Raw genomic sequence first — 57362 nt, forward strand, 5'->3', positions numbered from 1 at the left:
GACGCACATGATCATGCGGCGCACCATCGGCTCCCATTCCACCTCGGCCAAGGGCTCCGGCAAGATCTCGCGGGCCACCGTGCGCCGGATCTTCGGCTTCGCCTCCCGGCACCGCGCCAAGCTCATCGGCTTCCTCGTCGTGTCCGTCCTCGTCTCCGTCATCGGCGTCATCACCCCGATCCTCGCCGGCGACGTCGTCAACGCGATCACCGGCGGCGGCCCGATCTCGGTGATCATGTGGATCGCGATCGCGATGGCCGGCCTGGCGATCCTCGACGCCGGCCTCGGCCTCATCAACCGCTACCTGTCCTCCCGGGTGGGCGAGGGCCTGATCTTCGACCTCCGCACCGCGGTGTTCGACCACGTGCAGACCCTGCCGATCGCGTTCTTCAACCGGACCCGCACCGGCGCGCTCGTGTCCCGCCTCAACACCGACGTCATCGGCGCCCAGCGCGCCTTCTCCAACACGCTCTCCGGGGTCGTGTCGAACATCGTCTCCCTCGTCCTCACCGTCGGCGTCATGGTGACGATCTCCTGGCAGGTCACCCTGCTCTCCCTCCTCCTCCTGCCGATCTTCCTCGTCCCCGCCCGGATGCTCGGCGGGAAGCTCGCGCTCCTCCAGCACGAGGCCGCGAACCACAACGCCGCGATGTCGACGCGCATGACGGAGCGGTTCTCCGCCGGCGGGGCCACCCTCGTCAAGCTGTTCGGCCGCCCGGACACCGAGTCCCGCGAGTTCGCCGACCGCGCCGGCCGGGTGCGCGACATCGGGGTGCGCACCGCGATGCTCCAGACGACTTTCGTCACCGCACTCACCCTCGTCTCCGCGCTCGCGCTCGCCCTCGTCTACGGCCTCGGCGGCATCCAGGCGGTGCTCGGCAACCTCAACGCCGGCCAGGTCGTCACGCTCGCGATGCTCCTGACCCGCCTCTACACCCCGCTCACCATGCTCGCCAACGCGCGGATGGACATCATGAGCGCGATCGTGAGCTTCGAGCGGGTGTTCGAGGTGCTCGACCTCCGGCCACTGCTCACCGAGGCCGCGGAGCCCACCCCGCTCGCGCCGGGCCCGGTGAGCGTCGCCTACCGCGACGTCCGCTTCGCCTACCCGTCCGCCGCCGAGGTGTCGCTGGCCAGCCTCGAGGACGTGTCCGTGCTCGACCACCGGGCCGGCACCGAGGTGCTCCACGGGATCGACTTCACCGTGTCACCGGGGTCCACGGTGGCGCTGGTCGGCAGCTCCGGGGCCGGCAAGTCGACGATCGCCTCGTTGCTGCCCCGCCTCTACGACGTCACCGGCGGTGCGGTGCTCATCGGCGGGACCGATGTGCGGGACCTGAGCTTCGACACCCTCAAGCGGACCGTGGGCATGGTGACCCAGGACGGGCACCTCTTCCACGAGTCGATCCGCGACAACCTGCTCCTCGCCCGGGCCGACGCCACCGAGTCCGAGCTCGCCGACGCGATCCGGCGTGCCCGACTCGAGGAGGTCATCGCCGAGCTCCCCGACGGCATCGACACGGTGATCGGCGAGCGCGGCTACCGGCTGTCCGGCGGCGAGCGCCAGCGCCTCACCATCGCCCGGCTGCTCCTCGCCGCTCCCCCGGTGGTCGTCCTCGACGAGGCGACCTCAGCGCTCGACTCGACGAACGAGGCGGCGATCCAGCAGGCGCTCGCCGAGGCGATGGAGGGCCGCACCGCGCTCGTCATCGCCCACCGGCTGTCGACCGTCCGCAGCGCGGACGAGATCCTCGTCATCGAGGGCGGGCGGATCGCCGAGCGCGGCACCCACGAGCAGCTGCTCGCCGCCGGCGGACGCTACGCCGAGCTCTACGAGACCCAGTTCGCCTCCCAGGAGTGAGCCCCGGGTGGGTGCCGGCGCGGCCCCGGCATCCCGTGTCCGGGCGGTGAGGGCGCGGGGATAGAGTGGACGCCGGGTCCCGCCCGCGCACAGCGCGCTCGCGGGCACCTGCCCGCCGCGGCCCACCGCTCACCCCTTTCCGTGCCCGAGGAGCCTCATGCCCGCCACCCCGACCCGCCCCGCGTCCACGCCGGAGGAGCGGCAGAGCGTGCGCGCGACCCTGCGCCGGCCGGCCTGGCTCCGGACCGAGGTGCTCGGAGGGCTCGTCGTCGCCCTCGCACTCATCCCGGAGGCGATCGCCTTCTCGATCATCGCCGGGGTCGACCCGCGGGTGGGCCTGTTCGCCTCCTTCACCATGGCGGTGACGACCGCGATCCTCGGCGGCCGGCCGGCGATGATCTCCGCGGCCACCGGCGCCGTCGCACTCGTCATCGCGCCCCTCGTCGCCTCGCACGGGATGGACTACTTCATCGCCTGCGTGCTGCTCGCCGGGGTGTTCCAGATCCTCCTCGCCGTGCTCGGCGCCGCCCGCCTCATGCGCTTCATCCCGCGCTCGGTCATGGTCGGCTTCGTCAACGCGCTCGCGATCCTCATCTTCATCGCCCAGGTGCCCGAGCTGATCGGCGTCCCCTGGCTCGTCTACCCGCTGTTCGCCCTCGCGCTCGCCATCGTGTTCCTCCTGCCGCGCCTCACCTCGATCGTGCCCGCACCGCTCGTCGCGATCGTCGTGCTCACCGGGCTCGTCCTCGCCTTCGGCTGGGACGTCCCGGACGTCGGCGACAAGGGCGAGCTGCCCGACTCGCTGCCGACCCTGTTCGTCCCCGAGGTGCCGCTCACGCTCGAGACCCTGCAGATCATCGCGCCCTACGCGCTCGCGATGGCGCTCGTCGGGCTCATGGAGTCGCTCATGACGGCGAAGCTCGTCGACGACATCACCGACACCCGCTCGGACAAGACCCGGGAGTCCTGGAGCCAGGGCGTGGCGAACATCGTCACCGGCTTGTTCGGCGGGATGGGCGGCTGCGCGATGATCGGGCAGACGATGATCAACGTCCGCGCCTCCGGTGCGCGCACCCGGATCTCGACGTTCTGCGCCGGCGTCTTCCTGCTCGTCCTCGTCGTCGTGCTCGGCGACGTCGTCGCACTCATTCCGATGGCCGCGCTCGTCGCGATCATGGTCTTCGTGTCCTGGGCGACCTTCGACTGGCACTCGATCGACCCGCGCACCCTGCGCCGGATGCCCAAGTCGGAGACCGCGGTCATGCTCGTCACCGTCGTCGCCACCGTGTGGACGCACAACCTCGCGATCGGGGTGGTGCTCGGCGTGGTCATCGCGATGATCGCCTTCGCCAACCGGGTGGCCCACCTCGTGCGCGTCGACCGGGAGCTCGCCGAGGTCGACGGGGTCCCGACGGCGACGTACACCGTCGAGGGAGAGCTGTTCTTCGCCTCCTCGAACGACCTCTACACGATGTTCGACTACGCCGAGGACCCCGCCCACGTCGTCATCGATCTCACCCGCTCGCACCTGTGGGACGCCTCGACGATCGCCGCCCTCGACTCGGTGACGACGAAGTACGAGGAGCGCGGGACCGAGGTCACCGTCGTCGGGCTCAACGCGGCGAGCCGGCGCATGCGGGAGACGATGTCGGGGATGCTCAACGGCTGAGCCGGCCACATGACTGAGCCCGCAGCTGAGCATGCGGCCGGTCACGCTGCGAAAGCGGCGGCGCGCGGTGACCCGATGCGTGGTCCCGCCCCGGCCGCCTGCGCGGGCGGGCGCGCGCCGGTGGTCGGCGCCTCAGCGCAGCAGGCGGGCCACGGCGGCCAGCAGTGCCGCGGCGGGCAGGCACACGAGGAGCAGCCCGATGAGGAGGACGAGCGAGACCGGCTGGGTGATGATCACCGCGACGACGTAGACGACGATCGGCATGGTGAGTGCGACGAAGCCGACGAGCGGCCAGGTGCGCACCGGCCTGCGGTCACGCTGCGCGGCGGAGGTCTCCGAGCGCCAGGCGAGCGCCCCGACGAGGAGGTTCCCGAGCGTCGCGATCCCGCCCATGACGAGGACGAGGAGCGTGGCGTCGGCGAACCAGCCGAGCACGAACGGCAGGCCGTCGGCGAGTCCGACGAGCAGCGTGAGTCCAGCGACGAGCATGGTCGCCACGGCGGTGAGGGCGCCTGCGATCCGGCCGACGCGCGCCGGCCGGGCGAGCGGACGGCCGGTCCGCCCGGCCCCGTCGCCCGGCATCCCGGGAGCGGACGCGCCGTCGCCGGTCGCACCGGGATCGGGCGCGCCTGCCGGGTCCCTCGTCATCATGCGCCCTCAGAGTGCCAGTTCGTCGCGGACGACGGAGGCGAGCCGCTCGGCCTGGACCTGAGCGGTCTCCTCGGTCTCGGCCTCGACCATGACGCGGATGAGCGGTTCGGTGCCCGAGGCCCGCAGCAGCACCCGGCCGGTGCGCCCGAGCTCGGATTCGACGGCGGACACCTCGGCGGCGACGACCGGATGGTCGGTGTTCGTCTTGTCGACGCCCTTGACGTTGATGAGCACCTGCGGCAGGCGCGGGATCTCCGCGGCGAGATCCGCGAGCGAGCGGCGGGTGCGGGCCATCCGGTCCATGAGGTGCAGGGCGGTCTGCACGCCGTCGCCGGTGGTGCCGTGGTCGAGCATGAGCAGGTGCCCGGACTGCTCGCCGCCCAGGTTGAAGCCCTCGGCGAGCATCTTCTCCAGCACGTAGCGGTCCCCGACCTTCGTCTGCACGGTGGCGATCCCGGCCTTCTCCATCGCCAGGCGCAGCCCGAGGTTCGACATCACCGTGGTGACGAGGGTGTCGCGGGCGAGCGTGCCGTCCTCGTGGAGGCCGAGGGCGAGGATGCCCATGATCTGGTCGCCGTCGACCACCCGGCCGAGCGCATCGACGGCGAGGCAGCGGTCGGCGTCGCCGTCGAAGGCGACGCCGAGGTCGGCGTTGTGCTCGGTCACGGCCTCGGCGAGGCCGGCGATGTGGGTCGAGCCCACCCCGTCGTTGATGTTGTAGCCGTCGGGCTCGGCGGCGGTGACGATGACCTCGGCCCCGCCCTGGCGCAGCGCGGCCGGGCCGACGACGCTCGCCGCGCCGTGGGCGCAGTCGACGACGACGGTGAGCCCGGACAGGGGCGCCTCGCGCTCGCCGTTGAGCCGGTCGACGAGGTATTCGACGTATTCGTCGACGGCGGCGGGGAAGCAGGAGATCCGACCCACCGCGGCACCGGTCGGGCGGTCCCAGTCCTGGCCGAGCAGCTCGGTGATCCGGTCCTCGAGCGCGTCGTCGAGCTTGGTGCCCCCGCGGGCGAAGAATTTGATGCCGTTGTCCGGCATCGGGTTGTGCGAGGCGGAGAGGACGACACCGAAGTCCGCTCCGGAGTTCTTCACCACGTGCGCCACGCCCGGGGTGGGCAGCTCGCCGACGAGCAGCACATCGACCCCGGCGGCGGCGATGCCGGCGGCGACGGCCGAGGCGAGGAACTCGCCCGAGGCGCGGGTGTCGCGCCCGACGATCGCGAAGGGCCGCGGCTCACCCTCACGGGCGGGTCCGGCGAGCACCCGCGCACCGGCCTCGGCGAGGTCGAGCGCGAGCGCGGCGGTGATGTCGGTGTTCGCGAGGCCGCGGACACCATCGGTTCCGAAGAGACGGGACATGGGTTCCTCGTGGTCGGTCGGGATACAGGTGGTTCGGGAGCGCCGGTCCGGGCAGTGCCGGGCGGTGCCGGGCGGTGGAGCACCTGCCCGGTCGTACGCCGGAGGGAATCGCTGCCGGTACCGGGTCCGGATACGACTCAAGCCCTCGGACGCGGGGTCCGAGGGCTTGAGCGCGGTCAGGCCGTGTTGGGCGCAGACACCGGAAGTGCGATCAGCGCTTCGAGAACTGCGGCGCCTTGCGGGCCTTCTTGAGTCCGGCCTTCTTGCGCTCCGGGACGCGGGCGTCACGGGTGAGGAAGCCGGCCTTCTTGAGCTCGGCGCGGTTGTTGTCGCGGTCGATCTCGTTGAGCGACCGAGCGATGCCCAGGCGCACGGCACCGGCCTGACCCGAAGGTCCGCCGCCCTTGATGCGCACGTGGACGTCGAAGCGGCCCTCGAGGTCGAGCAGGCGGAAGGGCTCGTTGACGAGCTGCTGGTGCAGCTTGTTCGGGAAGTAGGTCTCCAGGTCGCGGCCGTTGATCAGCCACTCGCCGGTGCCGGGCACCAGGCGGACGCGGGCGATGGCCTGCTTGCGACGGCCCACGGCGGCGCCGGGGGCGGTCAGGGACTGGCCCCGGCCACCGGCCACGGCTTCGCCCAGACCGGCCGAAGCCGGGGTCTCGGTGGAATATTCGGTCAGTTCGACATCATTGGTGGTATCAGCCACGGTTCTCCTCGGTAAGTTCGTTGCTGCCGGGGCGCTTACTGCGCGACCTGGCTGATCTCGTACGGCTGCGGATTCTGCGAGGCGTGCGGGTGCTCGGCACCCGCGTACACCTTGAGCTTCCGCATCTGGGCACGACCGAGGCGGGTCTTGGGGACCATGCCGGCGACGGCCTTCTCGACCGCGCGCTCGGGATCCTTGGCCAGGAGCTCGGAGTAGCTGATGCTCTTGATGCCGCCCGGGTAGCCCGAGTGGCGCCAGGCGCGCTTCTTCTCGAGCTTCGCGCCGGTCAGCGCAACCTTGTCGGCGTTGATGATGATCACGAAATCACCCGAGTCGACATTCGGTGCAAAAGTCACCTTGTGCTTGCCGCGCAGCAGCTTCGCAGTCTGCGAGGCAAGCCGACCGAGGACGACGTCAGTGGCGTCGATGACGTGCCACTGGCGCTGAACATCGCCGGGCTTGGGGGTGTACGTACGCAAAGTAGCCTTCTTTTCGTCTATGGATAGCAGCGGCAGGTTCGCATCTCCACAAGGCCGTGATCACGGGAGATGCGCACCGCTCTTCGGTGCTCGGTACGACCGACCACGGCTGACCCGACCCCACCTGCCTGCAACGCGAATAGAGGCTTCTGAGGGGAGCGTGAGAGGACGTACGCAACGACAAACAAATCTACCTCGGCCAGCCGCGTCCACGCAAATGCTCAGGTGGGTCTCGGTAGAATCGACAGGTGATGCGGACACTGCCGAGGAGCTCCCCCGGTGCCCGCCGGAGCGTCGGCACCCGACCCCGGCGGGCGCTGCTCGCGACGCTGCTCGCGCTGCTCGTCGCCGCCGCCGCGCTCCTCGGCTCTCCCGGGGCGGCCCACGCCTCGGGCGCCGCCGCGAGACCAGGTGCGGGCCCGGGCGAGGGCGCCTCGCTCGCCTCCGGTGCCCCGGGGCCCGGCGCCGCGACTGCTCCCGCCGCGGAGTCCCTCGTCATCATCGGCGCCTCCGGCCTGACCTTCGACGACATCGATCCCGAGGCGACCCCGCATCTCGCGGCCTTCACCGAGGACGCCGCGCTGGCGAACCTCAGCGTCCGCAGCCTCGCCGCCGCGACCTGCCCGGCCTCGGGCTGGCTCACCCTGGGCTCCGGCGCCCGCGCGGGTGCCGTCGACCTGCCCGATGTGGCCGCCGAGGAGGCCGAGCCGCTCCCTCCGCCGCCCGGACCGGCCGGCTACCCCGTCGTCGAGCCCGATGAGCCCGAGCCCACGCTGGCGCCCGAGGCGAAGACCCAGCCGACGAACTACGTCCGCGTCCCGCCCCGGCCGGCTGCCGCCTGCCCGGAGATCCGCACCCCGGTGGCCGCTGACGCCCTCGCCGCGGCGGAGGACTCCAGCTCCCCGGACCCGCTCGCCCTCACCGAGCCCGAGGCGCCCGTCGAGGACGCGGTGATCCCGGAGTTCGACCGCATCGCCACCGTCAACGCCGCCTCCGGCTACACCGCCGACCTCGGCGCGCTCGCGGCCCAGGTGCGCGACTCCGGCGGGTGCACGCAGGCGATCGGCCGCGGCGCCGGGTACGCCGTCGCCGGGCCGGAGGGCACGGTCGAGCGCTGGGGGCCCGGCGGCACCCCGCTCGAGGGCTGCGTGCTCACGCTCATCGACGTCGGCGCGGTCGGTGACCCCGGCTGGATCCCGCAGGAGACCGCGCTCGACGGGGCGAGCCAGCTCGCGCGCATCGACCAGCGGATCGGCATGTACCTCGAGGACATCGACCTCGAGACCACCGACGTCGTCATCACCGGGGTGGGCGACACCTCGAGCCCCTCCCGGCTGCGCGCGCTGCTCGCCGCCGGCCCGAGCTACGAGGCCGGCATCCTCACGAGCTCCTCGACCCGCCAGTCCGGCACCGCCCAGCTCAGCGACGTCGCCTCGGCCGCCCTCACCCGGGTGGCCGGTCAGGCGGCCCCGCCGGAGGCCGCCGACGCCGCCTGGAGCGTCGCACCCGGCGAGGGATCAGCGGCCGAGCGCCTCGACACCCTGCGCGCCTCGGCGGCGGAGGCGGCCACGGTCCACGAGCACGCGCAGACCTTCTCCGTGCTCCTCGACGTCCTCCACTACCTCCTGTTCTTCGCTCTCGGAGGGCTGCTCCTCGTCACCCTCCACGAACGCCTGGGCCGAGCGGGCAGCGCGCGCGTGCACCGGATCCTCGGCTGGGTGGGACTCGGCCTCGCGGTGATCCCCATGGGCTCGTTCCTCGCCGGGCTGCTCCCCTGGGCGCGCTTCGGATCACCGGCCGCCGGGCTCGGCCTGGCGGTGCTCGCCGGGTCCGCCGCGCTCCTCGTGGTCGCCGTCGCCGGCCCGTGGCGGCGCACCTTCGCCGGGCGGGTCGCCGCGGTGTCCGTCACCACCGCGGTCGTGCTCGCCGTCGACATCGCGCTCGGCTCCGCGCTCCAGTTCAACGCGCTCATGGGCTACAACCCGATCGTCGCCGGACGCTTCTACGGGCTCGGCAACCAGGGCGCGGCGCTCTTCATCGTCGCGGTGTTCCTCGGCCTGGCGATCATCTCGCGCCGGCTGCTCGCACGCGGCCGGCGCGGCTGGGCGATCGCGCTCGTCGCGGTCGTCGGACTCGCCTCGGTCGCCACGCTCGGCAATCCGGCGTGGGGGGCGAAGTTCGGCGGCACGATCGCCACGCTCGCCGGCTTCCTCCTCCTCCTCGCGCTGCTCCTCGGGATCCGCCTCAACCTGTGGCGCCTCGCCCTCATCGGCGCGGTGTCGCTCGCCGCGATCCTCGGCATCGCCGGCCTCGACTACCTGCGGCCCCCGGCGGCGCGCTCCCACTTCGGCGCCTTCTTCGGTCAGATTCTCGACGGCCAGCTGTTCACGGTGATCGGCCGGAAGCTCGCGGCGAACCTCAACATCATGGTCATCAACCCCGCGCTGGCGGTCATCGTGCCGCTCGCGGTCGTCGCGATCCTGTTCTTCCTCGCCTACCTCGCCCGGTTCGCCCCCACCCGCCGCCTCACCCGGCCCTGGGCGGGGCGGCTTCCCGTGGTGCTCGCGGACCCCACGCTGCACGCCGGCTTCCTGGCCGTCGCCGTCGGACTCGCGGTGGGCGGGGCGATCACCGATTCGGGCATCGCGGTCCCGGCCACCGGCGCGATGATGTTCCTCCCGCTGCTCCTCGCGCTGTGCGCCGACACCGTGCCGGGCCGGGGCCTGGGTCGGGGTCGGGAGGACGGTGATGCCGGTCAGGCCGGTGATGCCGGTCAGGCCGGTCAGGCCGGTCAGGCCGGTCACGCGGCGGGCGCCGGGCCTGCGGGTGCCGAAGATGCGGGCGGCGAGCCGGCGGGTGCCGCCGGCGCAGCCGGCGTGCGGGGCACCTCGGGCTCCGGCTCGCAGGGCACCTCGGGGGGACGTGCATGATCCGCCGGCTGCTCCTCGTCCTCCTCGCCACCGGTGCGCTCCTCACCGGGATGCCGTGGGCCGCGGCGCCCGCGTCTCCCGACCCCTCGGTGCCCATCGGTGCCGCAGCCTCAGCAGCCGGGGCCCAGGGATCCGCTGCCTCGACAGCCGGAGTCCCGGGGTCGGCATCGGCCGGGTCCGCGCTCGGTGGGACGCCCGCGCACGCGATCCCCCCGGTCGTCGCCGGACCGACGGTGTTCGTCGGGGTGAGCGGCCTGACCTTCGAACAGATCGACCCGTACCTCACCCCGCACCTGTGGTCGCTCGTCGAGGACGGCGCGATCGGCACGATGACGCCGCGCAGCGTCCGCTCGACGAGCTGCCCGGTCGACGGCTGGCTGGCGATCGGCTCGGGGCGGCGCGCAGCCGACGAGGCCCACCGCATCTGCCGCGACCCCGGCGAGCCCGTCGAGTCGTGGGTGCCCGACTGGGCCGTCTACCGCCTCCAGGCCGAGCAGGACAACTACGACGCCCCGCTCGGCACCCTGCACGAGGCGATCGCGGACGTCCACGCGATCGGCCCGGGCGCGGCGATCGCCGCCGCCGGCGCCGACGGCCGGGTCGATTCCTACGCTCCGGTGTCCGAGGACCTTGCCGCGCAGGTCGGGGAATCCGCCGCGGAGCACCCGCTCACCGTGCTCGACCTCGGCAACACCCACGAACCGGGGTACTCGCTCACCGCGCTCGACGCGCAGATCGGTGAGGTGCGCGAGGCGCTCGTCCACACTCCCGAGCCCGGTGCCCGCCCCGCCGACGGCGCTCCCACGCTCATCGTCGCCTCGATCTCCGACGGCTGGTCGGAGTCGAGCGCGATGCAGTTCTCCGCCGTCGTCGGCCCCTTCCACGACTCCGGTGTGCTCACCTCGACCTCGACCCAGCAGCCCGGCCTCGTGCAGACCACCGACATCCTGCCCACCCTGGTCCGCCACGCCCCGGCCGTGCCGGAGCGCAACTTCGCCGGTGCCCCGCTCGAGGAGACCGGCTCCGACGCCGAGGCACCCGCCCGGTACCAGCAGATGCTCGACCGGCAGGTCGCGGTGGCCACGCAGGCCGCACTGTCGGTGTGGTTCTTCCCGGTCATGGCCTCGATCCTCGCCGTGCTCCTCGTCGTCGCGGTGCTCGTGGGCCGGCGGGACATGGACCGAGTGCGCGGCCCGCTGCGCGGCCTGGGCCTGTTCTTCGCCGCACTACCGGTGTCGACCTACCTCGTCAATCTCGTCCCCTGGGAGCGCTCGACGAGCCCGGACGTCGCGATGCTCGCGGCACTCGCCGGCTGGGCGCTCGCACTCACGCTGCTCGGTCTGCTGGGACCGTGGCGGGACCGCGTGCTCGGCCCGATCACCGTCGTCGCCGCCACCACCGTGCTCGTCCTCGCCGCCGACGTCATCGCCGGCTCGCCGCTGCAGATGTCGACGCTGCTCGGGGAGCCGCTGCTCATCGCCTCGCGCTTCTACGGCATCGGCAACTCCGCGCTCGCGCTGTTCTGCACCGCGCTCGTGTTCCTGCTCGGCGTCGTGTGCCAGGCGATCGGCAATCGCTGGGTGCGACTGACGACGGTGCTCGTCACGACGCTCGCCGCCTGCATCCTGCTCGCCACTCCCGGTCTGGGGACGAAGTTCGGCTCCGTGCCCACGCTCATCATCGGCCTCGCAGTCCTCGCGCTCGCCGCCGCCGGGGTCCGCCTGTCGATCAAGCGGCTGCTCCTCATCACCGGGGCAGCCGGACTCGTCATGCTGCTCGTGCTCGTGCTCGACTGGCTGCGTCCGGCCGCGCAGCGCACGCACTTCGGCCGGTTCTTCGACTCGATCCTCAGCGGGGAGGCCGGCGCGGTGCTCATGCGCAAGATCGGGATGAACATCGACATCCTCACTCAGAGCTGGATGACGCTGCTGCTGCCGGTGATCATCGCCGGGGTGTTCTGGGTGATCCTCAGCCCGCGCCGCTTCTCCGTCCCGCATCTGCCCGAGCTGTACCGGCGGTATCCGATGATGCGCGCCGCGATGGCCTCGCTCGCAGTGCTCCTCGCGGTGGGCACGGTGATCAACGACTCCGGCATCGTCGTGCCGGCCGTCGGCATCCTCTTCATCATCCCCGCCTTCGCCCACCTCGTCGGCCAGGTCGAGGCGGAAGCGATCCGCACCGAATGGTCCGGCGGGCGCGACGAGGTGCGCGCCGGGCCCCCTGTGGACATCCGGAGCCCGGACGAGGCCGAGCACTGACCTCGGCTTCTCCCCCGCCGATGCGACTCTTTCTGCAAACTGCACCCGTTTCTCCGGCCGGTCGGCCCCGATGCGACTGAATTCAGCCGCCCGGAGCAGAAACACCCGCATCGACGGGTTAGCGCTCCGAGTTTCCGCGTCGAACATGTCGGATCGCGCGGGTGGGCCGGGCGTGCTCCATCGCCGAACGACTCCGGCCCCCTTCCGACCGGGTGGGTCGGGAGGAGGCCGGAACTGCGGTGCCCGTTTCGCTGACCGGCGTGCAGCCGTCGGCGTGCGGCAGCCGGTCTGCGCCGATCAGCCGAGCCGGATCAACCGGTGCGGGGGTCAGCTTGTGCCGTTCAACTGGACCGGATCAGCCTGCGCCGTTCAGCCGGGCCGGATCAGCCGGGCCGGATCAGCCGGGCCGAATCAGCCGAGCCGGATCAGCCGGGCCGGATCAGCCGGGCCGGATCAGCCGGTGCGGGTCAGCAGGGCCGGGTCACTGTGCGGTCTTCCTCCGCACTGCCACGACGGCTGCCGATCCTGCGATGAGGAGCACGAGCGCTGCGGCGAGCGCGCCGGCGATCTCGGATCCGGTGCGGGGCAGCGATCCGTCGGCGCGGTCGTCGCGACCGTCGTCCTGACCGCCGCGCTCGTCGTCACCGCCGTTGCCGCCGTCACCGCGGCCGTCGTCGCCGCCGGGGCCGGGAGCCGGGTCGCTCGGCCGCGGGCTCTCGCCCCCGTCGTCGTTCCCGTCGTCCTCGTTCCCGTCGTCGCCGCCGTTGTCGTCGTCACCGGGGGCGTCGTCCTCGGTCACCCGGTAGGCGGCCTCGGCGGAGTGGACGAGCGGCATCGGGTTGTCGTCCCACCACTCCGACCCCGGGTCGGCGGTGATCCGTGCGGTGAAGGTGTGCTCGCCCGGCTCTCCCCCGCTCAGCGAGAACGGGATCTCCGCGCCCGCCGGGAGCTCGGTGACGAGCGCGGTGTTCGGCTGCTCGCCGGCGCGCTCGCCGAAGTCGGCGGTCACGCCCTCGGGCAGGGACAGGGTGATGAGGAACGGCCCTTCGACAGCCTCGGTGTTCGTCGACTCGATGACGTACTCACCGGAGTCGTCATCGGAGTAGCTGATGCCGACCTCCGCGGTGCCGTTGTGCACGATGTCGAGCGCGGCGTCGGCCTGACGCTCGTCGGTGTCCGGGCCGATCGGTGAGTTCTCGTTGAAGTAGCGCTCCCACAGCTCGAAGTCGGTGAGTCCCGACTGCTCGAAGGTGCCGTTGGCGAACGAGGTGAAGTTGTCGCCGCCGGCGGCGAGGAAGCTCAGCGTCGCGACGCGGTACTCCGCGTTCGGATCGATCTCCTCGCCGTCGACCAGCACCGAGAGCACGCGCTCGCCGCGGGCCGCCTCGGAGTCGTAGACCACGTCGAGCTCATCGGAGATGCCGAGGTGGAGGAACGGACGCGAGGCGCCCTCGGGCTGCCACTGCTCCTCGAACAGGCCGATGACGTCTGCGCCCGTGAGCGTCACGACGCCGTGGTCGTTGGCGAAGGGCAGCACTTGGTTGAGCTCGCCGACGGTGACCTCGCAGCGCTCCTCGCTGCCGAACTGGTCGTCGCATTTGAGGTCGGTCCGCAGGCCGCCGGGGTTGGTGATGCCGAAGTCGGCCGGGGCGAGCTGCGAGTACCCGGTGCCCTGGGCGAGTGCGTCGGCGACGAGGTTGCCGAGCGTCGACTCCGCACCGCGGTCCTCACGGCCCTCGTCGGTGAAGGCGCGGGTGATGTCCTCGGTGATGGTGCCGGCGACTTCGGAGCCGATCTCCTCCGACTTCGCGACGGCCTCGTCGATGATCCGCTGGGCCTCATCGACGACCGGGGAGTCGTGGGTGACGTCCTCGGTGGGCAGGATCTCCTGCGTGTCGACGGTCCAGGTGCCGTCCCCGGTCGAGGTGAGGACGAGCTGTCCGACCGCCTCGCCGTAGTAGCCGGACTGGAGCAGCGGGCGGGTGCGCTCGGTGCCGGGCACGGGCGCCTCGAACGCGAAATCGGTGTGGGAGTGGCCGAAGAACATCGCGTCGACCGACTCGTGGCCCTCGGTGGCGAGCGTGCCGAACTCGGAGTTCGAGGCGACGGCCGCATCGAGGGACGAGGTGTCGCTCGGGCCGAGGTGCGCCTGCACGACGGTGAGGTCGGGGCGCTCGGCCTCCGGCAGCTCCTCGAGCTCGCCGGCCACGCGGTCGACGGCGGCGGTCGGGTCGCCGAAGTCGAGTCCGGCGATCCCGTCGGGGCTGACGAGGGACTCGGTGTCCTCGGTGACGACGCCGATGACCGCCACGCGCACGCCCTCGACGTCGAGCATCGTGTGGGACTCGAGGCCCGGGGCCACGTCCTGCGTGCCCTCGGTGTAGACGTTCGCAGCGAGGTGCGGGAAGTCCGCGGTGTCGCTCACGCGGCCGGTGAGGTCGTCGATCCCGCGGTCGTACTCGTGGTTGCCGGTCGCGGTCGCGTCAAGGCCGATCGCGTTGAGGAACTCGAGCGTCGGGGTGTCCTGCTGGGAGGACGACTCGTAGGTCGAGGCGCCGATGTTGTCGCCGGTCGACAGCAGCGCGGTCCCGATGTCCGCGTGGGCGGCCCGCTCGCGCTCGACGACCGAGGCGACGTTCGCGCCGGTGCTGTCGAGGCGGCCGTGGAAATCGGTGATGCCGAGGAGCTGGATCTGCGTGCCGGCGGGTGCCTCTGCGAGCACGGGGACTGCTCCGAGCGGCAGGACGAGGCCGGCGGCCGCGGCGGTGCCGACCGCGAGCCGAGCGGTGATGCGTCTGGTCATGTGGTGTCTGCTTCCGGTATCCGGCCCGCGCGGTGGCACACGGGCGAACGAACGTCAGGTCTGCGTCCACTCTGCCCCACATCCGGCCGGGCGATCGGAAAAACTGTATGAATTGCACATGAAACACGGAGGATCGGATGTCGGCACGCATAGCGCTGGACCGGCAGACGTGGGCCGGGCAGAACCGGCGGTCAGGTGCGACGCGCGCGGGTGCGTTCGGCCCGGGCGGCCCATTCCTCGGCCGGCGGGTAGCCGACCTCCTCGAGGACGAGGCCGTGCGGGGGCATGACGAACATCGGGCCGAGGTCGGTCTGCCCGGCATCGGCACGCGCGAGGAGCTCCGCCGGCCGGGTCTCCGGCCAGGACCCGGAGCCGACCTTGACGAGCCCTCCGACGAGCGCGCGCACCATGTGGTGGCAGAACGCGTCGGCGCGCAGGCCGATGACGATCACCCCGTCCGAGTCGCGCGCCAGGTCGAGGGCGAAGAGCGTGCGCACCGTCGTCGCGTCCGGGCGCGGCCGGCAGAACCGGAGGAAGTCGTGGAGGCCGAGCAGCTCCGCGGCCGCCCGGGCCATCGCGGCCTCGTCGAGAGTGCCGCGATGGGCGACGGTGGTGTCGAGTGCGAGCGGGTCGTGGAAGGAGCGGTCGTCGGCCAGCCGGTAGGTGTAGGCGCGCCAGGTCGCGGCGAACCGGGCATCGAAGTCGGCGGGCACCTCGGCCGCGGTGTGGACGACGACGTCGGGGCAGGCGAGGTGTCGCAGCGCGCCGCGCAGCCGGCTGGCGAGCGCGACCCCGGTGGGCCGGTCGGAGCGGCCCCGGAGGCGCACGAGCGCGGGGTCCGTGAGGTCGAGGTGGACGGTCTGGCGGCGGGCGTGGACCCCGGCATCGGTGCGCCCGGCGACGACGGTGCGGACGGGCTCCCCGCAGACGGTGGCGAGCGCAGCCTCGAGGCTGCCCTGCACCGTGCGCAGGCCCGGCTGGGTCGCCCAGCCGTGGAATCCGGTGCCGCGGTACCCGAGCTCGACCCGGAACCGGGTCACAGCTCCTCGCTGAGCCGACCGGGCCGGTAGTCCTCGTCGATCACCCGCAGCGCGTCCTCGGAGGAGTCGAGCGGGTCGAGGGTGAGGTCGGAGTAGCGGATGGGCTCGCAGGGGCGGAAGAAGCCGCGGAGCGGGGCGGACAGCGGGAGGGCGCGGCGTTCGTGAAAGCGGTCCACGTTGCGATTGTAGTAGCGGGCGGCGGCGGCGATCCTGCCCTCGATCGCGATGATCTGGCTGTAGAGGTAGCGCAGGGTCTCCGTCACGGACTCCTCCTGCGAACCCGGGGGCGGGACCGCGGCGCCGCGGAGCTCGCCGTGCACGGCTGCGGCCAGCCCGGCGGTGGCCTCGGTGAGGGCCTCCTCGGCGGCACCGATCCGGTCGCACTCGCCGGCGTCGAGGCTGCGGCGGGCGGTCGCGAACGCGGTGGTGAGCTCGTCGAGTGCGGGAACGTCCCCGAGGCGCGAGCGGGTCGCCTCGACGAAGGGCGGGATGAGGATGTGCCGGTCGGCGATGTCGGCGGTGAGCTGACGGCGCCCCTCGGCGCACAGGTCGGCCGCGAGGCTGAGCTGGTTGTACCGCAGCAGCAGCCGCACCAGCACCGAGCCCGCCGCCGCGAGACCCGCGACGGCGACCGTGATCATCACCCAATCCACTGCAGTGCTTCCTCATGGTCGTGCTCGACGGGTGCCGCACGGTCGTCACCCTGCGGACCCGGGCGGACCGGTCGTTCTGCTCCGCCGAGCGCCAGTTTACCCCCGGTTCACTCCCTGTCCTCCCGGACGTCGTTCGGGCAGCACGGGGAGGACATTCGGCCATCTGCGCAGCATGCGCCGGCCACCTGGAGGTCGGTTCGGCCCCAGGATGTCGTCTCGGATTGGTCGACGCGTCACCCGCGGGGGCGCTGCCGGTCACCGACGCCTGCGAGAGTCGGGGAGCGTGAGAGTCGCTATCGCCGCTGAATCGTTCCTGCCCCAGATGAACGGGGTCACGCACAGTCTGCTGCGCGTCCTCGACCACCTCGCCGAGCGCGGGGACGAGGTGCTCGTCATCTCCCCCGGGTCCCGCCATGACCGCCCCCGCTCCGTCGCCGGGGCCCGTGTGGTGCGGGTGCCGTCCTTCGCGATGCCGAAGTACCGCAAGGTCCGGGTGGCGCCGGGCGGAGTGCCCCGGATCCGCCGCCTGCTCGAGGACTTCGAACCCGATGTCGTGCACCTCGCCTCGCCGTTCGTCCTCGGCTGGCGGGCCGCGCTCGCCTGCCAGGACCTCGGGCTGCCGTCCGTCGCGGTCTACCAGACCGAGGTGCCCGCCTACGCCGCGCGCTACGGCATGCGCGGGATCGAGGCGATGCTGTGGAACCACGTCCGCAACATCCATCAGCACTCCTCGCTCACCCTCGCCCCGTCGACCTACACCGTCGCCCAGCTCGAGGACCACGGCGTCGACAACATCCGCCTGTGGGCGCGCGGGGTGGACTCCACCCGGTTCGACCCCACGCACCGGTGCGCGCAGTGGCGCGCCCGCATGGCGCCGGGCGGGGAGAAGATCGTCGGGTTCGTCGGCCGGCTCGCCGCGGAGAAGCAGGTCGAGGACCTCCGCGCGCTCGCCGACCTGCCCGGCATCCGGCTCGTCGTCGTCGGCGAGGGACCGCAGCGCCGCCGCCTCGAACAGCTCCTGCCCGCGGCGCACTTCACCGGGTTCCTCGGCGGGGACGCACTCGCCCAGGCCGTCGCCGGCTTCGACGTCATGGTGTCCCCCGGCGAGCTCGAGACCTTCTGCCAGACGATCCAGGAGGCGATGGCCTCGGCCGTGCCGGTCGTCGCGCCGGCCCGCGGCGGCCCGCTCGACCTCGTCGACTTCTCGCGCACCGGCTGGCTGTACGAGCCCGGCGACCTCGCCGCGATGCGCGACCACGTGCGCGACCTCACCGGCGACGAGTCGAAGCGGTTGGCGTTCGGAGCCACCGCGCGGGCGACGGTGCTCGGCCGGACGTGGAAGAGCGTGTGCTCCCAGCTCGTGGGCCACTACGCACATGCGATCGAGAACCCGGCGCCGCAGGTCATCGGCCGCTCGTACTCCGGTGCGCCCCGCTGGGCCCAGGAGCGCGTGGGCTGAGCCGGAGCATGGGCTGAGCCGGAGCATGGACTGAGCAGGCGCGTTGGTTGAGCAGGCGCGTGGGTTGAGCTCGAGCCGCCGCGGGCCGTCGAGTCGGAGCCGTGTCGAGCTGTCGCTCGTGCTCGATCTCCCCGTCGAACTGTCATTTGCGCTCGATCTGCGGCCCGGATCTCGAGCAGAAGTGGCAGGTCGACGGCCGTACGCAGGGTCTGCACGGCGGCCGGCGCCTCCGGTGCACGTTCGTGCAGCGTGCGTCCGTGCGGCGTGCGACAGTGGGGGCATGGAGGAGTTCAGCCGGCTGCCGGTCCGCCGCATCGAGGAGCACCGCCGCGCTCCGCTCGCGCGCACGGTGTGGCCGGCGACCCTCGCCCCGGTGCGGCAGCTCCTCGACGAGGGCCTCGACCTCGGGCCCGTGACCGTGCTCGTCGGCGACAACGGGGCCGGCAAGTCGACGCTCGTCGAGGCGATCGCCGGCGCCTTCGGGCTCAACCCCGAGGGCGGCACGCATACCGCCCGCCACGCCAGCCGCCCCACGGAGTCGCCCCTGGCCGAGCACCTCCAGCTCGTGCGCGGCGCCGGTGCCTCGAAGCGCGGGGTGTTCCTCCGCGCGGAGACCATGCACAGCCACTTCACGTACCTCGAGTCGCTCGGCGGCGGGGACGCGGGCCTCCACGAACAGAGCCACGGCGAGTCGTTCCTCGACTACATCACCAGCCGTGCGTCGGTCACCGGGCTGTGGCTCCTCGACGAGCCGGAGTCGGCGCTGTCGCTGCCCGGCTGCCTCGCCCTCATCGGCGTGCTGCGCGAGGCGGTCGCGGCGGGCTCCCAGGTGATCCTGTCGACGCACTCGCCGATCCTCGCTGCGCTCCCCGGGGCACGGCTCTACGAGGTCGGCGAGTGGGGGCTGCGCGCGAGCAGCTACGACGACCTGCGGCTCGTGCAGGACTGGCGGCTGTTCCTCGACAGCCCCGAGCGCTTCCTCCGCCACATCGGCTGAGCGTCGCATCGACCGAACCCATCGAGCTGTCACGTGTGCTCGGCCCATCCATCGAGCTGTCACTCGTGCTCGATCTGCGGCCCGGATCTCGAGCAGAAACGGCAGGTCGACGTGGCGATCGAGCAGAAACGGCAGGTCGATGAGCCTGCTGCGGACGAGGCTGCTGCGGATGAATGGGCTACGGCTGCGTCAGGTGCGTCTGGTGCGTCAGGGGCGTTCGGGGTCGGGGTCGCCGAGGCCGCGGGCATCGAGGGCACGACCGGTGTCGGTGGCGTACTTCACCGCGCCGAGCAGCACCGGCACCGTGCGGGCGCGCAGATTGCGCTCGAGGCCGCGGGCGCGCGCGGAGTCCCCGGTCACCGCGGTGAGGTCGGCGAGGTAGGCCAGGCTGCGGACCATGAGCGCGGCGGTGAGCGCCACCCGGTCGGGGTCGACGCCGAACGCCCGGAGCGGCCGGGCGAGCGCGGCGAACACCGCGAGCAGCCCGGTCACCGGGGTGGTGAGCATGAGGAGGCCCGCGGCGAGGACGCAGGCGAGGATCGTCGACACCACCCGCAGCGCCGTGACGGGGTCGGAGAACACGAGGTGGAACACGACGATGAACGCGATGATGAGCCACACCCGCCGCACCGGCGACACGAGTGCGCGCAGCGGGATCCGCGCGCTCGCCCCGAGCAGCAGCACGAGGCCGAGCGCGGCGAGGCTCGCCCACGGGCTGCGTGCGAGCAGCACGACGAGGCTGAGCGCGGCGAGGCCGGCGAACTTCGCCCCGGCCGGGGTCCGGTGCAGCCACCCGTCGCCGGGCTGGTACCGGCCGAGGAACTGCTGCCGGCGCTTCACGGCCTGACCTCGCGGTCTCCCGCGGCCTGCCGGCGGTACTCGGCGATGACCTCGGCGGGCGGCCCCTCGGCGGAGACCCGGCCGTCGGCGATGAGCACGGTGTGCGCGGCGTCGGCGGCGACCTCGAGGTCGTGGGTGGAGACGACGAGCCGCATCCCGCGCCGGGCGACGAGCCCGTCCAAGGTGTCGCGGAGGAGTTCGCGGTTGCGGAGGTCGAGGAGGGTGGTCGGTTCGTCGAGCACGAGGATCCGCGGGTCGACGGCGAGCACGGAGGCGAGTGCGACGAGCTGGCGCTGCCCGCCGGAGAGCTCGTAGACGCTGCGCTCGGCGAGGTCGGCGACGCCGAGCTCGGCGAGCACGGCCAGCGCCCGCTCCCGTCGCGGGCCCGGCCGGCGGACGCTGCGGCGCAGGGAGAGCTCGACGTCCTCGATGACGGTGGGCATGACGAGCTGGGCGGCGGGGTCGGTGAACACGAAGCCCACGCGGCGGCGCACCTCGGGCCCGTGGGTCACCGGGTCGAGGCCGTCGACGCGCACCCGGCCGGTGTCCGGCAGGACGAGGCCGTTGAGGAGCTGGAGCAGCGTCGACTTGCCGGAGCCGTTCGCCCCGATGATGCTCACCACCGGCGCGTCGAGGCGCAGGGTGATGTCGTGGAGGATCTGCCGGTGGACCGGCGTGCGGGAGTCGGCGCCCGTGTCCCGGATGCCGACCCCCACTGCGTCGAGTGCGATCACCGGCGTCCGAGGAGCTGCGGGAAGGCGCGGTGGACGGTGGCCGCGAGAGCTCCGGCGACGAGGTTCTTCACCACGTCCCCGGGCCAGAACGGCATGTCGAAGACGAGCGCCTCCGGCAGTCCGACGCCGAGGTTGACCGACATCCCGAGGATGCCGAGCGGGTGGACGACGAGGAAGCTCACGAGGAGCGCGCCGAGGCTGAGGACGAGCCAGAGTTTGGGGCCGCGCAGCCGGGCGAGGGCGAACTTCGCGACGAGCCCGCAGCCGAGGGCGAAGAACGGGAAGGCGACGATGTAGCCGGCCGACGGGCCGGCGAGCACGCCGAGGCCGCCGGAGAACCCGGAGAAGATCGGCAGCCCGACGAGGCCGAGCACGACGTAGAGCGCGGCTGCCGCGAATCCGCGCAGCGGGCCCAGGCACAGGCCGCACAGGGCGAGCGCCAGGGTCTGCAGGGTGATCGGCACGCCCGCGCCGCCGACCGGGATCGGGGGCAGGGCGGCGAATACGGCGACGAGCGCGGCGAACACCGCGACGAGAGCGAGATCGGCGGCGCGCCAGCCGCGCTGGGCGGTGCCGGAGCTCGGGGCGGGTGCGGTGGTGGTGTCGGGCATGGGGGTTCTCCTGTTCGGACGCTGGTCTCGGAACAGCGTACCTGAACAGTGTTCAGGAGAGTATTCCGGCCACTCCCGGCCCTTCCACCGGCCGACCGGGGCTCCCGCTCGGCCCCGGAGGTTCTGAGCCTCGGCCGCCGGTCGGAGCTCAGCGGAGTCCGCTCACTCCCACTCGATGGTGCCCGGGGGCTTCGAGGTGACGTCGAGGACGACGCGGTTGATCTCGTCGACCTCGTTGGTGATCCGGTTCGAGATCCGGGCGAGCGTGTCGTAGGGCACGCGTGTCCAGTCCGCGGTCATCGCGTCCTCGCTCGACACCGGGCGCAGCACCACGGGATGGCCGTAGGTGCGGCCGTCGCCCTGCACGCCCACGGAGCGGACGTCGGCGAGGAGCACGACAGGGCACTGCCAGATCTCCGCGTCGAGACCGGCGGCGGTGAGTTCCGCGCGGGCGATCGCGTCGGCGCGGCGGAGGATGTCGAGGCGCTCCTCGGTGACCTCGCCGATGATCCGGATCGCCAGGCCGGGACCCGGGAAGGGCTGGCGCGAGACGATGACCTCGGGCAGGCCGAGCTCGCGGCCGATCGCGCGCACCTCGTCCTTGAACAGCGCACGCAGCGGTTCGACGAGAGCGAAGGTGAGGTCGTCGGGCAGGCCGCCGACGTTGTGGTGGCTCTTGATGTTCGCCGTGCCCGAGCCCCCGCCGGATTCGACGACATCGGGGTACAGGGTGCCCTGGACGAGGAACTCGATGGCCTCCCCCGCGCCCTCGGCGGCCTCGGCGACGAGGTCCGCGGCCGCGCCCTCGAAGGCACGGATGAACTCCCGGCCGATGATCTTGCGCTTCTCCTCCGGGTCGCTCACCCCGGCGAGCGCACCGAGGAAGGTGTCGACGGCGTCGACGGTGACGAGCCGCACGCCGGTGGACTGCACGTAGTCCTCCTCGACCTGCTTGCGCTCGTCCTGGCGCAGCAGCCCGTGGTCGACGAACACGCAGGTGAGCTGGTCGCCCACGGCCTCGTGCACGAGCGCGGCGGCGACCGCGGAGTCGACCCCGCCGGACAGTCCGCAGATCACCTGCTTGTCGCCCACCTGCTCCCGGATCCGGGCGACCTGCTCGGCGATGACGCTCTCTGAGGTCCAGTCGGTGCTGAGCCCGGCGATGTCGCGGAGGAAGGTCTCGAGCACCTGCTGACCGTGCTCGCTGTGGAGCACCTCGGGGTGCCACTGGACGCCTGCGCACCGGCGCGCCCGGTCCTCGAAGGCCGCGATCTCGGTGCCCGGCGTGGTGGCGAGCACTGTGAATCCCTCCGGCGCGCGGGACACGGAGTCGCCGTGGGACATCCACACGGTCTGCTCCCCCGGCTGCCCGGCGAGCAGCGCACCGGGCTGGGTCACGGTCAGCGGGGTGGAGCCGTACTCGCGCTTGTCGGTGCGCGCGACCGCACCGCCGAGCGAGGTCGCCATGATCTGGAAGCCGTAGCAGATGCCGAAGATCGGCACGCCGAGGTCGAACACGCCGAGGTCGAGCGCCGGGGCACCCGGCTCGTTGACCGAGGAGGGCCCGCCGGACAGCACGATGGCCAGCGGCTTGCGCGCGGCGAACTCCGCCGCGCTCGCCGAGTGCGGGATGACCTCGGAATAGAGGCCGGCCTCGCGGATGCGGCGGGCGATGAGCTGGGCGTACTGAGCGCCGAAGTCGACGACGAGGACGGGCGGCACCGCGGTGACGGCCGGCGTGCCCGCCGCACCGGGAGAGGTGGTCTCCGACGCGGGCGCAGGTGTGCTCTGAGGAGTGGAGGTCATGGGGGTCATCCTATCCGTGGCAGGGAGGTCAGAATTCGCCGCGGGGAGCGACGACGACGGCGTCGTCGAGCTCCTGCTCGGCCTGCCGGTGGACCCGGCGCTCGACGATGAAGGACATCACCGGCACCACCCCGGCGAGCGCGAGCACGAGGAGCCGACCGAGGGTCCAGCGCATCTGCTGGTTGAGCCAGAAGCAGGAGATGAGGTAGACGACGTAGCACCAGCCGTGGCTGATCGCGATCGCCGCGGCGAGGTTGAAGCCGCCGAACATCAGCGCGGTCTCCGGGTCCGCGGCGATGAGGTACTTGTAGATCATCTCCACGGTGAGGACGAGGAGCAGCGTGCCGGTGATGAATGCCATCACGCGGTAGAACCGCAGCGCGCTGCGCGCCGAGGTGAAGCGCTTGACGGTCCAGACGGCGTCCTCGTCGAAGTCCGGGCGGGCGTCTTGCGGGTCAGTCACCACGGGTCGTGTCCTTCGGATTCGGGTGCGGTGCGGTGGGAGTACCGCGGCCGGAATGGGTGGGGCCGGGTGCGGCAGGCCCCGAAGCGGCGGCGGTGCGTTCGGGGCGGAGCTCGGATTCGCCCGCGGCCTTGACGACGACGTACTCCACCGGCCCGGCCTCGGCGGCGCGGGCGCGCTGGGTGACGTAGGCGTCGCGGAGCAGCCGCCACCAGATGTAGAGGGCGAAGGCGGCGAACACGAGCCATTCGACGGCATAGGCGGCGCTCTGCAGGTCGAGGCCGCCGTCCTCCTGCTTCTCCAGGGTCACGAGGTCGAGGCCACCGGTGGCGGCGGAGGCACCGGGGCCGGTGTCCTGTTCGGGGAACACGATGCCGGAGTAGGAGTAGACATCGAAGGCGTTGACGAGCTGCGAGGTGGAGACGGTGCGCACCTGGCCGGCGGGCAGGTCCCGGGTGTCCTGCGGGGCGTCGACGGGACCGATCCGGCCGACGATCGTCGTCTCCCCGGAGCTCGCCCGGGACTCCATGGCGGTCTGCTCGTCCGCGGTCCAGCCGCGGAGCACGGGGACGGCGATGTCCTTGTCCGGCTCGCCTTCGACGACTGCCTCCTCACCGAGCCGGGCGCCGTCGGGGACGAACATCGTGACGACCCAGAAGCCGTCGGCGCCGTCGAGCAGCCGGTCCGGGACGACGACCTGGGCCTCGGGCAGATAGTGCCCGCTCAGCTCCACCCGCTGGTCGAGCCGGAAGGACGGCAGCGGCACTTGGGCGGCCATGACGGAGTTGAAGTCCTTGACCTCGTCGACGTCCTGCGCGGAGAGGACCTCGTTCTTGTGCTGCGCGCGGTTGACCTGCCAGGCGGACAGGCCGACGAAGGCCGTGACGAGCACGAGCACCAGGGCGAGGAACCCCAGCCAGCGCGGGGTCAGGGCCAGACGCAGCACCGGTCACATCTCCGATTGCGGCTGGTACGGGGAGACGACGACGTCGACCCGCTGGAACTCCTTGAGATCGAGGTAGCCGGTGGTCGCCATCGCCCGACGCAGGGCGCCGGCGAGGTTGACCTCGCCGTTCGCGGTGGTGCCGGGGCCGAACAGGAGCTGTTCGAGCGGGGCGACGCTGCCGACCTCGACGCGGTGGCCGCGCGGCAGCTGGGAGTGGTGCGCCTCCGCACCCCAGTGGAATCCGCCGCCCGGCGCCTCCGCGGCGCGGGCGAGCGCGGTGCCGAGCATGACGGCGTCGGCACCCATCGCGAAGGCCTTGACGATGTCTCCCGAGGTGTCCAGGCCGCCGTCGGCGATGACGTGGACGTAGCGGCCGCCGGACTCGTCCATGTAGTCGCGGCGGGCGGCGTGGACGTCCGCGATCGCCGAGGCCATGGGGGCGTGGATGCCGAGCGTGCGGCGCGTGGTGGCCGCGGCTCCCCCGCCGAACCCGACGAGCACGCCGGCCGCGCCGGTGCGCATGAGGTGGAGGGAGGCGGTGTAGGTCGCGGCCCCGCCGACGATCACGGGGACGTCGAGCTCATAGATGAAGCGCTTGAGGTCGAGCGGCTCGGTGTTCGTCGACACGTGCTCGGCGGACACCGTGGTGCCGCGGATGACGAAGAGGTCCACCCCGGCGTCGACGACGGTGCGCCAGAACTCCTGCGTGCGCTGCGGGGTCAGGGCGCCGGCGACGGTGACCCCGGCCTCGCGGATCTCCGCGAGGCGGGCGGTGATGAGCTCCGCGCGGATCGGGGCGGAGTAGATCTCCTGCATGCGCGCGGTGGCGCGGTCCGCCGGGAGCGCGGCGATCTCGTCGAGGTGGGGCTGCGGGTCCTCGTAGCGGGTCCACAGGCCCTCGAGGTCGAGCACGCCGAGCCCGCCGAGCCGCCCGAGGGCGATCGCGGTGGCCGGCGAGGCGACCGAGTCCATGGGGGCGCTGATGAAGGGGAGGTCGAAGCGGTAGGCGTCGATCTGCCACTCGAGGGAGACGTCCCTGGGGTCGCGCGTGCGCCGTGCCGGGACGACGGCGATGTCGTCGAGTGAGAAGGCCATGCGGCCCCGTTTGCCTCTGCCGATCTCGATTTCGTTGCTCACCCTTCCAGGGTATCCCAGGGCCCGGACACGGCTTCCAGCGCCTGCTCAGGTCGAGGCCGACCGGCCCCGCGGGGTCCGGCCGGCGGCCTTCCCCGGGTGGGCGAGCAGGCGAATGATCGCGCCGATCGCGAGCGCGACCGCGGCGAGCCCGATGAGCGCGAGGCCCCAGCTCGGCTCGGGGACCTCCATGCCGCCGATCGGCAGGCCGCGCTCCTCGTCGAATCCGTCCCACATGATGACGAACTGGTCCGCCGCCGACACCGTGGAGATCGCGCCGAAGATGAGCATCAGGCTCGCGATCCCCGCGAGCCACCCCCAGGCTCGGGAGCGCAGGCCGAACCACGCGAGGACGGCGCAGGCCACGGTGAGGAGGAACCCGGGGATGAGGAGGAGACCGCCGGACGAGGCGACGGCCGCCTCGGCGAGGCCGAAGTCGCTGCCGGCGAAGTCGCGGTTCGGGTAGCGGAGCACCGGGAGCGGGACCGCGGCGAGCTGGATGAGCAGTGCGGCGGTGGCGGTGATGCGGGCGGTCCAGATCATGGTTCCACCCTGTAGCACCCCGGGGTTGCACACGTGACCGCGCTGTCACCGTTCGGGAACACGGAGGCGTGCGCGGCTGCCGAGTGGCGGCGGGGCCCCTTGGCGACCGCGGGATCGCTGCACCCCTCAGCAGCGGGGCGCATCCCAGCTCTCGCGGACGTGGGCGGCGGCCCAGAAGTGCCATTCGTACACGGTCGCCTGGCGGAACGCGGCGGCCATCGCAGCGCGCACCTCGGGACCGGCGGACCGGGCCAGGTCTTCGTAGATCGCGACGGCCCGGTCGACGGAGGAGTCGAACTCCGGGGAGTCGTAGGTCTCGATCCACTCCCGGTAGGGGTGCTCGCCCATCCCCTCCCCGACGCGCGCAGTGAGGACCTTGCCCATGTGGGCGTAGACCCAGAAGCACGGGAGCACGGCCGCGACCCCGACCTCGTAGGGGGCGGTCGCGGCCTGTGCGATGAGGTAGGAGGTGTAGCCCAGGGTGGTCGGCGAGGCGGTGGGCACGCCGGTGCCGTCGGTGAGCGCGGTGACGTGCGGGCCCAGGCGGTCTGCGCCGAGCAGCTGGGCGTGCATGAGCTGCTCCTCATGGACGGCGAGCCCGGCGGCCTCGGCCCAGAAGCGGGTCTGCTCCTGGGTGGCGGCCCTCGAGGCGAGGATCGTCATCGCCTTCGCGTAGCCGGCGAGGTAGATCTCGTCCTGGAGGATGTAGTGGGTGAACACCCGGGCGTCGAGCGTGCCGGCGGCGAGCTCGGCGAGGAACGGCAGGTCCTCGATCGCGCGCAGGGTGTCGGCTGCGGAGTCCCAGACCTCCTGCGAGTGCGGGCCGGAGTGGTAGGTGCGGGTCATCGGTGCGTCTCCTGATGGTGTGCGGCATCACCGGCGGCGGTGCCGGTGGCGGGCGTCGGCTGTGAGTGATGTCGGGGTGTCGGGGTGGGAGTGGATCAGGTGCGGAGGTCGACGAGGTGGTCGACGGGGCCGTGAGAGCCCTCCGGGTCGTGGGCGAGGTCCCATTCCGCGCCCGAGGCGATCGCCCGGCCCAGGTAGTCGAGCGCCGGCCCGACGGCGTCGGCCATGTGGTCCGCCGCCGGTGCGGCGGAGTCACCGTGGTGGGCGTGCGCGAGGCCGGCGGCGATGGCGGCCGACAGCGTGCAGCCGGTGCCGTGGGTGTGGGGCGTGTCGAGCCGCGGGTGGGTGTATTCGGTGAGCTCGGGGCCCGTGTCCGTGCCGACTGCGAGGATGTCGACGAGCTCACCGGATGGCAGGTGCCCGCCCTTGAGGAGCACGGCGCGGGCCCCGCGGTCCAGCAGCTCGCGGGCCTGGGCGCGCATCTGCTCCGGTGTCCCGGCTTCGGGCACGTCGTCGCCGAGCAGGAGCGCGGCCTCGGGCAGATTGGGGGTGATGAGGTCGGCCAGCGGCAGCAGCAGGGTGCGCACGGCGTCGACGGCGTCCGCATCGAGGAGCCGGTGGCCGGACTTGGCGACCATGACGGGGTCGACGACGAGGCGGCCGGGCCGGCGGGTGCGGAGCTCTTCGCTGATGAGTTCGACGAGGCCGCGGGTGCCGAGCATGCCGGTCTTCGCGGCGTCGACGGGCATGTCGTCGAACACCGAGGCGATCTGGTCGGCGACGAAGTCCTCGTCGATGCCGTACACGCGGCTCACCCCGTGGGTGTTCTGCGCGACGAGCGCGGTGACGACGGAGGTGCCGTAGGCGCCGCGCGCGGTGAAGGTCTTGAGGTCGGCCTGGATGCCGGCGCCGCCGGAGGGGTCCGTGCCGGCGATGGTGAGTGCGACGGGCGGGCGCATCAGGCCTCCTGCCCGGAATCGGCGGGCCGGCCGGGAACGGCGGAACGGGCGGGGGTGCCCGCCCCGGTGTCTCCCGCGGTCCGTCCCTGTGCGAACGCGGCGCGGATCTCCCGGGCCGCGGCGCGCGGATCCGGTGCGGCGCAGATCGCGGAGACGACGCACACGCCGATCACCCCGGTGTCGGTGAGCTCGCGGGTGCGCTCGGCGGTGATCCCGCCGATCGCCACGCACGGCAGACCGGCCTCGGCGACGAGAGTGCGCAGGCGTGCGGGTCCGATCCCGGCCGGGGCGTCGGCCTTCGTGCTCGTGTCGTACACCGGGCCGACGCCGAGGAGGTCGACGGCCCCGGATTCCCGGGCCGCGGCGAACTGCTCGGGCGTCGCGGCCGAGAGCCCGATGAGCGCGTCGGGCCCGAGTGCCGCGCGCACCTCGGCGGGCGGCTCGTCGGACTGGCCGACGTGGACGTGGACCTCGTGGCCGGCGGCACGCAGCACGCGGGCGACGGCGACCCGGTCGTTGACGAACACCGGGATCGGGCGGGTGATCGACTCGGCCTCGCGCACCTCGGCGATCGCGGCGAGGACCTCGAGGGTGAGCTCGTGGAACTCCGCGTCGCTCGCGTGCTTGTCGCGGATCTGGATGATGCCCGCTCCCCCGGCGACGGCCTCGGCGACGGTCGCCGCGACGGTCCGCCCGGCGTCCGTGCACTGCCGGGTGTCGGTGACGAGGTAGAGGAACGGGTCCGTGCCGGCGGGCAGGTGCGGGGCCCGCGCGCTCATGCGGGGACCTCGACTGCGGCGGCGGTGATCTCGACGGCGGCGAGCTCGGCGTCGGTGACGGAGTAGAGCGCGTCGAGGAAGGCGACGGCGAAGCTGCCCGGTGCCTGCGCGACCTGCCCGGCCTTGAGCCCGGCGGCGGCGAAGTGGGCGTGCGCGGCGACGACCGCCTCGAGCCCGGTGGGGCCGGTGATCGGCAGGCCGGCGGCCTTCGCGGCGGCGAGGTAGGCGGCGGTGACGGCGCCGAGCGAGCAGCCGGTGCCGATGACGAGCGGCATGAGCCCGTGCCCCCCGTGGACGCGGACCACTGTCGCGGTGCCTGCATCGTCGCCCGGTGCGGCGCCGGGTTCGGCGAGGACGATCGCGTCGACCTCGCCGGAGATCGCGACGACGCCTCCGGTGGTGGCCGACAGCGCCGAGGCGGCGGTGATGACGTCGTCGACGGCGTCGGTGGCGTCGACCCCGCGGCCACCCAGGCCCATCCCCGCGAGTGCGGCGACCTCGGAGGCATTGCCGCGCACGGCGGTGGGGTGCTGGGCGGCGGCGGCGCGGATGCGACTCGTGCGGTACTCGACGCCGCCCACGCTCACCGGGTCGAGGACCCAGGGGGTGCCGGCGGCGTTCGCGACCTCGATCGAGGCGTCGGCGGCGAGGAACTGGTGGGAGGAGGCGGTGCCGAAGTTGATGTTGATGCCCGACGCGATCGAGGCGAACTGGCCGGAGTCGGCCTCGTGGTCGAGCATCGCCGGAGAGGCGCCGATCGCCAGCAGCACGTTCGCCGTGAACTGCTGCACGACGGTATTGGTGATGCACTGGATGAGCGGCGTGGTGGTGCGCACGCGCGCCCGTGCGGCGACGATGTCGAGGGCATTCGAATGAGGCGTCTGCATGACGATCCCTTCGCTAGAGTTATCCAGATCAGGTTCGATGGGTGTGATCTCAGCCGATTCCCCACGGTCCGGCTCGGGCCGGTCCGCAGGTGCTCAGCACCCCATGTCACTGACGCTCACCCTAGCAAGTTCCGGCACCTCTCGCTGGCCGGGCGGCCGGGCCGGTTAGGATCGCATCCAGGCGCACCCGTCTCACTGGTTAAGCACAACCAGAATCGGGCCAGCCGCCCGAACCGAGAAAGAGGAACCGATGAGCGACGTCCTGTTCAGCAATGCCGAGCCCCTCGAGGGGTCCTTCACCGCGATGATGGAGCTCGAGGAGATCGACACGAACATCTACCGCGCCGGATACGTCTTCGAGGAGCCCTACGCGCTCTACGGCGGCCAGGTCGCCGCGCAGTCGCTGCTCGCCGCTGCACTCACCGTCGAGGACGGCCGCCCGCCGCACTCCCTCCACGGCTACTTCCTGCGGCCCGGCAACGCCGCCCAGCCCACGGTGTTCCAAGTGTTCCGAGACCGCGACGGCCGCTCCTACTCCGCCCGCCGCGTCATCGCGCTCCAGGGCGGCAAGGTCATCTTCAACATGTCGGCCTCGTTCACCAGCGGCACCGACAGCCCCGACCTCCAGGGCACGACCGCCGCCCAGGGCACGGAGATCCGGATGGGCGAGCCCACCCCGATCCCCCGCATGTTCTCCTTCGAGGGCCGCAGCACCGACCAGGCCTTCGAGGTCACCGACTACCCGGTGCGGTTCTGGGGCCGGTGCACCGAGGACCTCGGCGACCCCCCGCTCATGCACTACTGCGCTCTGGCCTACCTGTCGGACATCTCGAGCGGGCTCGGCGCCTTCAACACCGACGAGTACAAGTCGGGCTCGAGCCTCGACCACTCCCTGTGGTTCCACCGACCGGTGAACATGAACGAGTGGGTGCTCACCGACTTCGCGCCGCGCTCCGCCGCCCGCGGCCGCGGCCTCTACACCGGCGACATGACCACCGCCGACGGCACCCTCGTCGCCTCGGTCGCGCAGGAGGCGCTGTTCCGCAAGGTCCGGTGAGCACTCTCCGATGAGCACAGCCCGGTGAGCGCCGTCCTGCCTGCGGCACGGCCGACCCCACCGCACCCCTGGGCGCACGAAAGCGGCCCCTGCACGCGCGTGCAGGGGCCGCTTCCATTCATGTTCCGGTGGACCTCGGCCCACGGCGCGCGTCAGCGCACGGTGTAGTTCGGAGCCTCTACCGTCATCTGGATGTCGTGCGGGTGGCTCTCCTTGAGACCGGCGGAGGTCAGGCGGACGAACCGGCCGTTCGAGCGGAGATCGTCGATGGTCCGCGCGCCGACGTAGAACATCGTCTGCCGCAGGCCGCCGGTGAGCTGGTAGGCGACGTTCTTGAGTTCGCCGCGGTAGGCGACCCGACCCTCGACGCCCTCGGGGATGAGGTCGGTGTCGGTGGCGACGTCGGCCTGGAAGTAGCGGTCCTTCGAGTACGACTTGCCCTTGCGCGGGGCCATCGCACCGAGCGATCCCATGCCGCGGTAGGCCTTGTACTGCTTGCCGTTGACGAGTACGAGCTCGCCGGGGCTCTCGTTGCAGCCGGCGAGCAGGGAGCCGAGCATGACGGATTCGGCGCCGGCGACGAGCGCCTTGCCGATGTCGCCGGAGTACTGGAGGCCGCCGTCGCCGATCACCGGGACGTTCGCCTCGGCTGCGGCCTGGTAGGCGAGGTGGATCGCGGTCACCTGGGGCACGCCGACGCCGGCGACCACGCGGGTGGTGCAGATCGAGCCGGGGCCCACCCCGACCTTGATCGCGTCCGCGCCGGCGTCGATGAGCGCCTGGGCGCCCTCGCGGGTGGCGACGTTGCCGCCGATCACCTGGACCGCGGAGAACGCCGGGTCGGACTTGAGGGTGCGGATCATCTCGGTCACGCCGCGCGCGTGGCCGTTGGCGGTGTCGACGACGAGCACGTCGACGCCGGCCTCGGCCAGCAGGCCTGCCCGGTCGAGCGCATCGCCGTAGAAGCCGACGGCCGCGCCCACGCGCAGGCGGCCCTCGTCGTCCTTGGTGGCGAGCGGGTATTCCTCGCTCTTGACGAAGTCCTTGACGGTGATGAGGCCGCGGATGACGTTGTTCTCGTCGACGAGCGGGAGCTTCTCGACCTTGTGCTCGGCGAGGATCTCGAGCGCGCGCTCGGGCTGCACGCCCACGGGCGCGGTGATGAGCGGCATCTTCGTCATCGTCTCGCCGACCGTGGTGGTGGCGTAGTCGCGGCGCGGCACGAAGCGCAGGTCGCGGTTGGTGACGATGCCGAGCAGCACGTCGTTCTCGTCGACGACGGGCAGCCCGGAGATCCGGTACTGGCCGCAGATCTCGTCGAGCTCGGCGAGCGTGCGGTCGGCGGTGATGGTGAGCGGGTCGGTGATCATGCCCGACTCGCTGCGCTTGACGTAGTCGACCTGGTCGGCCTGGTCCTCTTTGCTGAGGTTGCGGTGGATGATGCCGATGCCGCCGATGCGCGCCATCGCGATCGCCATGCGGGATTCGGTCACGGTGTCCATCGCCGCGGACACGAGCGGGATGTTGATGTCGATCTCGCGGGTGAGACGGGTGCGGGTCGAGGCCTCGGAGGGGATGACGTCGGTGTCTCCGGGCAGCAGCAGCACGTCGTCGTATGTGAGTCCGGTCAGGGAGAACGGGTCTCCGGCCGCCCTGAAGTGTTCTTCCACATCACCCATGAATGACCTCTTCCACGCGCTCGACTTCGGTATCGGCCATCCTATGCCGTCCCTCCGATTCCGGGAACAGCACGAGGCGCCCGCCCGCTGTGATGCTGGGCACCCGCACGCGTCACGGCGGGAACGCGCCCCGGCCGCGCGGACCGCTCCCGAGGCGCACGCCGGGACCCAGCGGCGGCCCTCTTCGCGCCGTCGCAGCGTCCGGGAATCAACCTTCCGGTTGATGTGCCGGCCCCCGCCTGCGGACGAGCATGGAGACATGCTCACACCCGCTATCGTCTTCATCACCGCAGCCCTCCTCTTCTACACCGCCGGCGTCTGGGCCGAGCACCTCAAGAAGGAGCTCCGCTGGTCCCACGTCGTCCTGTTCGCCCTCGGCCTCGTCTGCGATGTCACCGGTACCGAGCTCATGCGGCGAATCGCGGCCTCCGGCGGCGCCGACTTCTCCGGCTCGACCGCCGGCATCCTCACCTCGGTCATGGCGATCACCGGGGCCCTCGCGCTCGTCCTTATGGCGGTCCACCTCATCTGGGCGATCGTCGTCATGATCCGCGGCACCGAGCAGGCCCGCGCCACCTTCCACCGGTTCTCGCTCATCGTGTGGGCGATCTGGCTCGTCCCCTACTTCACCGGGATGGCCGGTGCGATGATCGGCTGAGGCGCCCCCGCCTCGGCATCGCCCCCGGCGGGCCGCCTCGGGACCGGGTCGGGCGTCCTTCCCTGGGCGGCGGTCCGCGCGTACACTGCGAGCATGACCTCGCCCGATGCCCGCGCCTTCGCCTCCGCCCCGGATCTCACCGGCGAGCGCGTCACCCTCACACAGCTCACCCCCGCCCACGCCGAGGCGCTGAGCCGGGCGGCCGGCGAGCTCACCTCGACCTGGGTCACCTCGGTGCCCACCGCCGAGGCGATGCCGGCGGAGATCGACCGGCGCCTGGGCCTGCAGGAGCAGGGCGCGATGGCGCCGTTCACCGTGCTCGACGGCGGCACCCCGGTGGGCATGTCGACCTACATGAACATCGATGCGGCCAACCGGCGCCTCGAGATCGGTTCGACCTGGCTGTCGCCGGCGGTGCAGGGCACTCGGGTCAATCCCGAGGCCAAGCTGCTCATGCTCTCCCGTGCGTTCGAGGAGCTCGACTGCATCGCGGTGGAGTTCCGCACGCACTTCCACAACTTCCAGTCGCGCGCGGCGATCGCCAAGCTCGGTGCCAAGCAGGACGGGGTCCTGCGCTCGCACCAGCTGTTCAACGGGGTGCTGCGCGACACCGCGGTCTACTCGATCATCGCCGCCGAGTGGCCGACGGTGAAGCTCGGGCTCGAGCACCGGCTCGCGCGCCTGAGCTGACTCCTGGCGGGTTCAGGCCCGGTACGGCATCGCGGCAGAGCTCCGCACCCGCAGGCCCTGGGCCAGGCCGAGGCCGAGCACACAGACGAGCGCGGCCACCGGCACGCACGCCGCGAGCACGAGCAGACGGCCGTGTGTGGGCGGACCCAGGCCGATCTCGAACGCGATGACGGCGAACACTCCGCTCACACCCAGCCAGCCGAGCAGGCCCAGCCAGGCCCCGGGGTGCGGGAACGGGAACACGCTGAGGAGCACGAAGAACCGGCGCGGGGTCACCGTATCCGAGGTCGGGACCCGGCTGTCGCCGGTGGGCCGGTACTCGGGGAGGGCTCGGCGGACCACCGTGCTGCAGCGGCCGGCGAGGATGCGGCGGTCGGGGTGGTCGGGGTGCCGGGCCGTTCACCATCTGACCACGGTGTCGGGGAGACGGCGACGCAGGCGCTGGACGAGTCCGATGCCGGCGGCGCAGAGGAGCACGCTCACCGGCACGCACACCGCGAGGAACAGGAGGCCCCCGGCACTCGGTTCGCGCAGTCCGAGCCAGATCGCCACGCCGATGTACCCGCCGCTGAGCCCGAAATAGCCGAGCAGTGTGAGGACCATCCCGAGCCAGGGTGCGGATGCGGGGACCATGACTGCGAACGGCGCCGTCGCCATGAGCACGAAGAACGCGCAGGAGATCATCGCGGCGGTGAAGTACATCGCCGCGGTGTAGAACAGGCCCACCGGGTGGTGACCGACGAGCTCGGCGAGCTGCCCGGTCTCCGGGTGGAGGGTCCCGATCCACGGCCACAGGACGCTCGAGGCGGTGAGGATGACGGTGCCGAGCAGAGCGGATACGAGGAGGAGCGGGAACAGCCCCTCGCTCCGGAACCCGGAGTCCTCGCGCTTGTGCTCGGCCATGAGGAACGGGAACATCCACCCGAACACCGCTGTCATGATCGCCGCGAACAGACCGACCTCGGTGATCTCCTCCCACTGCTTGTCCTTCATGAGGCCCGACGAGGTGGCGAAGACGATGAAGGCGGCGAGCGCGGTCACCATGACGGAGAGGATGACGTTCCGGCCGAGGTCGTGACCCCAGGCCGGGGTCCGGGTGTCGTCGTGTGCTCGGGGCTTCACGCTTCTGCCCGCACCGTGACCGTCCGGTTCGCGAGCCGGCGCGGGCAGCGGGATGCGGTCCGCCGAGCCCCGCCGGTCAGGAGGCCGCCGAGGCGAGGGAGTGCGGTGGCCCGACCCGCGCTGCTGCGATGGAGATCCGTGGGGCGGAGTGATCGCGGGTGGTCCCGGGGGCCGCGGGGGCAACGGCACAGAGGGGTGCGAGCCGGGAACGCCCGGACTGCGACCGGGCACGGGCCCGGGTCGACCCTGCCGCGGACGTCGGGTTGGGTCCGGGTGCGAGGGCGGTCCGTGGCGATCGGTCATGCGTCCAGTATTCCGTGTGGGGCCGGCTGTGGTGTGGCGAGGGTGTTGCGGATCTGCACCGACACCCGCAGCAGCCCTTTCGGCTGCACCGCGGGTCGGTCCCAGCCGGTCAGCCCCAGCCGCTCAGACCCAGCCGGCTCGTGAACTCGCGGGGCTCGCCGGTGAGCGGGTCGGTGAAGGCGAGCCGCTCGGCGAGCAGCTGCAGGGGCGAGAAGAAGTCGTAGGGGTCCGGCGCGAGGTCCACCGGGTACACGGGGTCGCCGAGGATCGGCAGGCCCAGGCCATTCATGTGGACCCGCAGCTGGTGCGTCCTCCCGGTGTGCGGGGTGAGTCGGAAATCGCCGAGGCGACCTGCCGCGCCCAGGTGCTCGATGGTGCTGTGTGCGTTCGGCTCGCCGGGCACCTCGAGCATCTGCCGGGTCCCCGGCTCTTTCTCCAGGCGGCTCCACCGCTCGACCCGACGCACGCACTCCTCACCGGGCCGCGCGGCCTCCCAGCCGCCGGAACCGAACCCGGCGGGCAGCTCGGCGAGCGCCCGGTACGTCTTGTGCACCCGCCGGTCCTGGAACAGCCGCTGGTAGGCGCCGCGGGTCTCCGGCCGGCGGGACAGCACGAGCAGCCCGGCCGTCACGCGGTCGAGGCGGTGGGTCGCCACGAGGTCGGGCTCCTCGCGCTCGACCCGCAGCCGGGTGACGGCGCACTCGCGGACGAACCGGCCGTTCGGGGTGCTCGCGAGGAAGTGGGGCTTGTCGACGACGAGGAGGTCGGCGTCCGAGTGGACGATGCCGATCTCGAACGGGATCCGGGCCTCCGGCGGCACCGGGCGGTGGAACCAGTAGAACCCGCCGGGGATCACCGGATCCGTCGCCGCGATCGGGCGTCCGGTCCCGTCGCACAGGCACCCGGCGTCCGAGACCGTCTGCGGATCCTGGGCGAGCAGCCCGGCGATGTCCGCCGCGGAGGCGTCCGGGAACTCCGCGCGCAGCCACTCCCCGACAGTCGCCGGCACAGGATCGCCCGACCGCGTGTGGGTCTGGTGGCCGCCGGGGGCGCGCAGCCGGTTCGCGGAGATCCCCTGACGCGGCGGCAGCGGGCTCACCGGCACGGCGGCACCTCGGGCGGTCCCTTCGAAGCAGCCTGACCGCGCCTCACAGGCGGACGTCCTCCCCCGCCTCGGCGAGGAGCTCGGCGACGGTCTGCTGACGGCGGATGCAGGTGAACTTCGCCGTCGACCCGTCCGAGGTGTAGGCGTAGACCGGGATGCGCGGCAGCGCGTTGTAGGCGAAGGGGGTGGAGAAGTAGTAGGCACCGGTGTCGTGGATGAGCGCGATGTCGCCGGGGTCGAGGCCGGGGATCACGAATTCGCGGCCGATCATGTCGCCGCTGAAGCAGCACGGCCCGGCGAGGTCCTGGATCCGGTTCGGGTTCCGGCTGGGTGTGCCGTCGGCGTGGAAGGCGCTCACCCGCAGCGGCCAGGCCTGCGGCATGAAGACCGTGCGGGTCGCGGTCTGCGCACCCGCGTGACCGATCGCGAACGCCCGCTGCCCGACGTTCTTCGTGTACTCGATGCGGGTGGCGATCGACCCGGCCTTGGCGAGCAGCGAGCGGCCGAACTCGGTGAGCACGGTGTACCTGCCGCTGAACAGCTCCGGCACCGCGCGCTCGAGCACCTCGGCGTAGGTGTGGAACGTCGGGGTGATCTCGTCGGAGCCGAAGTTCACGCTCAGCCCGCCGCCGATGTCGATCCGGGTGATCTGCTGGAACCCGGCGCCCTCCGTGACGGATTCGGCGAGCGACACGATCCGGCTGATGCCTTCCGCAGCGAGGTCGAGCCCGACGCCCTGCGACCCGGAGTGGACGTGGAGCTGGGTGATCCAGGGGCGGGCGACGATCGTGTCGACGAGCGCCTGCCGGGATTCCTCGTCGATGAGGGGGATGCCGAACTTCGTCGTGGTCGTCGCGGTGCTCATCTCGCCGATCGACCCGGAGCCGACGACCGGGTTGACCCGAACTCCGATCACCGAGCGCGTGTCGATCTCCGCCCGCAGCTCCTCGATCCGGGCGAGCTCCTGGTAGGAGTCGATGTTCACTGCCGCGCCCACGGTCAGGCAGTGACGGATCTCCGGCACGGTCTTCGCCGGCGAGTCGAGGACGATCCGCTCCGGTGGGAAGCCGGCGGCCTCGGCCATCGCGAACTCCCCGGGGCTCGCGACCTCGACGCCCATCCCGCGGTCGGCGAGGAACCGCAGCAGCGGGACGAGGGTGACGGCCTTGCACGCCACGAGGTGGATCGTGTCCGGGATCGAACTGAATGCCCAGCTCAGCGCTTCGATCTGGGTTTCGACCGCCTCGGTGTCGATGATCCCGACGACCGGCTGCTCTGCGGTGATGAGGGATTCGGCGGCGAGGGAGCGGACGGCGGCATAGCGGCGGTCGACGAAATCAGCCATGCGGGCAGTCTATCGACGGCGCCCGCCGCCGAGGCGCCCGCCGGCTCCCCCGGCCCCGCACCTGCCCGGCCCCGCCGCCGAGGCGTCCGCCGGCTGCCGTGCCACAGCCGGCCCCAGCCGGTCGTCAGGGCGACGCATGCCGTCATCCGGCGTCACTGTGCGACGAGGGATGACGCCGGTGTGACGCACCGCGTCGCTCTGCGTCCCGGTCCGCTCCACCGGACCCCGCCGCCTCCCTACGGTGGCGACACAGCTCACACCGAGCACAGGAGTGCACAGCACCCCACCGATCGCACGACAGCACCCCACCGGCCACCCGACATCACCGCCCCCACCGACCAGGAGGTCAGCCCATGCGCACACCGAGACCGTCCGCGCTCCTCGGAGCCGGCCTCGCGATGCTCGCGCTGCTCGGCGGCTGCGCTGCACCCGGCACCGAGCTCGCCGCCGCCTCCCGGCCCGGCACCGGCCCCGGCTCAGCCGACTCCGCCGGCGGCACGCTCGTCTACGGCCACCAGCAGGAGCCGCCCTGCGTGCACGGCGGCTGGATCGAGCAGGGCTACCTGTCCCACCAGGTGCTCGACGCCCTCGTCTCCCTCGACGAGGACGGGCAGGTGGTCCCCTGGCTCGCCACCGACTGGCACGAGTCCGCCGACCACCTGACCTGGACCTTCACCCTGCAGGAGGGGCCCACCTTCTCCGACGGCACCCCGGTCGACGCGCAGGCGGTCGTCGACAACATCGACTACTGGCTCGCCGGCGGCAACGGCACCGCGCAGGTGTGGATCGGCCCCTACGTCGACTCCGCCCGTGCTCTCGACGCCACCACGGTGGAGGTCGCGCTCTCCCAGCCCTACCCCCGGTTCGCGGAGAACCTCACCCAGCCCTACTTCGGTCTCCAGTCGCCGGCCGCACTGGCGGAGCGGACCGCGGAGGAGAACTGCCGGCAGCCGATCGGCTCCGGCCCGTTCACCGTCGCCGCATGGAACCGCGGACAGAACATCGTGCTCGACCGCCGCGATGACTACGACTGGGCGCCGGCGAACGCCGCCGTCCAAGGACCGGCCCGGGTGGCGCGCGTCGACTGGCGCTTCATCACCGACCCCACCGCCCGCACCGCGGCCCTGCGCTCCGGCGAGGTCGACGCGATCTACGACATCCAGGCCTTCGAATGGTCCGCTCTCGAGTCCGAGGGCTACGAGCTCCACCGCTACGTCACCCCGGGCCGCCCCCAGCAGCTGAGCTTCAACACCAGCCGCGGGCCGTTCGCCGACGAGCGCGTCCGGCAGGCCTTCGCCTACAGCCTCGACCGCGAATCCGTCGTCGAGGCCGTGGGCCGCGGGGTCATCCCCTACGAGGGCAACGGCCCGGTGAGCCGCTCCACCCCGGCCTACAGCGAGGAGGCCGCGGCCCGCTACTCCCACGACCCCGAGCGCGCCCGGGAGCTCCTCGACGCAGCCGGCTGGGAGGTCGGCGCGGACGGGGTGCGCGTCAAGGACGGCGCGCGCCTCCACATCGACTTCCCCTACGCGATCAACCGCACGATCAACCAGGACGGCGCGGCGATCATCCAGGGGCTCCAGCAGTACGCCGAAGAGGTGGGCTTCGAGGTCGAGCTCATCCCCTTCCCACCGAGCGCGGCCGCCGCCGGCGCCTACTCCGGGCCCGAGGACTACGACGTCAGCATCGGCTACTGGACCTCCGTCAACGCCGGCATCCTGCTCGTCAACTGGCGGCAGAACCTCCCGGATTCGCCCAACCCGTCCAACTCCGCCTTCTACAACGACCCCGCGCTCGAGGCCACGATCCGCGAGGCGAACTCCGCCGTCGACCCCGACGAGCAGGACGCCCTCTACCGGCAGGCTCAGGAGTACATCGCCGACCGGGCGCTGTCGATCGGCGTGTACGACCGGCTGAGCACGCTCGCCGTCGGTCCGCACGTCGACGGCATCCGCCAGGAGAACTCACAGGGAGGACCGGTCTTCCATGACGCCCACCTCGTCGACTGACACGCACCCGGCAGGCACCACGGACCCCGGCCGCCGCCGAGGCGCCCTGCCCGATGGCACCGGCCCCGCCGCAGGCCGACTCGGCACCCGCCCCTCCCGGCCCCGCACCGGGCTCGCCCGCTTCGTGACCTGGACGCGGCACCTCGGCCGCTGGCCGGGACGCCTCGCCGCGGCGCTCCTCGTCATGTGGGGCGCGGTCACCGTGGCGTTCCTCGCCCAGCTCGCGCAGCCCGGCGACCGGGCGGCGGTGATCCTCAACCTCCGCACCGGCCAGACGCAGGAGCGCACCCCGGCCGAGCTCGCCCCGGTCAACGCCGAGTACGGCTTCGACGCCCCACCGTTCGAGCAGTACCTGTCCTACCTCGGCGGGCTGCTCCGCGGCGACCTCGGCGTCTCCTACCAGCAGCACCGGCCGGTGTGGGACATGATCGCCGAACAGCTCGGCGCGACCGTGGCGCTCTCGCTCACCGCGCTCGCCCTCGCCTGGGTCCTCATGGTGGCCTGGGTGGCGCTCACCGCCGGCCGGTCCCCGCGGGTCCGCGGTCTCGCCTCCACGGTCGAGGTGTTCGCCGCGAGCGTGCCCCAGTACTGGCTCGGGGTGCTCCTGCTCCTCGTGTTCGCCCTCGAGCTCGGCTGGGTGCCGGTGGTGGGCGGCAGCGGGCCGGCGGCACTCGTCCTGCCCGCCCTCACGCTGGCGATTCCGCTCGCCGGGTTCCTCGGGCAGGCCACGCGGGCGGAGTTCGAGCTCGCGCTGAGCCGGCCGTTCGTGCTGTCGGCCCGGGTGCGCGGCATGGGCGACCTCGGGGTGCGGCTGCGGCACGTGCTGCGCCATGCCGCGATCCCGCCGCTCACCCTGTCCGGCTGGGCGCTCGGCGCCACCGTGTCCGGGGCGGTGATCGTCGAGTCGGTGTTCAACCGCAACGGCATCGGCCGGGTCCTCGTGTCCGCGATCGAGGCCCAGGACCTGCCCGTCGTCACCGGGATCATCGTCCTCATCGCCGCCCTCTACGTCCTCGTCAACCTGGCGGTCGACGCGCTCGCCGCCCTCATCGATCCGAGGTTGAAAGCATGACCACCCCACCCCTCGCCCCCGTCCCGTCGACGCCGGTCGGCAGTGCGGCGCGTGTCTCCTCGGCACCCAGCGCTCCGGCTCCCGGCTCTCCGGCCCCTGGCGCTCCAACACCCGGCACTCCGGCTCCCGGCGACGGGGCGCCCGCCCCGCACCCGACGACCCCGGCCGGGCGCTCGCCCCGCCTGCCCCTCGGCCCGCTCGCGGCCGCGGCGACGCTCGCGATGTTCGCGCTCGCCGCGGTGGCGCCGGGCCTGCTCGCCCCGGGCAGCCCGGAGTCGCTCGACCTCGGCGCCACCCTGCAGGCGCCCTCGGCCGCGCACTGGTTCGGCACCGACGAACTCGGCCGCGACCTCTACACCCGCGTGGTCCACGGCACCGGCCTGTCGCTCCTCATCGGGCTCGGGGCGGCGGCGGTGAGCCTCACGCTCGCGGTGCTGCTCGCCGCGGCCTCCGCGCTCACCGGCCGGATCCTGTCCGGCGCGGCCGACCGCACGATCGAGATCCTCTTCGCCTTCCCCACCCTGCTCCTCGCGCTGCTCCTCATCGCCACGCTCGGCCCCTCGCCGCTGAGCCTCGTGCTCGCCGTCGGGGTGGGGACCGCGCCGGGGTACGCGCGGATCGTGCGCGGGCAGCTGCTCTCGGCCCGCAGCTCAGGCTACGTCGAGGCGGCCACCGGGCTCGGCCACCGGCGCCTGCGGGTCGTCGCGGCGCACATCCTGCCGAACGCGCTGCGCCCGCTCGTCGGGATCTTCACGATGTCGATCGGTCAGTCGATCGTGTGGGCCTCGAGCCTCGCGTTCCTCGGCCTCGGGGTCGCACCCCCGTCGCCGGAGTGGGGTGCCCTGCTCGACGCCGGGCGGGCCTATCTCACCGCCGCCGGCTGGCTCGTCGTCGTTCCGGGCCTCGTCATCGCCGTGCTCGCGCTCGCCGCGACGACGCTCGGCAAGCACATCCAGACCCGCCTCGAGACAGGACGCTGATATGACCCCCGAACTCCTCACGACCACCACCCCCACCGGTGGCGGGTCCGGCCCGGCCGGCAGCGTCCGCCCCGGCCCACCGGTCGGCGGCCCTCCCGATGGGCTCACCGGCACCGGCCCTGCCCGCACCGGCGCCGAGGCGCCTGCCGGCGCCCAGCACTCCCCTGCCGCCGCAGCCACCGGCGCGCCCGGCGGTGCCCCGGGTACCGGCGCGCCTCGGCTGAGGGTGGAGAACCTCCACGTCGGGTTCCGCCGGGACGGCGAGCTCCGGGAGATCGTCCACGGCCTGTCCTTCGAACTCCACCCGGGGCGATGCGTGGCGATCGTCGGCGAATCCGGCTCCGGCAAGAGCGTCACCGCCCGCACGCTCGTCGGCCTCCCCGGCCACGGCGCCGAGGTCCGCGCCGGCGCCCTGCGCCTCGGCGACCACGACCTGCTCACCGCCGGCGAGCGCACCTGGCAGCGGATCCGCGGCGCGGAGATCGGCTTCGTCCTCCAGGACGCGCTCGTCTCCCTCGACCCGCTGCGCCCGGTCGGGGCGGAGATCGCCGAGGCGCTGCGCCTCCACGGCGTCGGTCCGCGCGCGGTCCGCGCCCGGCGCGCCGTCGAGCTGCTCGCCGCCGCCGGCGTCCCCACCCCGGAGGTCCGCGCCCGGCAGCGTCCCGGGGAACTGTCCGGCGGGCTGCGGCAGCGCGCCCTCATCGCCTCGGCGATCGCACTCGGCCCCCAGGTGCTCATCGCCGACGAGCCGACAACGGCGCTCGACGTCACCGTCCAGGCACAGGTGCTCAGGGTGTTCGAGCAGATGAAGGCGGCCGGGGAATCGATCATCCTCATCAGCCACGACCTCTCAGTCGTGGCGCACCTCGCCGACGAGGTCCTCGTCATGCGCGGCGGGCACGTCGTCGAACAGGGACCCACCGCGCAGGTCCTCGCCCGGCCCGCGCACCCCTACACCCGGGCGCTCATCCGGGCGGTGCCGAGCGCGGCCACCCGCGGCCGGCGCCTGAGCGCAGGGCCGGACGAGGCGAGCGGGGCCGAGAACCCGGCGGGCGCCTCGGCGACGGTGACCGGTCCGGCGGCTCCGGCCGGCGCCTCGGCGGAGGTCGTTCTCGAGGCGCGCGGACTCGCCAAAGCCTTCCGCGGACGCCGCGGGACGGAGCACCGGGCGGTCGACGGCGTGTCCTTCCGGCTCCACCGGGGCGAGGTGCTCGGGATCGTCGGCGAATCCGGGTCGGGGAAGTCGACGACCGCGCGGATCGCGCTCGGGCTCGAGTCCGCGGACTCCGGCACCGTGACGCTCCTCGGCCAGGAGTGGTCGGCCCTCCCCGAACGGCGGCGCCGGCACCTGCGCTCCCGGATCTCCGTCGTCCAGCAGGACCCGCTGAGCTCATTCGACCCGCGCTGGAGCGTCGAGCGGATCCTCCGCGACGCGCTCTCCGTGCGCCCCTCCGCGCGCCTCTCCGGTCCGGGCGGTCCCGGTGCGCAGTCCACCCCGGGCGGGCGCGGCACCGCCGGACCCGGCGCCGAGCCGCATGCCGAGGTGCTCCGGCTCCTCGGGCTCGTCGGGCTCGCCCCGGAGGTCGCCGGGCGGAATCCCGCGACGCTGTCCGGCGGGCAGCGCCAGCGGGTGTCGATCGCCCGGGCGCTCGCCCCGGAGCCTGATGTCCTCGTGCTCGACGAAGCGGTGTCCGCGCTCGACGTGTCCGTGCAGGCCCAGATCCTCGACCTGCTCGCGGACCTGCGGCGGTGCCTCGGCACGAGCTGCCTCTTCATCTCCCACGACCTCGGTGTCATCAGCCACCTGAGCGATCGGGTGCTCGTGATGAAGGACGGCCGGGTCGTGGAGTCCGGGACGCCCGAGCAGATCTTCGACGCCCCCGCGCACCCCTACACCCGCACGCTCGTCGAGTCCCTCCACACGCTCGACCGCTCGGCCGCCGCCGCGACGGCACCGGCATCCGCCCGACCCCGCTGACCTCATGACCCGCCTGTCCTCCTGACCCCCTGAGCCACCGACCACCCGACACCGACTGACCACCCCGCACCCACCGACACCGTCGTCCGACCTCCACCGACACCCACGAAGGAGTCCACCATGACCCGCCCGCTGCTCTTCAACGCGTTCCTCATGAACACCCCCTCGCACATCCAGCACGGCCAGTGGCGCCACCCGGACGCCGGCCAGGTCGAGTACCAGGGCCTCGACCTGTGGCTCGACCTCGCGCGCACGCTCGAGCGCGGACTGTTCGACGCGATGTTCTTCGCCGACGTGTCCGGGCTCTACGGGCCGGCCGACGGCTCCTACGTCGACAACGTCCACGAGGGGCTGCAGATCCCGAGCAACGACCCGACCGTGCTGCTCAGCGCGCTCGCCGCCGTGACCGAGCACATCGGGCTGGCGACGACCTCGAACGTCATGCAGAACCCGCCGTTCAACTTCGCCCGCCAGATCTCTACCCTCGATCATCTGTCGAAGGGCCGCATCGCCTGGAACATCGTGACCTCGACGCAGGAGAACGCCGCCCGGAACTTCGGGCTGCCCGGACTCGTCGAGCACGACGCCCGCTACGACTGGGCCGACGAGTACGTCGACGTCGTGTACAAGCTGTGGGAGGGGTCCTGGGACGAGGGCGCGCTGCTCAAGGATCGGGCCGGCGGCCGGTTCGCCGACCCCGCCCGGATCCACAAGATCCACCATGTCGGCGAGCGCTACCGGGTCGAGGGCCCGCACCTGCCCGCGCCGAGCCCGCAGCGCACGCCGCTGCTGTTCCAGGCCGGCGGCTCCCCGCGCGGCATCGCGTTCGCCGCCCGACACGCGGAGGCGGTGTTCATCGCCACCCCGAACCCGGATGTCGCCCGGCAGCACATCGACGGGGCGCGCGAGCAGGCGGTGGCGAACGGCCGGCACGGCGACGACATCCGGTTCTTCCAGGGCATGAGCTTCGTCATCGGCAGCACCGAGGCCGAGGCGCAGGCGAAGAACCGCGACCTCCTCGACTACGCCTCGGACACCGGGTACGCGACTCACGCCTCGATCGGCGTCCTGCCCGACGGCACGCGACTGCCGGCCGACACCCCGCTCAAGGACATCCCGAACAACGGCGGCCGCGGGCACGTCGAGTGGCTGCGGGCGGCGACCCCGGGCCGCGAGCCGGTGCTCGGCGATCTCGCGCGGAACCGGATGATCGGCCAGTCGCTCGTCGGCACCCCGGAGCAGATCGCCGACCGGCTGACCGAGTGGCAGCGGGCGGGGGTGGACGGCATCAACGTCGTCAACTGGCGCCTGCCGGAGTCGTACACCGACTTCATCGACCACCTGCTGCCGACGCTGCAGGAGCGCGGCCTGGCGAAGACCTCCTACGGCGAGGCGACGACGCTGCGCGGCCGGATCTTTGGTCACGACCGGCTCCCCGACCGCCACCCGGCCGCCCGCTACCGCGGCGCTTTCGGTGATCGGGCAGCAGGAGCAGCCGGGGCGGGCGGAAGCGAGTCGCGCGATACCGATTCGGGCGACACCGAGGCGACGACCCCCACACCGGCGCCCGCCTTCTCCGGCTCCCCCGCCTGAACCGGTTGGCCGCGGCACCTCGGGCACGGGAGTGCCGCGGTCGCCGCTATGCCCGAGCGACGAGGGCGTCGATGTCGATGCCGACGGGCAGTGTCCCGTACTCGCGTCCCCGGTCCGCGCCCAGGCGCGCGGCGACGAACGCCTCGGCCACCTCCGTGGGTGCTGACTCGAGGAGGATCGCGGCCTGGAGGAGGAGCGCCATCTGCTCGACGAGCACACGGCCGCCGCCCTGCACCCGCGCGAGCTCCGAGGCGTCGCCGCCGGACACCGCCGTGAGCGCGGACTGCAGCGCGGCGGCGAGCCCCTCATAGGCGCGGTCGAAGTCCGCGTGCCGCCCCAGCCCGGTCTCGAGGTACCCGAGGAATGCCTTCGCCGTATGCGGCTCCCGGGCCAGCGCCCGGAGCACGTCGAGCACGATGACGTTCCCGGATCCCTCCCACACCGCCATCACCGGCTGCTCGCGGTAGCGGCGGGCGAGCGGGAACGCCTCGGTGTAGCCGTTGCCGCCCAGGCACTCGAGCGACTCGTAGGCGTGCTCGGGCCCGCGCTTGCACACCCAGTACTTCGCCACCGCGGTGGCGAGCCGGCGGAAGTCGGCCCGGTCGGAACCCCCGCCGCCCTCGGCCGCGGCATCGTCGTCGTGCGCGGCGGCGATGTGGAGGGCGGTCCAGGTCGCGGCCTCGGCCTCGAGCTGGAGGTCGGCGAGCACGGACCGCATGAGCGGCTGATCGATGAGCGTCGCACCGAACGCCGCCCGGTGCCGGGCGTGCCAGGCCGCCTCGGCCACGCCCTGGCGCATGCCGGCCGCGGAGCCGAGGACGCAGTCGAGCCGGGTGCGCGACACCATCTCGATGATCGTGCGCACACCGCGTCCCGGATCGCCGAGCAGCCAGCCGTGCGTGCCGTCGAACTCGACCTCCGATGAGGCATTGGAGCGGTTGCCGAGCTTGTCCTTGAGGCGCTGGATCCGGAACGGGTTGCGCTCCCCGCCGGGCAGCACGCGCGGCACGACGAAGCAGCTCAGCCCCTCCGGCAGCTGAGCGAGGACGAGGAAGGCGTCGGACTGCGGAGCGGAGCAGAACCACTTGTGGCCGGTGATGAGGTGATGGTCCCCGGCCGGCACGGCCCGGGTGGTGTTGGCGCGGACGTCTGAGCCGCCCTGCTTCTCCGTCATGGCCATGCCGAAGGTCACCGCAGTCTTCTCCGCCGGGTCGATGAGCCGCGGGTCGTAGTCCGCAGCGGTGGCCCGGGGCACCCAGAAGTCCGCGAGCGCACTGTCGGTGTGCAGCGAGGGGACGACCGCATGGGTCATCGACACCGGGCAGGCGTGTCCCGGTTCGATCTGGGAGAACAGCATGAACCGGGCGGCGCGCTCGGCGTCGGCACCCGGCCCGTCCTGTGTCCAGGCGAGCGAGTGGGTTCCGGCGCGCAAGGACTCCCCGATGATCCGGTGGTAGGCGGGGTGGAATTCGATGTCGTCGACGCGGTGGCCCCAGCGGTCGTGCGTGTGGAGCTGCGGGCCGTGGACGTTCGCGAGCCGCGCGTCCTCCTGGAACCCGGCGCTGCCGACGAGCTCCCCGATCCGGTGGAGCTCCCCCGTGTCCGCGTCCGGCGCGTAGCGGGCCACGGCCTCCCGGAGCGCAGTGTCGAGGGCGAACTCGTCGACGTCGCGGCGCGGGGCGGCCTGGTTGAGGACGGTGTGGGTGACGGTCATGAGGCTCCTAGCGCTCGTCGGGAGTAGAGGGTGATCGCGGCGATGAGGTGCTCGATCCGCGCCGGATCCGGTGCGGGCATGTCGTGATCGAGGATGTCGAGGAGGTTCTCAGAGATCGTGCCGACGAGGGCGCGGGCGGCGATGACGGCGTCGTCCCCGGTGATCGGCACAGCCCCCGCGGCGCTCGTCCTCTCGAGGCCGGCGGCGATCACCACGGCGTACCCGCGGCGCAAGCGGGAGCGCTCGCGCTGGACCGCCTCGGGCACGGGTTCGAGGAGGAGGGCGTGGGCGAGCCGACGTCCGGCGACGGCGCGCTCGACGAAGGTCCGGGTCACCGAGTTCGCGCACTCCTCCGGCGTGGTCGCCCGGGCGATGGCGCGTTCGACGGCGGCGAGCTCGTAGCCGGCGGCACCGGCGAACACCGCAGCGAGCAGCGCATCCCGGTTGGAGAAGTACGAGTAGACGAGCCCGGCACTGCACCCGGCGCGGCGTGCGACGGCCGCGACGCTCGCGGCACCGAATCCGCCCTCGGCGACGAGGTGCCTCGCAGCACGCTGGATCCGGGCTCGGCGCTGCGCCGCATTGGCCCGCGTCCGCGCTGTCTCCCGATACACGCGTCCTCGCTTCCCCTAAGAATTGAATCGTGGTTCAATACTTGTAGTGTGGCACCGATCACAAGGAGAAGCAATGAAGCTCAGCACACTGCTCGACGCCTCCGTCCGCCGCGACCCGGGCAAAGAGGCCCTGGTCTACGGCACGGAGCGCTATTCCTATGCCGAGCTCCGAGAGAAGGCTCTGCGCGCCGCTCGCGTGCTCGCCGATCACGGCATCGGGACCGGCGACACCGTGGGAATCATGACCTTCAACGTGCCGGGCTTCGTGTTCGCCGCGTTCGGCGCGTGGTACCTCGGTGCGACCGTGGTGCCGGTCAACCACAAGATGCAGGCGCCGGAGGTGAAGTACACGATCGAGCACTCCGGCGCGCAGCTCGGGATCGTCAGCGCCGAGCTCGCCGACATCGCGCGCAAGGGCGCCGGCGGCATCACGTGGCTCGAGACGGAGTCCGATGCGGCGGACTCCTTCGACAGACTGCTCACGGCGGCCGAACCCGCGGAACCGGCCGACTTCGACGACAGCACAACAGCCCAGGTGCTCTACACCTCGGGCACGACGAGCGCCCCCAAGGGCTGCGTCCACTCGCACCGGAACATCGCTCAGGTCGGCACGCTCATCTCGCTCAACCTCGCGCTCCGGCCCGATGAGCGGTACCTCATCTGCATGCCGATCTGGCATTCGGCGCCGCTGAACATCTGTCTGCTGCCGATGATGCTCGTCGGAGGCACCGCGGTGCTGCAGCGCGAGTACCACCCGGTCGAGTCGATGAAGATCATCGCCGAGGAGCGGATCACGACGTTCTTCGGGCCGACGATCGCCTACGTCGCCCCGATCCTCGCCGCGAAGAAGCTCGGCCTCGACTTCGCCGCCTACGACTTCTCCTCGATCCGGCGCTGGACCTATGGCGGCGCGCCGATCGACCGCGAGACGGCGAAGATGCTCATCGACACCTATCGGACGGATCAGTTCTACAACCTGTTCGGGATGAGCGAGATGGGTCCGACCGGCTGCCTGCTGTGGCCGGAGGACCAGATCCGCAAGGCCGGCTCCGTGGGCCGATCAGCGATGCTCGGCAACGAGATGCGCGTGGTCAAGGCCGACGGCACCGATGCCGGCCCGGGCGAGACCGGGGAGATCTGGTTCTCCGGGGACTGCCGGATGCAGGGCTACCTCAACAACCCGGAGGCGACCGCGGCGGCCTTCGATGGCGACTGGTATCGCTCCGGGGACATCGCGCGGCTCGACGAGGACGGCTATCTCTACATCGTCGACCGGAAGAACGACGTCATCATCGTCGGCGGGGAGAACGTGTACTCGCTCGAGGTCGAGGAGGCGATCATCGCGCACCCCGACGTCGTCGACGTCGCAGTGGTGGGCCGCCCCGATCCCGATTGGGGCGAGCAGGTGGTGGCCGTGGTGACGACCGCCGACGGCTCCCCGGTCGACCTCGAGACGCTGCGCGACCACCTGTCCGACAAGCTCGCCCGCTACAAGCTCCCCCGCGAGGTCATCGTCACCGAGGAGCTTCCCCGCAACCCCTCGGGCAAGCTGCTGAAGAACCGGCTGCGCGACACGGTCGCCGGGGCCTGAACGCACTCAGGTGGTCACAGATCCACGATCCGTAGGCTCGGAATCGTGGATCTGTGACCACCTGACGTGTCCCGGGGCCGAGGCGCCGGCCGGCAGGAGCCGGGCCGGCGCCTCGGCCGGGGTGCGGGTCAGTACTCGATGACGACGCGGCCCTCGATCTTGCCGTGCTCCATCTCGTCGAAGACGGCGTTGATGTCCTCGAGCGGGCGCTTGCTGTACGTCGGCTTGATCTTGCCGGCGGCGTAGAAGGCGAGCGCCTCGTCCATGTCCTGGCGGGTGCCGACGATCGAGCCGCGGATCGTCAGTCCCTTGAGGACGATGTCGAAGATCGGCGCCGGGAACTCGCCCGGGGGCAGCCCGTTGAACACGATCGTGCCGCCGCGGCGGGTCATGTCGATCGCCTGGCGGAACGCCGCCGGGTGGACGGCGGTGACGAGCACGCCGTGCGCGCCCCCGGTCTTCGACTGGATCTCCTCGGCCGGGTCGACGGCGAAGGCGTTGACGGTAATCTCCGCGCCGTGCTTCTTCGCCAGCGCGAGCTTGTCGTCGGCGACGTCGACGGCGACGGCGATCACGCGCATGCCCATCGCCACCGCGTACTGCACCGCGATGTGCCCGAGGCCGCCGATCCCGGAGATCACGACCCACTGGCCGGGCCGCACCTCGGTGCGCTTGAGGCCCTTGTAGACGGTGACGCCGGCGCACAGCACGGGGGCGATCTCGTAGGGGTCGGCGCCCTCGGGGATCTTCGCGGCGTAGTCCGCCTCGACGAGCATGTACTCGCCGAACGAGCCGTCGACGGAGTAGCCGCCGTTGGTCTGCTGCTCGCACAGGGTCTCCCAGCCGGTGCGGCAGTACTCGCACTGCCCGCAGCCCGAGGCGAGCCAGGCGTTGCCGACCATGTCGCCGACCGCGAGTGAGGTCACGCCCTCACCGACGGCCTCGACGACTCCCACGCCCTCGTGGCCGGGGATGAAGGGTGGCTCGGGCTTGACCGGCCAGTCGCCGTGGAGGGCGTGGAGGTCGGTGTGGCAGACGCCGCTGGCGATGAGCTTCACCAGCACCTGTCCGCGTCCGGGTGTGGGGGTCTCGACGGCCTCATCGACGGTGATGGAGTCGCCGAACTGCTCGACTACTGCTGCTCTCATGGTGGACATGTCACTGAATCCTTCTCGTAGCGGTTCACTTCAGGGATGGGAAGGGGTCACGTCGGGGACGGCGGAGCCGCCCGGGGACAGGTGGATCGGGGTGGGACGGGTGGCCCCGTCCGGGGGCGGTCCGGGGACGCGCCCGGGACCGAGGGGTGGTACCGGTGCCCTCCGGCCGCGCCGCGCAGGCGTCACGCAGCCCGGCCGGAGGCTCGGCGGACGCGGCTCAGAAGAAGCCGAGCGCGTTGTCCGAGTAGCTCACCAGCAGGTTCTTCGTCTGCTGGTAGTGGTCGAGCATCATCAGGTGGTTCTCGCGGCCGATGCCCGAGCTCTTGTACCCGCCGAACGCCGCGTGCGCCGGGTAGCTGTGGTAGTTGTTCACCCACACGCGCCCGGCCTGGATCGCCCGGCCGGCCCGGTAGGCGATGTTGCCGTTGCGGCTCCACACCCCGGCGCCGAGGCCGTAGAGGGTGTCGTTGGCCACGGAGATTGCCTCGTCGTAGTCCTCGAACGAGGTGAGCGCGAGGACCGGGCCGAAGATCTCCTCCTGGAAGATCCGCATCGAGTTGTCGCCCTGGAACACCGTCGGGGCGACGTAGTAGCCGTCGGCGAGGTCGCCGTCGAGCTGCGCCTGCTCACCGCCGACGAGCACCTTCGCGCCCTCCTGCTTGCCGATGTCGAGGTAGGACTTGATCTTCTCGAGCTGGTCGTTCGAGGCCTGCGCGCCCACCTGGGTGTCGGTGTCGAGCGGGTTGCCCTGCTTGACGGACTTGACGCGCTCGATACCGGCGGCGACGAAGTCGTCGAAGATCGACTTCTGGACGAGCGCGCGGGACGGGCAGGTGCACACCTCGCCCTGGTTGAGGCCGAACATTGCGAAGCCCTCGAGCGCCTTGTCGTAGAAGGCGTCCTTCTCCTGCGCGACGTCGGCGAAGAAGATGTTCGGGCTCTTGCCGCCGAGCTCGAGGGTGACCGGGATGAGGTTCTGCGAGGCGTACTGCATGATGAGGCGGCCGGTGGTCGTCTCACCGGTGAACGCGATCTTGCGGATCCGCTTGTTCGAGGCGAGCGGCTTGCCGCACTCGACGCCGAATCCGTTGACGATGTTGAGCACGCCCCGGGGCAGCAGGTCGCCGATGAGCTCGACGAGCACGAGGATCGAGGCCGGGGTCTGCTCGGCGGGCTTGAGGACGATCGCGTTGCCGGCGGCGAGCGCGGGGGCGATCTTCCACACCGCCATGAGGATCGGGAAGTTCCACGGGATGATCTGGCCGACGACGCCCAAGGGCTCGTGGTAGTGGTAGGCGACGGTGTCCTCGTCGATCTGCGACAGCGTCCCCTCCTGCGCGCGGATCGCCCCGGCGAAGTACCGGAAGTGGTCGACGGCGAGCGGCAGGTCCGCGTTGAGCGGCTCCCGGATCGCCTTGCCGTTGTCCCAGGTCTCGGCGACGGCGATCATCTCGAGGTTCTCCTCGATGCGGTCGGCGATCCGGGTGAGGATCACCGCGCGCTCCGCCGGCGAGGTCCTCCCCCAGGCGGGTGCGGCGCCGTGCGCGGCATCGAGGGCGACCTCGATGTCCTCGGCGGTGGATTGGGCGACCTCGCAGAACGGCTTGCCGGTGACCGGGCTGATGTTCTCGAAGTAGTTCCCCTTGACCGGGGCGACCCATTCGCCGCCGATCCAGTTGTCGTAGCGGGACTTGAATGTGACCTTCGAACCCTCGGTGCCGGGCTGTGCGTATACGACCATGCCAACTCCTTCGTCGTCATCGTGTACTCGTCCGGCCTCGTTGCCGGGAGATGCGTCCACGCTAATGCGACGGGGGTTGCCTCAAGGTTGCAGGCGAGGTGGGAGCGGTGCGCACGCCCGCCGACGGAGCACGGGCACCATGGCAGGGAGCCGGGGCCGAGGTGCGCGCCGGCCGGTCATGCTCCGGCGAGGAGCTCCTCGAGGTGGGACACGACGAGGCTGCGCTTGGGTGAGCGGGCGGGCAGGATCCGCAGGCCCAGTCGCCAGGCCTCCTCGTCCGCGGCGGCTTCCGGGAGCTGGAGGTACTCCCACAGCTGCTCCGGCGTGCCCGATTCGAGGACGGCGCTGCGCAGCGCCGCGGCGAGCCGGTGGCGCTCGGAGTCGATCGCGGCGGAGTCCGAGCACGGGAGCAGCTCGCCGCGGTAATCGGCCAGGGCGGCGTCGAGCTCCCCGGCGGCGATCGCCCGGGTGACGCGGAGGAAGTCCGCGCTCATCCCCGCGGGCAGGCGGTAGGGCCGGGACAGCAGGGGCAGCTCGGGGCACCAGCGCTCGAGCACCTTGCGCAGGCGCGTCATCTCCGCGCGCAGGGTCACTGCCGCCAGCGGCTCCCCGTCGGTGGCGAGCAGCGCGGCGAGCTCGGCGCTCGACACCCCGGCGGGGTGGAGGGCGAGGATCGAGAGTATCTCCGCATGGCGCTGGCGCAGCTGCACCGGCCCGCCCGCGACGTCGAGGAGCGGCACCTGCAGCCCGGTCGCCCGCAGCACCGCGACGGTCCGGGGAGAGTCCTGCGCGCCTCGGCGGTGGGGTGCGGTCTGGTGGCCGGATGGGGCCGGGTCGCCGGATGGGGCCTGGTCACGGGGTGCGGCGAGGGGATCCGGGGTGAGCGAGGGCATCGGGGCGAGCGGGGCTTCCGGGGCGGGCGAGTTCTCCGGGGCGACCGCATGCAGGGATCCTGCATGGCGCGGCGAGGTGGACGGACCGACCCGCACCGGCCTCGCATCCGGCCCCGGCCTCGCGACCGGCACCGAGCTTGGGTCCCGCACCGACCTCGGCGGCCATCCGGGCTCAGGTGCCGGCGCGCTGTCGTGGAGCAGCACCCGCATCTCCGCCTGGGCGGCGGCGACGGCGGCCTCGACGAGCGGCTGGCTGTGGCGGGCGACGGCCTTCTCGTCACCGGTGAGGTCGACGACGCCGAGCAGCCGGCGGGTGCGCGGATCGCGGATCGGCACCGCGGTGCAGCTCCACGGGTGGACGGACCGCGCGAAGTGCTCCGGCCCGGTGATCTGGACCGACTCCCCCGTGACGAGCGCAGTGCCGGGGGCGCTCGTGCCGATCGACTCCTCCGACCAGTCCATCCCCGCCTCGAACCCCATGCCCGAGGCGCGACGCAGCGCGTCGTCGTCGCCGAGCACCCAGAGCATGCGGCCGTGCTCGTCGGCGATCGCGACGAGCAGGCCGGTGCCGGCGGCGGGGGCGGAGAGGAGCTGCTCGAACACCGGCAGCACGAGGCGCAGCGGGTGGGCGCTGCGCGCCTCGGCGAGCGCCCGGGCGTCGAGGGCATGGGCAGGGCTGCTGCGGTCGGGGTCGCGCCGGTGCTCGAGCGAGCGCTGCCAGGAGGATCGCACGATCTCGCGCAGTCCGCTGACCGCGGTCAGCTCTCCGGTGTCGAGCTGCTCGTGGGCTCTGAGCACGTTCGACTGGTTCGCCATCGTCGGCACCTCGCAGGGGTCAGGATCCGCGCCTCGGTCGAGGCGTGCACCCGGCGGACGGCGGTGTCCCGGTGGGTGCAGGTGGATCCAGTGTAATCACGATCACAGCACCGAACCAGGCCGGTGCCCACCGGTCGAACGGCGCCGGGCGGCCGCGCGAGGAGGCCCGGAGGACTTCCTCGTGGTCACCGGGCGGACCGGCCACCTCGCCGTCGACAACCCTCCCTGTATTCTGTGTGTACTCGGACCGTCTGCTGAAAGGCCCCTGTGATGTCACCGTCGACCGTCGGACTGGCCCTCCTGCTCCTCGGACTCCTCGCCCTCGTCGGCACGGTGATCCGGGTGCGGACACGATTCACGCAGAAGCTCTTCCTCCCGGTGTCGATCATCGCCGGCTTCCTCGCGCTCGTCCTCGGGCCCGAGGTGCTCGGCCGGCTGGCCGGACTCGCCGGAGTCGGTGCGTTCGAGGAGGGCGGCCTGTTCGGGGCCGATGTCATGAGCGTGTGGTCGGAGCTGCCCGGCCTCCTCATCAGCGTCGTCTTCGCCACCCTGTTCCTCGGGGAGCGGATCCCCTCCCCCAAGCGCGCGGTCACCCTGCTCGGCCCGCAGCTGTCGCTCGGCGTGACCTTCGGCGCCGGCCAGTACGTCGTCGGCATCCTGCTAGCCGTCGTGCTCCTCGTCCCGCTGTTCGGGGTGAGCCCGATGTTCGGCGCGCTCATCGAGATCGGCTTCGAGGGCGGCCACGGCACCGCGGCCGGGATGGCCCCGGTGATGACCGAGCTCGGCTTCGAGGAGGGCGGCGACCTCGCGCTCGCGATGTCGACCGTCGGCATCGTCAGCGGCATCCTCATCGGCGTGTTCGCCGTCAACTGGGCGGCCCGGCGCGGCCACTCGGACTTCCTCGACTCGAAGGCGGAGATGCCCGAGGACGAGCAGCGCGGCCTCTACACCGGCGAGGACCGGCCGTCGAGCGGCAGCCTCACGGTGCGCGCCTCCTCCCTCGAGTCGCTCACCCTCGCGATCGGCGTCGTGGCGCTCGCGATCATCATCGGCCAGCTCATGCTCACCGGGGTGCAGGCGCTCGAGGCCGCGCTCTGGGCCGACTTCGTCGAGATCTTCGCCTACGTCCCGCTGTTCCCGCTCGCCATGCTCGGCGGCGTGATCATCCAGATCATCGCGGACCGGACCGGCCGCGGCGGACTGCTCGACCGGGGCACGATGGAGCGCATCCAGGGCGCGGCGCTCGACCTCCTCATCATCAGCGCGCTCGCCACCCTGTCCCTCGATGCGATCGCGAACAACTTCGGGCCGTTCGCGATCCTCGCGCTCGCCGGCATCGCGTGGAACGTGTTCGTGCTCTTCGTGCTCGCCCCGCGGTTCATCCAGCGGTACTGGTTCGAGCGCGGCATCGGCGACTTCGGTCAGTCGATGGGCGTCACCGCCACCGGCCTGCTCCTCATGCGGATGGCCGACCCCAACCGCAAGAGCCCCGCGTACGAGGCGTTCGGCTACAAGCAGCTCGTGTTCGAGCCGTTCTTCGGCGGCGGCATCATCACCGCCGCCGCGATCCCGCTCATCGTGCAGTTCGGCCCGTTCCCGCTGCTCATCGGCATGAGCATCCTGCTCGTCGTTGCGATCGTCTCCGGCCTGTTCTACTTCGGGAGGAACCCCCGCTTCAAGAACTTCGAGGCCGACCCGGAGTGAGCCGGGCCGGGGTCCGCTGACCGGTGCTCTCCGGTTATTCGTCGTCGCTCGTGCGCAGGCCGCGGTGGGCCGACAGCAGCTCGATCTCCGGCCGGGCGGCGACCAGGCGCTCGACGGCATCGAGCACCTCGACGACGTGCTGGTGGTCCGCACTCACCACCGCCGCCCCGATCGCCGCGCGCCGATGCAGGTCGAGGTGGTCGACCTCGGCGACGGTGACCTGAAAGCGCTTGCGCACCTCGGCGATGATCGGCCGGACCACCGAGCGCTTGGCCTTGAGGGAGTGCACATCGCCCAGACGCAGGTCCATCTCGATCCATCCCATCCACATGCCACCAGGATCGCAGACCGGGGCGGGTTCGTCGCGGCCCCGGCAGAGGGTGGGCCGCCTGCCGGTGAATGCACTGCGGGCCCGGAACCGCAGTTCCGGGCCCGCAGGCGCATCACCGTGCGGTGATCACCGAAGGGTGTCGGGGGCGACGATCAGTCGTCGTCCTCCTCTTCCTTCTTCTCGACCACGAGGGTCTCGGTGGTGAGCACTAGGGCCGCGATCGAGGCCGCGTTGCGCAGCGCCGAACGGGTCACCTTGACCGGGTCGATGATGCCGGCGCCGATGAGGTCGCCGTACTCGCCGGTCGCGGCGTTGTAGCCCTGGCCGGACTCGAGCTCGGCGACCTTGGAGGCCACGACGTAGCCGTCCTGGCCGGCGTTCTCGGCGATCCAGCGGAGCGGCTCGACGACGGCCTTGCGGAGGATGGCGACACCGGTGGCGGCGTCATCGCTCAGGCCGAGGTCGGTGCCCTCGATCGCCTTGACGGCGTGGACGAGAGCGGAACCGCCGCCTGCCACGACGCCCTCCTCGATGGCGGCACGGGTCGCGGACACGGCGTCCTCGACGCGGTGCTTGCGCTCCTTGAGCTCCACCTCGGTGGCGGCGCCGACCTTGATGACGGCGACTCCGCCGGCGAGCTTCGCCAGGCGTTCCTGCAGCTTCTCCCGATCCCAGTCGGAATCGGTGTTGGCCACCTCGGCGCGGATCTGGGCGACCCGGCCGGCGACGTCGTCATCGGACCCCGCACCGTCGATGACGGTGGTGTTGTCCTTGGTGATCGTCACGGTGCGGGCGCTGCCGAGCTGATCCAGGGTCACCTGGTCGAGCTTCATGCCCATGTCCGCGGTGATGACCTGGCCGCCGGTGAGGACGGCGAGGTCCTCGAGGATCGCCTTGCGACGGTCGCCGAAGCCCGGGGCCTTGACAGCGGCGACGTTGAGGATGCCGCGGATCTTGTTGACCACGAGGGTGGACAGGGCCTCGCCCTCGATGTCCTCGGCCACGATGAACAGCGGCTTGCCGGCCTGCTGCACCTTCTCGAGCACCGGGAGCAGGTCCTGGATGTTCGAGATCTTGCCCTGGTTGATGAGGATGTAGGGATCGCTGAGGACAGCTTCCTGACGATCGGCGTCGGTCACGAAGTACGGAGACAGGAAGCCCTTGTCGAACTGCATGCCTTCGGTGAACTCGAGCTCGACCGAGGAGGCCTGGCTCTCGTCGATCGTGATGACGCCGTCCTTGCCGACCTTGTCGAAGGCCTCGGCGATGAGCTCGCCGATCTCCTGCGACTGGGCGGACAGGGCTGCGACGTGGGCGATCTCCTGGGAGTCGGCCACCTCGCGGGCGATCTTCTTCAGCTGCTCCTCGACGGCGTCGACGGCCTTCTCGATGCCGATCTTGAGCTGGCCGGGTGCGGCACCGGCGGCCACGTTGCGCAGTCCCTCGTGGACGAGGGCCTGGGCGAGCACGGTCGCGGTGGTGGTTCCGTCGCCGGCGACGTCGTTGGTCTTGGTGGCGACTTCCTTGGCGAGCTGGGCGCCGAGGTTCTCGTACGGGTCGTCGAGCTCGACCTCGCGGGCGATGGTCACACCATCGTTGGTGATGGTGGGCGCACCCCACTGCTTGTCGAGCACGACGTTGCGGCCGCGCGGGCCGAGCGTCACCTTGACGGTGTTGGCGAGGACGTCCACGCCGCGCTCGAGCGCCTTGCGGGCGTCATCATCGAACTGCAGAGTCTTGGGCATACGTCACTTCCTTAGAGATTGATGGAATCCGGTGAGCGGATGGAATCCG

47 protein-coding genes and 1 riboswitch (1 of these 48 cut by a window edge) are annotated in these 57362 nt (G+C 72.1%); of the genes, 16 read left to right on the forward strand and 31 right to left on the reverse strand.

Annotation, left to right across the window (positions count from 1 at the left end; all coding sequences use genetic code 11):
- A protein-coding gene (locus MTQ12_RS00510; RefSeq protein WP_247423080.1) for an ABC transporter ATP-binding protein crosses the window boundary here: on the forward strand, positions 1-1861 show its 3' portion. 14 nt of this gene lie to the left of the window's left edge; 1861 of the gene's 1875 nt are visible here — the last part of the coding sequence; its start codon lies off the left edge, out of view; the stop codon is at positions 1859-1861.
- A 157-nt stretch (positions 1862-2018) separates the two neighbouring features.
- Positions 2019-3530 (forward strand): SulP family inorganic anion transporter, encoded by a 1512-nt coding sequence (locus MTQ12_RS00515; RefSeq protein ID WP_247423082.1) that lies wholly within the window; start codon positions 2019-2021, stop codon positions 3528-3530.
- 132 nt (positions 3531-3662) lie between these two features.
- On the opposite strand, the gene MTQ12_RS00520 is transcribed toward MTQ12_RS00515, so the two are convergent.
- The 4 genes from MTQ12_RS00520 to rplM all read right to left on the reverse strand — a co-directional run bounded on the left by MTQ12_RS00520 (position 3663) and on the right by rplM (position 6728).
- Entirely contained in the window at positions 3663-4181 is a 519-nt protein-coding gene (locus tag MTQ12_RS00520; RefSeq protein WP_247423084.1) for a hypothetical protein, read from the reverse strand.
- A gap of 6 nt (positions 4182-4187) precedes the next feature.
- A complete protein-coding gene (gene glmM, locus MTQ12_RS00525) occupies positions 4188-5543 on the reverse strand; it encodes a phosphoglucosamine mutase (RefSeq protein ID WP_247423086.1) in 1356 nt (451 codons plus the stop codon).
- 211 nt (positions 5544-5754) lie between these two features.
- Positions 5755-6249, reverse strand: a complete 495-nt coding sequence (gene rpsI / locus MTQ12_RS00530; RefSeq protein WP_137319026.1) for a 30S ribosomal protein S9 — start codon at positions 6247-6249, stop codon at positions 5755-5757.
- Positions 6250-6284: 35 nt separating this feature from the next.
- The gene (gene rplM / locus MTQ12_RS00535) at positions 6285-6728 is read right to left on the reverse strand and encodes a 50S ribosomal protein L13 (protein WP_137319025.1); all 444 of its coding nucleotides are present in this window, start codon (positions 6726-6728) and stop codon (positions 6285-6287) included.
- Between the two features lie 251 nt (positions 6729-6979).
- Between rplM and MTQ12_RS00540 the strand changes: the two genes are divergently transcribed.
- Both MTQ12_RS00540 and MTQ12_RS00545 read left to right on the forward strand, forming a co-directional pair.
- On the forward strand, positions 6980-9658 hold the full coding sequence (locus MTQ12_RS00540) for a hypothetical protein (protein WP_247423088.1): 2679 nt from the start codon (positions 6980-6982) through the stop codon (positions 9656-9658).
- Positions 9655-11916 carry a hypothetical protein gene (locus MTQ12_RS00545; protein WP_247423090.1) on the forward strand — a complete coding sequence of 754 codons (2262 nt, stop codon included), beginning with the start codon at positions 9655-9657 and terminating at the stop codon, positions 11914-11916. Before MTQ12_RS00540 ends, MTQ12_RS00545 begins: the two co-directional genes overlap by 4 nt.
- Positions 11917-12397: 481 nt before the next feature.
- Here MTQ12_RS00545 and MTQ12_RS00550 read toward each other — a convergent pair whose 3' ends face one another.
- The 3 genes from MTQ12_RS00550 to MTQ12_RS00560 all read right to left on the reverse strand — a co-directional run bounded on the left by MTQ12_RS00550 (position 12398) and on the right by MTQ12_RS00560 (position 16400).
- Positions 12398-14719 (reverse strand): bifunctional UDP-sugar hydrolase/5'-nucleotidase, encoded by a 2322-nt coding sequence (locus MTQ12_RS00550; RefSeq protein ID WP_247423093.1) that lies wholly within the window; start codon positions 14717-14719, stop codon positions 12398-12400.
- A 191-nt stretch (positions 14720-14910) separates the two neighbouring features.
- Positions 14911-15759, reverse strand: a complete 849-nt coding sequence (gene truA, locus MTQ12_RS00555) for a tRNA pseudouridine(38-40) synthase TruA (protein ID WP_247423095.1) — start codon at positions 15757-15759, stop codon at positions 14911-14913.
- The gene (locus MTQ12_RS00560) at positions 15756-16400 is read right to left on the reverse strand and encodes a hypothetical protein (RefSeq protein WP_247423097.1); all 645 of its coding nucleotides are present in this window, start codon (positions 16398-16400) and stop codon (positions 15756-15758) included. Before MTQ12_RS00560 ends, truA begins: the two co-directional genes overlap by 4 nt.
- A gap of 295 nt (positions 16401-16695) precedes the next feature.
- Here MTQ12_RS00560 and MTQ12_RS00565 point away from each other — a divergent pair, with 295 nt between their 5' ends.
- Together MTQ12_RS00565 and MTQ12_RS00570 are read left to right on the forward strand one after the other, a co-directional pair.
- The gene (locus tag MTQ12_RS00565; RefSeq protein ID WP_247423099.1) at positions 16696-17871 is read left to right on the forward strand and encodes a glycosyltransferase family 1 protein; all 1176 of its coding nucleotides are present in this window, start codon (positions 16696-16698) and stop codon (positions 17869-17871) included.
- A 280-nt stretch (positions 17872-18151) separates the two neighbouring features.
- On the forward strand, positions 18152-18868 hold the full coding sequence (locus MTQ12_RS00570; protein WP_247423102.1) for an AAA family ATPase: 717 nt from the start codon (positions 18152-18154) through the stop codon (positions 18866-18868).
- Positions 18869-19075: 207 nt separating this feature from the next.
- Here the strand turns inward: MTQ12_RS00570 and MTQ12_RS00575 are convergent, their stop codons facing one another.
- From MTQ12_RS00575 to thiM, 12 genes are all read right to left on the reverse strand, one after another.
- A complete protein-coding gene (locus tag MTQ12_RS00575) occupies positions 19076-19708 on the reverse strand; it encodes an energy-coupling factor transporter transmembrane protein EcfT (protein WP_247423104.1) in 633 nt (210 codons plus the stop codon).
- Complete coding sequence (locus tag MTQ12_RS00580) at positions 19705-20442, reverse strand: ABC transporter ATP-binding protein (protein ID WP_348983825.1); 738 nt, start codon at positions 20440-20442, stop codon at positions 19705-19707. Before MTQ12_RS00580 ends, MTQ12_RS00575 begins: the two co-directional genes overlap by 4 nt.
- The gene (locus tag MTQ12_RS00585) at positions 20439-21053 is read right to left on the reverse strand and encodes a biotin transporter BioY (protein WP_247423106.1); all 615 of its coding nucleotides are present in this window, start codon (positions 21051-21053) and stop codon (positions 20439-20441) included. Before MTQ12_RS00585 ends, MTQ12_RS00580 begins: the two co-directional genes overlap by 4 nt.
- A gap of 162 nt (positions 21054-21215) precedes the next feature.
- A complete protein-coding gene (gene guaA, locus MTQ12_RS00590) occupies positions 21216-22859 on the reverse strand; it encodes a glutamine-hydrolyzing GMP synthase (RefSeq protein WP_247423108.1) in 1644 nt (547 codons plus the stop codon).
- 28 nt (positions 22860-22887) lie between these two features.
- Positions 22888-23322, reverse strand: coding sequence for a DUF3817 domain-containing protein (locus MTQ12_RS00595; RefSeq protein WP_247423110.1), 435 nt, complete (start codon positions 23320-23322; stop codon positions 22888-22890).
- Positions 23315-24268 carry an SURF1 family protein gene (locus MTQ12_RS00600; protein ID WP_247423112.1) on the reverse strand — a complete coding sequence of 318 codons (954 nt, stop codon included), beginning with the start codon at positions 24266-24268 and terminating at the stop codon, positions 23315-23317. Before MTQ12_RS00600 ends, MTQ12_RS00595 begins: the two co-directional genes overlap by 8 nt.
- A 3-nt stretch (positions 24269-24271) precedes the next feature.
- A complete protein-coding gene (locus tag MTQ12_RS00605; protein ID WP_247423116.1) occupies positions 24272-25405 on the reverse strand; it encodes a GuaB3 family IMP dehydrogenase-related protein in 1134 nt (377 codons plus the stop codon).
- Between the two features lie 45 nt (positions 25406-25450).
- Entirely contained in the window at positions 25451-25945 is a 495-nt protein-coding gene (locus MTQ12_RS00610; protein ID WP_247423118.1) for a hypothetical protein, read from the reverse strand.
- A gap of 126 nt (positions 25946-26071) precedes the next feature.
- Positions 26072-26791, reverse strand: coding sequence for a TenA family protein (locus MTQ12_RS00615; RefSeq protein WP_247423120.1), 720 nt, complete (start codon positions 26789-26791; stop codon positions 26072-26074).
- Positions 26792-26886: 95 nt separating this feature from the next.
- Entirely contained in the window at positions 26887-27750 is an 864-nt protein-coding gene (thiD, locus tag MTQ12_RS00620; protein WP_247423122.1) for a bifunctional hydroxymethylpyrimidine kinase/phosphomethylpyrimidine kinase, read from the reverse strand.
- Positions 27750-28529, reverse strand: coding sequence for a thiamine phosphate synthase (gene thiE / locus MTQ12_RS00625; RefSeq protein ID WP_247423124.1), 780 nt, complete (start codon positions 28527-28529; stop codon positions 27750-27752). The genes thiD and thiE overlap by 1 nt, the downstream gene beginning before the upstream one ends.
- Entirely contained in the window at positions 28526-29416 is an 891-nt protein-coding gene (thiM, locus tag MTQ12_RS00630) for a hydroxyethylthiazole kinase (RefSeq protein WP_247423126.1), read from the reverse strand. The genes thiE and thiM overlap by 4 nt, the downstream gene beginning before the upstream one ends.
- Positions 29404-29530, reverse strand: a riboswitch (TPP riboswitch). It overlaps the preceding gene by 13 nt.
- Positions 29531-29666: 136 nt before the next feature.
- Here thiM and MTQ12_RS00635 point away from each other — a divergent pair.
- Positions 29667-30473, forward strand: a complete 807-nt coding sequence (locus MTQ12_RS00635) for an acyl-CoA thioesterase domain-containing protein (RefSeq protein ID WP_247423128.1) — start codon at positions 29667-29669, stop codon at positions 30471-30473.
- A gap of 152 nt (positions 30474-30625) precedes the next feature.
- Here the strand turns inward: MTQ12_RS00635 and guaB are convergent, their stop codons facing one another.
- Positions 30626-32152 carry an IMP dehydrogenase gene (gene guaB, locus MTQ12_RS00640; protein ID WP_247423130.1) on the reverse strand — a complete coding sequence of 509 codons (1527 nt, stop codon included), beginning with the start codon at positions 32150-32152 and terminating at the stop codon, positions 30626-30628.
- A gap of 259 nt (positions 32153-32411) precedes the next feature.
- Here guaB and MTQ12_RS00645 point away from each other — a divergent pair, with 259 nt between their 5' ends.
- Complete coding sequence (locus MTQ12_RS00645) at positions 32412-32810, forward strand: HsmA family protein (protein ID WP_247423131.1); 399 nt, start codon at positions 32412-32414, stop codon at positions 32808-32810.
- Between the two features lie 93 nt (positions 32811-32903).
- Positions 32904-33500: a GNAT family protein gene (locus MTQ12_RS00650; RefSeq protein ID WP_247423133.1), complete on the forward strand. Its 597-nt coding sequence runs from the start codon at positions 32904-32906 to the stop codon at positions 33498-33500.
- Positions 33501-33512: 12 nt separating this feature from the next.
- Here MTQ12_RS00650 and MTQ12_RS00655 read toward each other — a convergent pair whose 3' ends face one another.
- The 4 genes from MTQ12_RS00655 to MTQ12_RS00670 form a co-directional block, all read right to left on the reverse strand.
- Positions 33513-33842 (reverse strand): hypothetical protein, encoded by a 330-nt coding sequence (locus MTQ12_RS00655; RefSeq protein ID WP_247423135.1) that lies wholly within the window; start codon positions 33840-33842, stop codon positions 33513-33515.
- Between the two features lie 57 nt (positions 33843-33899).
- The gene (locus tag MTQ12_RS00660; protein ID WP_247423137.1) at positions 33900-34622 is read right to left on the reverse strand and encodes a hypothetical protein; all 723 of its coding nucleotides are present in this window, start codon (positions 34620-34622) and stop codon (positions 33900-33902) included.
- 412 nt (positions 34623-35034) lie between these two features.
- Complete coding sequence (locus tag MTQ12_RS00665) at positions 35035-36030, reverse strand: pseudouridine synthase (RefSeq protein WP_247423139.1); 996 nt, start codon at positions 36028-36030, stop codon at positions 35035-35037.
- 43 nt (positions 36031-36073) lie between these two features.
- Entirely contained in the window at positions 36074-37375 is a 1302-nt protein-coding gene (locus MTQ12_RS00670; RefSeq protein WP_247423140.1) for a diaminopimelate decarboxylase, read from the reverse strand.
- Between the two features lie 353 nt (positions 37376-37728).
- Between MTQ12_RS00670 and MTQ12_RS00675 the strand changes: the two genes are divergently transcribed.
- The 5 genes from MTQ12_RS00675 to MTQ12_RS00695 all read left to right on the forward strand — a co-directional run bounded on the left by MTQ12_RS00675 (position 37729) and on the right by MTQ12_RS00695 (position 45007).
- Positions 37729-39384 (forward strand): ABC transporter substrate-binding protein, encoded by a 1656-nt coding sequence (locus tag MTQ12_RS00675; protein WP_247423142.1) that lies wholly within the window; start codon positions 37729-37731, stop codon positions 39382-39384.
- Positions 39362-40456: an ABC transporter permease gene (locus tag MTQ12_RS00680; RefSeq protein WP_247423144.1), complete on the forward strand. Its 1095-nt coding sequence runs from the start codon at positions 39362-39364 to the stop codon at positions 40454-40456. Before MTQ12_RS00675 ends, MTQ12_RS00680 begins: the two co-directional genes overlap by 23 nt.
- Positions 40453-41436 (forward strand): ABC transporter permease subunit, encoded by a 984-nt coding sequence (locus MTQ12_RS00685; protein ID WP_282599069.1) that lies wholly within the window; start codon positions 40453-40455, stop codon positions 41434-41436. Before MTQ12_RS00680 ends, MTQ12_RS00685 begins: the two co-directional genes overlap by 4 nt.
- A 1-nt stretch (position 41437) precedes the next feature.
- A complete protein-coding gene (locus MTQ12_RS00690; protein ID WP_247423147.1) occupies positions 41438-43414 on the forward strand; it encodes an ABC transporter ATP-binding protein in 1977 nt (658 codons plus the stop codon).
- Between the two features lie 120 nt (positions 43415-43534).
- Positions 43535-45007 (forward strand): LLM class flavin-dependent oxidoreductase, encoded by a 1473-nt coding sequence (locus tag MTQ12_RS00695; protein WP_247423149.1) that lies wholly within the window; start codon positions 43535-43537, stop codon positions 45005-45007.
- Positions 45008-45053: 46 nt separating this feature from the next.
- Here the strand turns inward: MTQ12_RS00695 and MTQ12_RS00700 are convergent, their stop codons facing one another.
- Positions 45054-46721: an acyl-CoA dehydrogenase family protein gene (locus MTQ12_RS00700; protein WP_247423150.1), complete on the reverse strand. Its 1668-nt coding sequence runs from the start codon at positions 46719-46721 to the stop codon at positions 45054-45056.
- The gene (locus tag MTQ12_RS00705) at positions 46718-47335 is read right to left on the reverse strand and encodes a TetR/AcrR family transcriptional regulator (protein ID WP_247423153.1); all 618 of its coding nucleotides are present in this window, start codon (positions 47333-47335) and stop codon (positions 46718-46720) included. Before MTQ12_RS00705 ends, MTQ12_RS00700 begins: the two co-directional genes overlap by 4 nt.
- Positions 47336-47408: 73 nt before the next feature.
- On the opposite strand from MTQ12_RS00705, the gene MTQ12_RS00710 reads away from it, so the two are divergent.
- Positions 47409-48926 carry an AMP-binding protein gene (locus tag MTQ12_RS00710; protein ID WP_247423155.1) on the forward strand — a complete coding sequence of 506 codons (1518 nt, stop codon included), beginning with the start codon at positions 47409-47411 and terminating at the stop codon, positions 48924-48926.
- A gap of 128 nt (positions 48927-49054) precedes the next feature.
- Here MTQ12_RS00710 and adhP read toward each other — a convergent pair whose 3' ends face one another.
- The 3 genes from adhP to MTQ12_RS00725 form a co-directional block, all read right to left on the reverse strand.
- Positions 49055-50083, reverse strand: a complete 1029-nt coding sequence (adhP, locus tag MTQ12_RS00715; protein WP_247423158.1) for an alcohol dehydrogenase AdhP — start codon at positions 50081-50083, stop codon at positions 49055-49057.
- A 217-nt stretch (positions 50084-50300) separates the two neighbouring features.
- A complete protein-coding gene (locus tag MTQ12_RS00720) occupies positions 50301-51824 on the reverse strand; it encodes an aldehyde dehydrogenase family protein (protein ID WP_247423159.1) in 1524 nt (507 codons plus the stop codon).
- A gap of 176 nt (positions 51825-52000) precedes the next feature.
- A complete protein-coding gene (locus tag MTQ12_RS00725; protein WP_247423162.1) occupies positions 52001-53533 on the reverse strand; it encodes a GAF domain-containing protein in 1533 nt (510 codons plus the stop codon).
- A 270-nt stretch (positions 53534-53803) separates the two neighbouring features.
- Between MTQ12_RS00725 and MTQ12_RS00730 the strand changes: the two genes are divergently transcribed.
- Complete coding sequence (locus MTQ12_RS00730) at positions 53804-55237, forward strand: sodium/glutamate symporter (protein ID WP_247423164.1); 1434 nt, start codon at positions 53804-53806, stop codon at positions 55235-55237.
- A gap of 34 nt (positions 55238-55271) precedes the next feature.
- On the opposite strand, the gene MTQ12_RS00735 is transcribed toward MTQ12_RS00730, so the two are convergent.
- Both MTQ12_RS00735 and groL read right to left on the reverse strand, forming a co-directional pair.
- The gene (locus tag MTQ12_RS00735) at positions 55272-55568 is read right to left on the reverse strand and encodes a DUF503 domain-containing protein (protein WP_247423166.1); all 297 of its coding nucleotides are present in this window, start codon (positions 55566-55568) and stop codon (positions 55272-55274) included.
- A 152-nt stretch (positions 55569-55720) separates the two neighbouring features.
- The gene (gene groL, locus MTQ12_RS00740; protein ID WP_247423168.1) at positions 55721-57313 is read right to left on the reverse strand and encodes a chaperonin GroEL; all 1593 of its coding nucleotides are present in this window, start codon (positions 57311-57313) and stop codon (positions 55721-55723) included.
- Positions 57314-57362 lie beyond the last annotated feature (49 nt).

The organism is Brevibacterium sp. R8603A2 (assembly GCF_023072605.1).
GTDB classification, from domain to species: domain Bacteria; phylum Actinomycetota; class Actinomycetes; order Actinomycetales; family Brevibacteriaceae; genus Brevibacterium; species Brevibacterium pityocampae.

Excerpts from the sequence above, each read along its gene's own strand:
- MTQ12_RS00515 (WP_247423082.1), top strand. The coding sequence starts at position 2,019 with ATGCCCGCCACCCCGACCCGCCCCGCGTCCACGCCGGAGGAGCGGCAG.
- MTQ12_RS00520 (WP_247423084.1), bottom strand. The coding sequence starts at position 4,181 with ATGATGACGAGGGACCCGGCAGGCGCGCCCGATCCCGGTGCGACCGGC.
- glmM (WP_247423086.1), bottom strand. The coding sequence starts at position 5,543 with ATGTCCCGTCTCTTCGGAACCGATGGTGTCCGCGGCCTCGCGAACACC.
- MTQ12_RS00540 (WP_247423088.1), top strand. The coding sequence starts at position 6,980 with ATGCGGACACTGCCGAGGAGCTCCCCCGGTGCCCGCCGGAGCGTCGGC.
- MTQ12_RS00545 (WP_247423090.1), top strand. The coding sequence starts at position 9,655 with ATGATCCGCCGGCTGCTCCTCGTCCTCCTCGCCACCGGTGCGCTCCTC.
- MTQ12_RS00550 (WP_247423093.1), bottom strand. The coding sequence starts at position 14,719 with ATGACCAGACGCATCACCGCTCGGCTCGCGGTCGGCACCGCCGCGGCC.
- MTQ12_RS00560 (WP_247423097.1), bottom strand. The coding sequence starts at position 16,400 with ATGATCACGGTCGCCGTCGCGGGTCTCGCGGCGGCGGGCTCGGTGCTG.
- MTQ12_RS00570 (WP_247423102.1), top strand. The coding sequence starts at position 18,152 with ATGGAGGAGTTCAGCCGGCTGCCGGTCCGCCGCATCGAGGAGCACCGC.
- MTQ12_RS00585 (WP_247423106.1), bottom strand. The coding sequence starts at position 21,053 with ATGCCCGACACCACCACCGCACCCGCCCCGAGCTCCGGCACCGCCCAG.
- guaA (WP_247423108.1), bottom strand. The coding sequence starts at position 22,859 with ATGACCTCCACTCCTCAGAGCACACCTGCGCCCGCGTCGGAGACCACC.
- MTQ12_RS00610 (WP_247423118.1), bottom strand. The coding sequence starts at position 25,945 with ATGATCTGGACCGCCCGCATCACCGCCACCGCCGCACTGCTCATCCAG.
- MTQ12_RS00615 (WP_247423120.1), bottom strand. The coding sequence starts at position 26,791 with ATGACCCGCACCTACCACTCCGGCCCGCACTCGCAGGAGGTCTGGGAC.
- thiD (WP_247423122.1), bottom strand. The coding sequence starts at position 27,750 with ATGCGCCCGCCCGTCGCACTCACCATCGCCGGCACGGACCCCTCCGGC.
- thiE (WP_247423124.1), bottom strand. The coding sequence starts at position 28,529 with ATGAGCGCGCGGGCCCCGCACCTGCCCGCCGGCACGGACCCGTTCCTC.
- thiM (WP_247423126.1), bottom strand. The coding sequence starts at position 29,416 with ATGCAGACGCCTCATTCGAATGCCCTCGACATCGTCGCCGCACGGGCG.
- MTQ12_RS00635 (WP_247423128.1), top strand. The coding sequence starts at position 29,667 with ATGAGCGACGTCCTGTTCAGCAATGCCGAGCCCCTCGAGGGGTCCTTC.
- guaB (WP_247423130.1), bottom strand. The coding sequence starts at position 32,152 with ATGGGTGATGTGGAAGAACACTTCAGGGCGGCCGGAGACCCGTTCTCC.
- MTQ12_RS00645 (WP_247423131.1), top strand. The coding sequence starts at position 32,412 with ATGCTCACACCCGCTATCGTCTTCATCACCGCAGCCCTCCTCTTCTAC.
- MTQ12_RS00650 (WP_247423133.1), top strand. The coding sequence starts at position 32,904 with ATGACCTCGCCCGATGCCCGCGCCTTCGCCTCCGCCCCGGATCTCACC.
- MTQ12_RS00670 (WP_247423140.1), bottom strand. The coding sequence starts at position 37,375 with ATGGCTGATTTCGTCGACCGCCGCTATGCCGCCGTCCGCTCCCTCGCC.
- MTQ12_RS00675 (WP_247423142.1), top strand. The coding sequence starts at position 37,729 with ATGCGCACACCGAGACCGTCCGCGCTCCTCGGAGCCGGCCTCGCGATG.
- MTQ12_RS00680 (WP_247423144.1), top strand. The coding sequence starts at position 39,362 with ATGACGCCCACCTCGTCGACTGACACGCACCCGGCAGGCACCACGGAC.
- MTQ12_RS00685 (WP_282599069.1), top strand. The coding sequence starts at position 40,453 with ATGACCACCCCACCCCTCGCCCCCGTCCCGTCGACGCCGGTCGGCAGT.
- MTQ12_RS00690 (WP_247423147.1), top strand. The coding sequence starts at position 41,438 with ATGACCCCCGAACTCCTCACGACCACCACCCCCACCGGTGGCGGGTCC.
- MTQ12_RS00695 (WP_247423149.1), top strand. The coding sequence starts at position 43,535 with ATGACCCGCCCGCTGCTCTTCAACGCGTTCCTCATGAACACCCCCTCG.
- MTQ12_RS00700 (WP_247423150.1), bottom strand. The coding sequence starts at position 46,721 with ATGACCGTCACCCACACCGTCCTCAACCAGGCCGCCCCGCGCCGCGAC.
- MTQ12_RS00710 (WP_247423155.1), top strand. The coding sequence starts at position 47,409 with ATGAAGCTCAGCACACTGCTCGACGCCTCCGTCCGCCGCGACCCGGGC.
- adhP (WP_247423158.1), bottom strand. The coding sequence starts at position 50,083 with ATGTCCACCATGAGAGCAGCAGTAGTCGAGCAGTTCGGCGACTCCATC.
- MTQ12_RS00720 (WP_247423159.1), bottom strand. The coding sequence starts at position 51,824 with ATGGTCGTATACGCACAGCCCGGCACCGAGGGTTCGAAGGTCACATTC.
- MTQ12_RS00725 (WP_247423162.1), bottom strand. The coding sequence starts at position 53,533 with ATGGCGAACCAGTCGAACGTGCTCAGAGCCCACGAGCAGCTCGACACC.
- MTQ12_RS00730 (WP_247423164.1), top strand. The coding sequence starts at position 53,804 with ATGTCACCGTCGACCGTCGGACTGGCCCTCCTGCTCCTCGGACTCCTC.
- MTQ12_RS00735 (WP_247423166.1), bottom strand. The coding sequence starts at position 55,568 with ATGTGGATGGGATGGATCGAGATGGACCTGCGTCTGGGCGATGTGCAC.
- groL (WP_247423168.1), bottom strand. The coding sequence starts at position 57,313 with ATGCCCAAGACTCTGCAGTTCGATGATGACGCCCGCAAGGCGCTCGAG.